The 57,671-nt window shown below is 44.8% G+C and carries 54 protein-coding genes and 2 riboswitches (2 of these 56 running past the window's edge); of the genes, 43 read left to right on the top strand and 11 right to left on the bottom strand.

The features are described 5' to 3' along the window. The 7 genes from CEQ32_RS11510 to CEQ32_RS11480 form a co-directional block, all read left to right on the top strand. Positions 1 to 49 carry the 3' portion of a dienelactone hydrolase family protein gene (locus CEQ32_RS11510; RefSeq protein ID WP_037428724.1) on the top strand. Its footprint begins 914 nt before the window's first position, so 49 of the gene's 963 nt are visible here — the last part of the coding sequence; the start codon falls outside the window, past its left edge; its stop codon occupies positions 47 to 49. 140 nt (positions 50 to 189) lie between these two features. Next, a riboswitch (Lysine riboswitch) is annotated at positions 190 to 361 on the top strand. A gap of 83 nt (positions 362 to 444) precedes the next feature. Further along, on the top strand, positions 445 to 2,025 hold the full coding sequence (locus CEQ32_RS11505) for a Na+/H+ antiporter NhaC family protein (RefSeq protein WP_037428721.1): 1,581 nt from the start codon (positions 445 to 447) through the stop codon (positions 2,023 to 2,025). An 857-nt stretch (positions 2,026 to 2,882) separates the two neighbouring features. Continuing rightward, positions 2,883 to 5,738 carry a choice-of-anchor Q domain-containing protein gene (locus CEQ32_RS11500; RefSeq protein ID WP_088586050.1) on the top strand — a complete coding sequence of 952 codons (2,856 nt, stop codon included), beginning with the start codon at positions 2,883 to 2,885 and terminating at the stop codon, positions 5,736 to 5,738. Between the two features lie 233 nt (positions 5,739 to 5,971). Beyond that, positions 5,972 to 6,385, top strand: a complete 414-nt coding sequence (locus CEQ32_RS11495) for a hypothetical protein (protein WP_037428445.1) — start codon at positions 5,972 to 5,974, stop codon at positions 6,383 to 6,385. An 85-nt stretch (positions 6,386 to 6,470) separates the two neighbouring features. Further along, a complete protein-coding gene (locus tag CEQ32_RS11490) occupies positions 6,471 to 7,754 on the top strand; it encodes an AAA family ATPase (RefSeq protein ID WP_088586049.1) in 1,284 nt (427 codons plus the stop codon). After that, on the top strand, positions 7,755 to 8,684 hold the full coding sequence (locus CEQ32_RS11485) for a DUF4435 domain-containing protein (RefSeq protein WP_037428440.1): 930 nt from the start codon (positions 7,755 to 7,757) through the stop codon (positions 8,682 to 8,684). A 262-nt stretch (positions 8,685 to 8,946) separates the two neighbouring features. Then, positions 8,947 to 9,291, top strand: coding sequence for a hypothetical protein (locus tag CEQ32_RS11480; RefSeq protein WP_037428439.1), 345 nt, complete (start codon positions 8,947 to 8,949; stop codon positions 9,289 to 9,291). Between the two features lie 571 nt (positions 9,292 to 9,862). Here CEQ32_RS11480 and metH read toward each other — a convergent pair. Then, positions 9,863 to 13,597 (bottom strand): methionine synthase, encoded by a 3,735-nt coding sequence (metH, locus tag CEQ32_RS11475; protein WP_037428437.1) that lies wholly within the window; start codon positions 13,595 to 13,597, stop codon positions 9,863 to 9,865. Positions 13,598 to 13,820: 223 nt separating this feature from the next. Here metH and CEQ32_RS11470 point away from each other — a divergent pair, with 223 nt between their 5' ends. The 19 genes from CEQ32_RS11470 to CEQ32_RS22970 all read left to right on the top strand — a co-directional run bounded on the left by CEQ32_RS11470 (position 13,821) and on the right by CEQ32_RS22970 (position 33,765). After that, the gene (locus tag CEQ32_RS11470; protein ID WP_037428434.1) at positions 13,821 to 14,543 is read left to right on the top strand and encodes a histidine phosphatase family protein; all 723 of its coding nucleotides are present in this window, start codon (positions 13,821 to 13,823) and stop codon (positions 14,541 to 14,543) included. Between the two features lie 175 nt (positions 14,544 to 14,718). Continuing rightward, a riboswitch (cobalamin riboswitch) is annotated at positions 14,719 to 14,950 on the top strand. Between the two features lie 123 nt (positions 14,951 to 15,073). Beyond that, positions 15,074 to 15,961 carry an ABC transporter ATP-binding protein gene (locus tag CEQ32_RS11465; RefSeq protein WP_037414795.1) on the top strand — a complete coding sequence of 296 codons (888 nt, stop codon included), beginning with the start codon at positions 15,074 to 15,076 and terminating at the stop codon, positions 15,959 to 15,961. Further along, on the top strand, positions 15,958 to 17,097 hold the full coding sequence (locus CEQ32_RS11460) for a FecCD family ABC transporter permease (protein WP_088586048.1): 1,140 nt from the start codon (positions 15,958 to 15,960) through the stop codon (positions 17,095 to 17,097). The genes CEQ32_RS11465 and CEQ32_RS11460 overlap by 4 nt, the downstream gene beginning before the upstream one ends. A gap of 144 nt (positions 17,098 to 17,241) precedes the next feature. Next, positions 17,242 to 18,294: a nicotinate-nucleotide--dimethylbenzimidazole phosphoribosyltransferase gene (gene cobT / locus CEQ32_RS11455; RefSeq protein ID WP_037414788.1), complete on the top strand. Its 1,053-nt coding sequence runs from the start codon at positions 17,242 to 17,244 to the stop codon at positions 18,292 to 18,294. A gap of 107 nt (positions 18,295 to 18,401) precedes the next feature. Beyond that, entirely contained in the window at positions 18,402 to 19,190 is a 789-nt protein-coding gene (locus tag CEQ32_RS11450; protein WP_037414785.1) for an adenosylcobinamide-GDP ribazoletransferase, read from the top strand. Beyond that, complete coding sequence (gene cobU, locus CEQ32_RS11445) at positions 19,187 to 19,792, top strand: bifunctional adenosylcobinamide kinase/adenosylcobinamide-phosphate guanylyltransferase (RefSeq protein WP_037428433.1); 606 nt, start codon at positions 19,187 to 19,189, stop codon at positions 19,790 to 19,792. Before CEQ32_RS11450 ends, cobU begins: the two co-directional genes overlap by 4 nt. Positions 19,793 to 19,918: 126 nt before the next feature. Continuing rightward, a complete protein-coding gene (locus CEQ32_RS11440; protein ID WP_181159804.1) occupies positions 19,919 to 21,544 on the top strand; it encodes a cobyric acid synthase in 1,626 nt (541 codons plus the stop codon). A 15-nt stretch (positions 21,545 to 21,559) separates the two neighbouring features. Then, positions 21,560 to 22,183, top strand: a complete 624-nt coding sequence (gene cobO / locus CEQ32_RS11435) for a cob(I)yrinic acid a,c-diamide adenosyltransferase (RefSeq protein ID WP_037428432.1) — start codon at positions 21,560 to 21,562, stop codon at positions 22,181 to 22,183. A 147-nt stretch (positions 22,184 to 22,330) separates the two neighbouring features. Then, the gene (locus CEQ32_RS11430) at positions 22,331 to 23,368 is read left to right on the top strand and encodes a DUF2235 domain-containing protein (protein ID WP_037428431.1); all 1,038 of its coding nucleotides are present in this window, start codon (positions 22,331 to 22,333) and stop codon (positions 23,366 to 23,368) included. Between the two features lie 15 nt (positions 23,369 to 23,383). Then, positions 23,384 to 24,208, top strand: a complete 825-nt coding sequence (locus tag CEQ32_RS11425) for a cobalamin-binding protein (protein ID WP_037428429.1) — start codon at positions 23,384 to 23,386, stop codon at positions 24,206 to 24,208. 91 nt (positions 24,209 to 24,299) lie between these two features. After that, on the top strand, positions 24,300 to 24,683 hold the full coding sequence (locus tag CEQ32_RS11420; RefSeq protein ID WP_037428426.1) for an MAPEG family protein: 384 nt from the start codon (positions 24,300 to 24,302) through the stop codon (positions 24,681 to 24,683). Positions 24,684 to 25,065: 382 nt separating this feature from the next. After that, the gene (locus tag CEQ32_RS11415; protein WP_197278467.1) at positions 25,066 to 26,568 is read left to right on the top strand and encodes a sensor domain-containing diguanylate cyclase; all 1,503 of its coding nucleotides are present in this window, start codon (positions 25,066 to 25,068) and stop codon (positions 26,566 to 26,568) included. Between the two features lie 361 nt (positions 26,569 to 26,929). Beyond that, a complete protein-coding gene (locus CEQ32_RS11410; RefSeq protein WP_037428423.1) occupies positions 26,930 to 27,148 on the top strand; it encodes a hypothetical protein in 219 nt (72 codons plus the stop codon). Between the two features lie 390 nt (positions 27,149 to 27,538). Beyond that, positions 27,539 to 28,867, top strand: a complete 1,329-nt coding sequence (locus tag CEQ32_RS23280) for a methyl-accepting chemotaxis protein (RefSeq protein ID WP_088586047.1) — start codon at positions 27,539 to 27,541, stop codon at positions 28,865 to 28,867. Positions 28,868 to 28,969: 102 nt separating this feature from the next. After that, positions 28,970 to 30,178, top strand: coding sequence for an IS4-like element IS10A family transposase (locus tag CEQ32_RS11400; protein ID WP_001206290.1), 1,209 nt, complete (start codon positions 28,970 to 28,972; stop codon positions 30,176 to 30,178). After that, entirely contained in the window at positions 30,175 to 30,429 is a 255-nt protein-coding gene (locus CEQ32_RS11395) for a hypothetical protein (protein ID WP_088586046.1), read from the top strand. Before CEQ32_RS11400 ends, CEQ32_RS11395 begins: the two co-directional genes overlap by 4 nt. A 77-nt stretch (positions 30,430 to 30,506) precedes the next feature. Then, a complete protein-coding gene (locus CEQ32_RS11390) occupies positions 30,507 to 31,574 on the top strand; it encodes an HD domain-containing phosphohydrolase (protein WP_088586045.1) in 1,068 nt (355 codons plus the stop codon). Beyond that, entirely contained in the window at positions 31,571 to 32,773 is a 1,203-nt protein-coding gene (locus CEQ32_RS11385) for an IS256-like element ISSod4 family transposase (protein WP_032482388.1), read from the top strand. Before CEQ32_RS11390 ends, CEQ32_RS11385 begins: the two co-directional genes overlap by 4 nt. 635 nt (positions 32,774 to 33,408) lie before the next feature. Continuing rightward, on the top strand, positions 33,409 to 33,765 hold the full coding sequence (locus CEQ32_RS22970; RefSeq protein WP_192959161.1) for a hypothetical protein: 357 nt from the start codon (positions 33,409 to 33,411) through the stop codon (positions 33,763 to 33,765). On the opposite strand, the gene CEQ32_RS11375 is transcribed toward CEQ32_RS22970, so the two are convergent. After that, entirely contained in the window at positions 33,762 to 35,375 is a 1,614-nt protein-coding gene (locus tag CEQ32_RS11375) for an IS1634-like element ISShes12 family transposase (protein WP_088586043.1), read from the bottom strand. The two genes, CEQ32_RS22970 and CEQ32_RS11375, sit on opposite strands and share 4 nt — an antisense overlap. An 81-nt stretch (positions 35,376 to 35,456) precedes the next feature. On the opposite strand from CEQ32_RS11375, the gene CEQ32_RS11370 reads away from it, so the two are divergent. Further along, positions 35,457 to 36,188 (top strand): glucosaminidase domain-containing protein, encoded by a 732-nt coding sequence (locus CEQ32_RS11370; RefSeq protein WP_088586042.1) that lies wholly within the window; start codon positions 35,457 to 35,459, stop codon positions 36,186 to 36,188. 190 nt (positions 36,189 to 36,378) lie between these two features. Then, positions 36,379 to 36,720 carry a carbon starvation protein CstA gene (locus CEQ32_RS11365; RefSeq protein WP_226871905.1) on the top strand — a complete coding sequence of 114 codons (342 nt, stop codon included), beginning with the start codon at positions 36,379 to 36,381 and terminating at the stop codon, positions 36,718 to 36,720. 217 nt (positions 36,721 to 36,937) lie between these two features. On the opposite strand, the gene CEQ32_RS11360 is transcribed toward CEQ32_RS11365, so the two are convergent. From CEQ32_RS11360 to pyrC, 5 genes are all read right to left on the bottom strand, one after another. Beyond that, the gene (locus tag CEQ32_RS11360) at positions 36,938 to 37,231 is read right to left on the bottom strand and encodes a DUF3144 domain-containing protein (protein ID WP_037428416.1); all 294 of its coding nucleotides are present in this window, start codon (positions 37,229 to 37,231) and stop codon (positions 36,938 to 36,940) included. 492 nt (positions 37,232 to 37,723) lie between these two features. Continuing rightward, complete coding sequence (locus tag CEQ32_RS11355) at positions 37,724 to 38,170, bottom strand: hypothetical protein (RefSeq protein ID WP_088586041.1); 447 nt, start codon at positions 38,168 to 38,170, stop codon at positions 37,724 to 37,726. A 195-nt stretch (positions 38,171 to 38,365) separates the two neighbouring features. After that, a complete protein-coding gene (locus tag CEQ32_RS11350; protein ID WP_088586040.1) occupies positions 38,366 to 38,728 on the bottom strand; it encodes a nuclear transport factor 2 family protein in 363 nt (120 codons plus the stop codon). Positions 38,729 to 38,859: 131 nt separating this feature from the next. Continuing rightward, positions 38,860 to 39,906: a hypothetical protein gene (locus CEQ32_RS11345; protein WP_088586039.1), complete on the bottom strand. Its 1,047-nt coding sequence runs from the start codon at positions 39,904 to 39,906 to the stop codon at positions 38,860 to 38,862. Between the two features lie 136 nt (positions 39,907 to 40,042). Continuing rightward, the gene (pyrC, locus tag CEQ32_RS11340) at positions 40,043 to 41,074 is read right to left on the bottom strand and encodes a dihydroorotase (RefSeq protein WP_088586038.1); all 1,032 of its coding nucleotides are present in this window, start codon (positions 41,072 to 41,074) and stop codon (positions 40,043 to 40,045) included. Between the two features lie 389 nt (positions 41,075 to 41,463). Between pyrC and CEQ32_RS11335 the strand changes: the two genes are divergently transcribed. From CEQ32_RS11335 to CEQ32_RS11290, 10 genes are all read left to right on the top strand, one after another. Beyond that, entirely contained in the window at positions 41,464 to 42,726 is a 1,263-nt protein-coding gene (locus CEQ32_RS11335; RefSeq protein WP_037428408.1) for an efflux RND transporter periplasmic adaptor subunit, read from the top strand. A gap of 94 nt (positions 42,727 to 42,820) precedes the next feature. Continuing rightward, positions 42,821 to 43,096, top strand: coding sequence for a hypothetical protein (locus CEQ32_RS11330; RefSeq protein WP_037428407.1), 276 nt, complete (start codon positions 42,821 to 42,823; stop codon positions 43,094 to 43,096). Between the two features lie 108 nt (positions 43,097 to 43,204). Continuing rightward, complete coding sequence (locus tag CEQ32_RS11325) at positions 43,205 to 43,945, top strand: ABC transporter ATP-binding protein (RefSeq protein ID WP_023269017.1); 741 nt, start codon at positions 43,205 to 43,207, stop codon at positions 43,943 to 43,945. Positions 43,946 to 43,953: 8 nt separating this feature from the next. Continuing rightward, complete coding sequence (locus tag CEQ32_RS11320; RefSeq protein ID WP_037428404.1) at positions 43,954 to 45,258, top strand: ABC transporter permease; 1,305 nt, start codon at positions 43,954 to 43,956, stop codon at positions 45,256 to 45,258. Positions 45,259 to 45,269: 11 nt separating this feature from the next. Then, the gene (locus CEQ32_RS11315) at positions 45,270 to 46,469 is read left to right on the top strand and encodes an ABC transporter permease (RefSeq protein ID WP_037421576.1); all 1,200 of its coding nucleotides are present in this window, start codon (positions 45,270 to 45,272) and stop codon (positions 46,467 to 46,469) included. A 97-nt stretch (positions 46,470 to 46,566) separates the two neighbouring features. Continuing rightward, a complete protein-coding gene (locus tag CEQ32_RS11310; RefSeq protein WP_037428402.1) occupies positions 46,567 to 48,003 on the top strand; it encodes a sigma-54-dependent transcriptional regulator in 1,437 nt (478 codons plus the stop codon). Positions 48,004 to 48,043: 40 nt separating this feature from the next. Continuing rightward, positions 48,044 to 49,699 carry a sensor histidine kinase gene (locus CEQ32_RS11305; RefSeq protein WP_037428400.1) on the top strand — a complete coding sequence of 552 codons (1,656 nt, stop codon included), beginning with the start codon at positions 48,044 to 48,046 and terminating at the stop codon, positions 49,697 to 49,699. Positions 49,700 to 49,951: 252 nt separating this feature from the next. After that, positions 49,952 to 50,362, top strand: coding sequence for a curli production assembly/transport protein CsgE (locus CEQ32_RS11300; RefSeq protein WP_037421568.1), 411 nt, complete (start codon positions 49,952 to 49,954; stop codon positions 50,360 to 50,362). A 10-nt stretch (positions 50,363 to 50,372) separates the two neighbouring features. Then, a complete protein-coding gene (locus CEQ32_RS11295) occupies positions 50,373 to 50,768 on the top strand; it encodes a curli assembly protein CsgF (protein ID WP_037421565.1) in 396 nt (131 codons plus the stop codon). After that, positions 50,768 to 51,574, top strand: a complete 807-nt coding sequence (locus CEQ32_RS11290) for a CsgG/HfaB family protein (RefSeq protein ID WP_037421563.1) — start codon at positions 50,768 to 50,770, stop codon at positions 51,572 to 51,574. Before CEQ32_RS11295 ends, CEQ32_RS11290 begins: the two co-directional genes overlap by 1 nt. An 88-nt stretch (positions 51,575 to 51,662) precedes the next feature. Here the strand turns inward: CEQ32_RS11290 and CEQ32_RS11285 are convergent, their stop codons facing one another. Both CEQ32_RS11285 and CEQ32_RS11280 read right to left on the bottom strand, forming a co-directional pair. Further along, complete coding sequence (locus CEQ32_RS11285) at positions 51,663 to 52,271, bottom strand: TetR/AcrR family transcriptional regulator (RefSeq protein WP_037421559.1); 609 nt, start codon at positions 52,269 to 52,271, stop codon at positions 51,663 to 51,665. Between the two features lie 22 nt (positions 52,272 to 52,293). After that, positions 52,294 to 53,718 carry a coniferyl aldehyde dehydrogenase gene (locus CEQ32_RS11280; RefSeq protein WP_037421556.1) on the bottom strand — a complete coding sequence of 475 codons (1,425 nt, stop codon included), beginning with the start codon at positions 53,716 to 53,718 and terminating at the stop codon, positions 52,294 to 52,296. Positions 53,719 to 53,914: 196 nt separating this feature from the next. Here CEQ32_RS11280 and CEQ32_RS11275 point away from each other — a divergent pair, with 196 nt between their 5' ends. From CEQ32_RS11275 to CEQ32_RS11265, 3 genes are all read left to right on the top strand, one after another. Then, positions 53,915 to 54,313: an STAS/SEC14 domain-containing protein gene (locus CEQ32_RS11275; RefSeq protein ID WP_037421553.1), complete on the top strand. Its 399-nt coding sequence runs from the start codon at positions 53,915 to 53,917 to the stop codon at positions 54,311 to 54,313. Between the two features lie 19 nt (positions 54,314 to 54,332). Further along, positions 54,333 to 54,764, top strand: a complete 432-nt coding sequence (locus tag CEQ32_RS11270; RefSeq protein WP_047538365.1) for a universal stress protein — start codon at positions 54,333 to 54,335, stop codon at positions 54,762 to 54,764. Positions 54,765 to 54,936: 172 nt separating this feature from the next. Next, entirely contained in the window at positions 54,937 to 55,374 is a 438-nt protein-coding gene (locus CEQ32_RS11265) for a universal stress protein (protein WP_088586037.1), read from the top strand. 5 nt (positions 55,375 to 55,379) lie between these two features. Here CEQ32_RS11265 and CEQ32_RS11260 read toward each other — a convergent pair whose 3' ends face one another. Both CEQ32_RS11260 and CEQ32_RS11255 read right to left on the bottom strand, forming a co-directional pair. Continuing rightward, positions 55,380 to 56,201 (bottom strand): substrate-binding periplasmic protein, encoded by an 822-nt coding sequence (locus CEQ32_RS11260; RefSeq protein WP_226871918.1) that lies wholly within the window; start codon positions 56,199 to 56,201, stop codon positions 55,380 to 55,382. 166 nt (positions 56,202 to 56,367) lie between these two features. Then, the gene (locus CEQ32_RS11255) at positions 56,368 to 56,919 is read right to left on the bottom strand and encodes a DUF924 family protein (RefSeq protein ID WP_037431586.1); all 552 of its coding nucleotides are present in this window, start codon (positions 56,917 to 56,919) and stop codon (positions 56,368 to 56,370) included. Positions 56,920 to 57,117: 198 nt separating this feature from the next. Here CEQ32_RS11255 and CEQ32_RS11250 point away from each other — a divergent pair, with 198 nt between their 5' ends. Both CEQ32_RS11250 and CEQ32_RS11245 read left to right on the top strand, forming a co-directional pair. Then, positions 57,118 to 57,450: a winged helix-turn-helix domain-containing protein gene (locus CEQ32_RS11250; protein ID WP_088586035.1), complete on the top strand. Its 333-nt coding sequence runs from the start codon at positions 57,118 to 57,120 to the stop codon at positions 57,448 to 57,450. Continuing rightward, positions 57,447 to 57,671, top strand: partial view of an NAD(P)/FAD-dependent oxidoreductase gene (locus tag CEQ32_RS11245; RefSeq protein WP_122040762.1) — the start only. Its footprint extends 1,245 nt past the window's final position; the window shows 225 of its 1,470 coding nt (coding positions 1–225); it begins with the start codon at positions 57,447 to 57,449; the stop codon falls past the right edge of the window. The genes CEQ32_RS11250 and CEQ32_RS11245 overlap by 4 nt, the downstream gene beginning before the upstream one ends.

Here is a 57,671-nt window from a genome sequence, read left to right as displayed (position 1 = left end):
CGCATGGACAAGAACCTTAGATTTTTTTGGTAAACATTTACTCGTATAAGTCCATTTGGCGCTATTGCAACGCTTGATGGGCTGATGTTTCTTGTGTTACCAACTTGTAGGTGATTCATTGTTTTATACGCGAGTGGGATCAAAATACTTGCTATCGGTTCCCATCTCGCTAGAATGCCCGCTCGAATACCTTTAAGTAGAGGCGCGCTGCCTATGACTACTTGTGCGGAGGGTGATGCCGCAGATGTACAAGGAAAGGAGTCAGCGCCGAAGTAGCCAGGTCATCAAACCGAGCTGCTGGTTTTGCATCAAATAGGTGCAAGACTGCCATAGTCATCCACTATGGAGCGCTACCTGAAGGGGCTGAGGAGTAATACCTCCCTATAGGTTTTGTTTCTTTATCCTCTCGGTAGATCTCCACCCGTTTTTTGGTGAAAAGAGATCATGGACATTAGTCATTTTGCTGACTCAGGTTGGTCAGTGCTTCCCCCTTTATTAGCCGTCGCCTTGGCGATCATCACTCGTCGCGTACTGTTATCCCTTGGCGTAGGGATTGTGGCCGGCAGTTTGTTACTCAATCAGTTTTCTCCCCTTGATTCATTGCACTATATGTTCAATACCGTGCTGAAGATTTTTTGGGTCGATGGCGCACTTAATCGCGACAATATCAATATGTTGCTGTTTATGTTGCTGCTTGGTGGACTCATTAGTCTGATGACGGTTTCTGGCGCCACCCGCGCCTTTGCCGAGTGGGCAGCTAAGCGCGCTAAGACCCGTCGCGGCGCGAAAGGCTTAACTGGGGTGATGGTGTTTGCGTTTTTTATTGACGACTTTTTTCATAGTTTGTCGGTTGGCGCTATTTGCCGTCCGGTGACCGATCGCTTTCAAATCTCCCGCGCCAAACTGGCTTATCTTTTAGATTCTACCGCTGCGCCCGTGTGCGTATTGATGCCCATCTCCTCTTGGGGCGCTTATATTATCGCGCTTATCGGTGGCATTATGGCCGCCCACGGCATTAGTGAGCAAAGCCCAATCTCAGCCTTTGTTGAGATGATCCCGATGAATCTCTATGCCGTGTTTACCCTGTTGATGGTGCTGGTGGTGATTATCTTTCAAATGGATATCGGCCCAATGCGTAAACATGAAGCATGGGCGCTGGAAGGGAAGCTTTGGGATCCGACTAAGCCTCGTCCAATCGGCTTAGATATGGAAAGCCCTGAAGAAAGTAACGGTGGCATGATCGATATGGTATTGCCGATCCTAACCCTCACCGGCGCGACCGTGTATTTTATGATTTCCTCTGGTGCGGCAGTATTGGATGAAAAAGAGCTGCCATTTAGCGTACTTGGCTCCTTTGAAAACACCAATGTGGGCTCCTCGCTAGTGTATGGCGCGCTGTGCAGCTTAGCGGTGTCAATTCTGCTTGCGCTGCGGTTAAAATTGGGTGCTAAAAACTGGCTTAAAGCCGCCCCGCAAGGCGTGATGGCCATGCTACCCGCCATTAATATTTTGCTGTTTGCCTGGGCGATTGGTGCGGTTGTTCGCGATGTTGAGACTGGCAAATATCTGGCCTCCCTCGCCAACGGTAACTTGCCAATTGAAGTGTTGCCTGCGGTGGTGTTTGTGTTGTCCTGCGCCATGGCATTTGCTACCGGAACCAGTTGGGGCACCTTTGGTATTATGTTGCCACTGGCTGGCGACATGGCCGCTGCCAGCGATATCGCGTTAATGCTGCCAATGCTTGCCGCAGTGCTCGCGGGTTCAGTGTTTGGCGATCATAGCTCGCCGATTTCCAGCACCAGTATTTTGTCGGCCACGGGGGCAGGTTGCCACCATATTGACCATGTGATGACCCAGCTACCCTATGCGTTAGCCATCGCCTTTGGCGCCACCTTAGGCTATTTGGCCATGGGGATTATGCATTCAACCTTAGCTGGATTCGCCGTAAGCGCCCTGTGGTTTGTGCTCTTCACTGCTTATCATCTGCGTAAAACGAAAAATCAGCCTTTGTTAGCTACGGCATAAGGCACTTTTACACGCTATCAACTAGGGGCCTATGGGCCCCTTGGTTTTTTGTGGGCTTGAGTAAGCCTGCATCCGTTCAAATAAACTTAAGTCATCACTTAACTATCTAATTTGTAATGTGAAAGTGGTAGACAGATGTTCAGCACAACGTTATCTTAGGTTTTTAACAAGGATGAAACTTAATCGTGACCTCGATTCAGTTCACTTGCATCAGGAAGATGTGTCTTTATTTCGCAAGAACACCTCCTGAACAATATGCGATAAGACTCTAGGTGCTAGGTGCTAGGTGCTAGGTGCTAGGTGCTAGGTGCTAGGTGCTAGGTTCTAGATTCTAGATTCTAGATTCTATAAAAGCATTACAGCAGTGCAATCCCTTGGCTAATGGGTGTTGGCCAAGTGCGGTAGCCATGGAAAGATTTTTGTCGGTTCACAAAGTAGTGAACTGGTTATTTAGCGGCCTTTCGGCCGAGGTGAATCAAGGTCGTGGGTCTTCAACCCACACCCGACCAAGAGGGGATCAACAGCAATTCCCTCTTGGATCTCCCTTGCCGCCCCTAACGGAGTTGAAAGCCCCTTGGGCATTAAGCGTTCTTATGCTATCGCGTCAGACGCTCGTCCCTGATTCGACTGACGCTATCTCGGCATCCATGCCTCGCTCACGCAACGAACGCAAATGCCCTGCGGCAACTCCGAGGGGGTGGTGTATTCCTTCGGCTCAGGTGTTATAGGTCGATTGTTAAGGCATAAAAGTGCCTGTCCAATTTTTTTAACCTCAGTGTCAGTTATAAACAATGAAAGTTATACCTATCCGAATATTTTAAATAATTTAATAAAATCAAATAAATGGATGTTATGATATGAAATATGCACTTGTACCCCTTTTGTGTTTATGTCTTTCAGCATGTGGTGGCGGTGGTGGAGATTCTTCAGCAGAAACACCTACCCCACCTCCTGTCACCAAAGATCCCTTGTCTAAATTTATCAATATTAAAGACCAATATGCAGGTATTGAGTCTGCAGCTCCATTGAATACAGAAACATTAGGCCAAGTGTACAAGTACATCTTTACACTCATTCCTGAATTACTACCGGACTATAACGATCAAAGTGGCGAACTGGGTTCGACTTGCTCTGGTGGTGGAACGATTAAAATTTCGAATGGAAGCTCAGATAAAGAAAAAAATATTGCTTTCACTAATTGCGTTGAAGATGGTATGACAACTAACGGTAAAGCTACTGTGAGAGCAAACCGATTTTCCACCGATGGAATACTTATTGATAGTACCGTGATTTTTGAGGATGTTGATGTAAAAGGTACTTTAGGTCACAGTTTACTTGCTGGTACTGCACAATATGTAGAGCAGGACTTAACTTGTGCAAAAACTGAAGCAACATATAATTTAATGTTTTCAGATGTAAATAATAAAAAACAAATCTTATTTTCAAATTTTAAATTTATTAGAACTGGTAATGAGATGGTGTTATGTGGAAATGATGGTTTTAGGATACAAGGTCGCGTATTCGATTCATCTTTAGGGTTCTGGGATGTCCAAACGAATGAATTATTTAAACTTAACACTATGGTACATGCCTATGAAGAAAGTGGTGAGTTTGTTGTTAGGGGAAGTAACAGTAGTCAAGCTACATTTTCAGTTGAATTCTATAAGGAGTTAAGAGGAAACATAATCTCTAATTACACCTATTATAAAATTATGCTACATAGTGGCATGGTAAATAAAGAATATGCTTTTTTAAAGGAATACTATAAACCCTCCATATTGACCTCATTTGAGGATGCGGATAACGATGGAATAACTAATGGTTGGGAGTTGGCTTTTGGTTTAAATCCAACATCGGCTTTGGATGCGACTCAAGATTTAGATGGTGATGGCTTTACAAATTTGCAAGAGTTCTTATCTTTTGGTCATCCTAACGATAAAAAAATACTTCCTAAAATTGCTGATCTCGGAGTTACTTTATCCCATGAAACCCAAGGCTATTCTAAAAAGATTATCGTAAAAGCTGAAGTCGAAAGTGATGTAAAATCAACTGACAGCGGAACAGTGTTGACGACCTACTCAACATCTCTTCCTGTTTATTTTGATAGCGATAGTTATGCTCATTCCAATTTTTGTACTTTAACAGATAATCGGCTCGAACTGACCTGTAAATGGGATAATATATCACCAGGATATAAAGCTGTTCAAGAGATCTATTTAAATGCTGACACAGCAAATGGAGCAGAGATTAAAAGTGTTATCACTGCAAAAATACAGCATCTTGGACATGATGAGGATTTGTCGAATAACCAAGCAACAATTGATGTTGCAAGACATGCTGCTGATGTATCTTATCGATTGTGGATTGATAACCGTCAAGAGTATATGATGGAATTAGTTGGTACTTCACAAAAGCTAGCGTTTACAATTCATCAGCAAGAATCTAAATTTGGTGGCTTTGATCCTGTGACCGGCAATAAAATTAGACTGGACATACCGGAAAATATCACATTATTAAGTGCCGAATGTGTTAATAGCCATGAAAAGTATAGTTGTTTGGTTGGAAACGAAATTGTTTTTAAAGACTATCAATGGGCTTATAGTTTTACACTTGATATTAGGGGAGATAGTCAAGGGGAAGGGAAGTTAGTATTCAATTCACTCAGCTCTATAACTGGTGATAAAGTGTTATCTTCAATACCATTTCCAATAGTGGTTGGTCAATCTACAGAAGCATTACAAAAACAGATTGATATGGCGGCCGATGGTGAAAAAGTTAATGTTCCGGCAGGAATTTATATTGGTGATTTAGATTTATCTAAAAAACAAACGCTATTAGAGGCGGAATCTAAAGGTGCTAAGCTTTATAGCAGCGAAACTTCATTTTGGCAACCAAGTTTAATTATTGATAAAAATAGTAGTGTAAATGGTTTTACCTTAGCTAATCACTATATAAAGGTAGAGGGTAGTGGAGGTGCTATTACACGTAATTTATTTGATGGTACACCAAACAACCTCATGTCAGTATCCATTTTAAATAGCGGAGAGATGCTTTTTGAACAAAATATATTGATAGGTAAGGCTCTCGATAATGGTTACGTATCTAGTAATTTGGATGATGATTACCATTGCCCTAGGATTGAAAGCGGTAATTATGCTGTTGCACAAAATACTAAGACTAGACTAGTGAATAATATATATTTTGGCAATCTTTTGGATGCGCCTGATTTATATTTCGGATGTCAGTTTCTTAATGCAAGTATGTCCTCTGAATTAGAAATCTACAATAATACTTTTCTTGGGCTAGAATCTGTAGTGAAGCTTATTTATTATGGGCTTGATGAGCCATATTATAAAATGTCAATCGATAACAATATCGTTTCAAAATCTAGATATTTAATTGATAATGCTTCGTATGCTAGTACTTTGTATAAGTTTGCTTCTGGAAGCAGCATTAACTTAAGTAATAATATAGTTAATGATGTTAGGGGGGTGTATATAGATATGCAGGACCAACAAGTTGAAGTGAATACTTTTTTTGCCGATCCTTTACTTGATAATAATGGATATCCTTTTAGTAACTCACCGGTAATTGATGCTGGTGTGCCGTTAAACGTAGATGTCGATTTATATGGTGTAGCAAGACCAATTGACGGTGATAACAATGGAACAAAAGTCATTGATATTGGTGCAATAGAGTTTAGATTAAACTGATTATGCTACATTCTTTAATTGTTAAAGCTCTAATTGCTAAACAGTGGATGCAAGTTTGCTAAATAACCAGAAATGACTCATGGAATGTAAAGCACAGGAATGGCAGGTTAGTATTACTATGACCTGCCCATTTTTCTCAACGTCACTGGTGCAACAATGCCAGTTCTGGTGTATCCCGTAGTATTTATGTTTTCTGATGAAAAGAGCTGTTCAGAATAGAAATGGATTTTGGAATGAAATCAGTTTTACAAATTACCTTAGGGATCTTGTTAGCGGGTTTGGTCACTTTGTTAGTGCGAATTGGCTATTTGAGTTATATCGAATACCGCCTGACGCAAGGGCTTAATGAGTTTGCTATGCAACAAAAGCAAACTGAACTTGCTCGCCAACAAGCCGCAAAAGAACGCAAGATTATTGAATATCAACAGCAACAAATTGCAATTCAGCGGGCTGCGGAACAGCAACGTATCGCTCAGCAAAATGAAGCGGCACGCATACGTAAAGCCGAAGCATGGCGCAAATACTATATCGTCCCCGAAGACTGCAAAAACTATAAGTCAGATGAGCATATGGTTAACTGTCTAAACCATAAAGCCGATGCCAAAGCAGAATTTGATAGAGTTTATGATTCTACAAATATTCAATAGATTTTAGTTTTTACTTAATATTTAATAGTTATCTTGATTGGTTTTTAATCATTTTAAGTTTTAATTTTAAAAAAATGGAGTTTTTATGAGAATTGATGAAATAACATTTCACAACTTTAAATCAAGAGATAGATTTGCTAGTGTTAATTTTTCTGATGATAATGTTACTATTATTTTCGGTGATAATGGTTGTGGGAAAACAACATTTTTAAAAGCTATTAGCGCATTTCTTTCTCAAGATGAAAGTTCATTAAAGGCATTAGGTGTTAATCGTATTGAATGTAAAATATCTGATGGTGGTAATGTAAGAGATGTTATAGTCTCAATGGATGATGGGGTCTTTAACTGGGAAGAATTTGAAAATAGTTTTTTACAAAATTCCAGATCTCTTTCTTTAGGTGTTGAACGAGGTGTAAGCACTCAGGCTGTGAATATTGATCCTGAGCTATTCTATGATTTTTTTATGAATTTCAATAAAAATAATGATTTTTTTAACGAAGCTCGTTCAGTTGGCTTTCAGAGAAAGAAAATTTTTGAATTATCTGAGGAGTTATCATTCTTTATTAGAAGGCGAAATGCTGTTAAATATAGAAATAGAAGGCCTGAAATTGACTTTGGAAAGCATCATTTATATTTACAGAATATTAAGATTGAAAATATTGAAGAGCTTTTGTTGCAACGTTATAGGATAGCTAGGTTCACAGCTACACGAAAAATTCAAAGCGCACTATTTGATACCTTGTCAGTTGCTATCGATATAGAAAATAGTAACCCTTCAACAAAAGTTTCAAATAGTGAAGTGTTAGGGCAAAGGATATTGGAAAATAAAGATAGAATTATAGAGGCTCTTGATGATGGTGAGGATAATAACTTTAAAAATAGAATTGTTAATATTTTAAATAAAATTAACCAGAAGGGTGAGCTAGATAAAATACTAGGACATTCATTACTAAGTCAACTTTTTGAAAATATGATTGATGAATTGGAAGTTGAAAAGCTTGTTTTAAGTTCTATTAACTTATTGGTTGACAAATTTAATGGATATTTAATAGATGGTAAAAAACTATTTGTTAATGGTAGGGAGGTTTATGTTGAAATTGATGGTGAGCACCATACTGTAAACGAGCTTTCAAGTGGGGAAAGACATATATTAACTTTTTTAGCTTTGGTTCTTTTTGAGGGGCAGGATCGTAATTTTTTAATTATTGATGAGCCTGAAATATCATTGAATATAAAGTGGCAGCGAGAGTTGATGTCTATTTTTTCAGCTCTGTTACCTACGACTCAAATTATTGTTGCTTCTCATTCTCCGGCATTAGCTAAGAGAAATCCGAATTTCCTTTCTGAACTGAAGGTTTGGAGATCGTAAATGTCAGGAAATTTTTATGAAATAGATGAAATCTTCAATGAAGCTGTAATGACAGGTGTTCCAGCAATAATTGTTGAAGGGATGGATGATATTCTTATTTATAATCAGTTATCGGCAAGGGTTCCATTCGAAGTAGAAATTTATGCTGTTGAAAATATTGAAGGGTATTCGGAAGGGTGTGAGCAGGTTATTACAGCTATAAGAGAGCTTAACAATATTAAAAATAGCAAGTATAAGCTGGATGAACACATTTTAGGTATTATCGATAAGGATGTTAGGGATTATAGAAATGAATTGCCTGCTTTGGAACCGATATTGGTACTTGAATACTACTCTATTGAAAGTTATTTTGTTTCTAAAGATGTGTTGCATAATATTCTTTGTTTATGTACTAAGGCTGGTAAGAGTTTAATTAATGAAGATCTTTGTGTTAAGATCTTTAAGGATGTGGAAAAAAATCTACTAAGTTTATATTACTTTTCACTCGAAGCATTAAGAGCTTCTTTGGATTCTGAATATAAGTCAATATTCTTTTATTCTTACCCAACAGGTAGACTAAATGATGTTAAAATTCAACATGCTATTTTAAGTAAGATTGATGAACTAGATAGATTTGCTGCTCATCTTGACTTGTCTCCAAACTTAATGACTTTAAAAAGTATTTCAAAGGGTAAGTGGTTGGTTGAATCTTTTTCAGTCGAAATTTTAAAAAGTATTAACTCTCTTAATGGAATGTGCTCTGGCGGTGAAATTATTACTTGTCAGTTCTGTTCGACAGGAGCATTTCATAAATGCCTTTATAAAATAAGAGATGGTATAAATAATAAGTCGATAAAAAATCTCGCTTTTTCTTTTATTGGTGGGGCCGATTTTGATCATATTGTTGATAGGATTTATAAAATTAAAAATCACATTCTTATGTCAGCATGAATAAATCGCTAGGAATTAGTTTTTACTAAGCTGTTTTCTTATTTATTAGTTATTTAGTTTTGGTTTTTAGGTGAAGCCATTAATTTTATTTGGTTATTGATAAAAGTTTGATTAGACACCCATTGCTAAATCCGCAGAATAAAATGGATATCCATTGTTAGTGCGCGATCGTAAATTTCTGGTTATTCTTAGGTTAAGCATTAAATAAGGTGCTTTAATGCTTAGTCCTTAAGGAACTCAGATAAGCCTTGGATGATTAAAAATGATTCGATATCTATTATTCGTATTCTTTGCTCTTGTGCTATGTGTGAGTAATGCGCTGGCAGGCGAATATCAGCTGGATTGGCCTGTCTCTGGTGAGGAGCTGATTTATCATTCCTGCGGTTGTGCTGATTCCTGCTGGGTTGCCGAGGTTCGCCAAGCTAAAGCGGAAAAGCCGCTCATCGCTAAACTGAGATGCGACTGCGAAAAACTCTATTTTACTGATGAAACTGGCGTAGAACGGGTTGTCGCTGAAAATTGTGATGAGTTAAACACCGACAATAAAATGGATTTGATCCCAGAGCGAATCAAGCAACTTCAGTCACATTTTAATCCCCCTCGTTAACTCTATTTATCCTTGTGTGAAATGGAATTCCAGAACGGAAATAACAGGAGATGCATAGCTTTTTGAATGCAAAAAGTTAACTCTACTCTTACAGAAGTTCACCCATCCCCTGCGAAGTTTCTGAAGGGCGATGAAGACTCTTTATTGAAAAATGGCGCGTGACGCAGACAGTACGTCTGCGTAGCTTTTGGGGAAGGGGCGAATGAAAATCGGTGATTTTCGAATAAGCGCGAAATAAGTCTTTTATATGATGATTTTTTCTGAATTAGCCCATGCAATTTTTGCAGAGCGTAATGGGTACACCAGATAGGGCACTGTTGCACCAGTGACCTTCTAAAACATGGATGTTTTAGTAGAGCCTACAAGGATGTATGCACGGCGTGTCACTGGGGTAACAGTGCTAAAGCCTGCGGCAGGCAATGAGTTACATCATCACCTTACAGCGATATGGTTGCTAGTTCGCAATGCAAAACGAACCAGCAACATCGGGTGTGGGGTGAAGCCCCACGACCTTTTCGGTCGCAAGACCGATCTTAGATCTCAAACCGCGTTAGCGTAATCTAAATCCCGATTACTCGGGATCATAGTCAAGCACTGGCGCTAGCCACTTCTCCGTCTCTGCAACAGTCATCCCTTTACGCTTCGCGTAATCCTCCACCTGATCGCGACCAATATTACTCACGCCAAAGTAGCGGGATTTCGGGTGGGCAAAGTACCAGCCCGATACTGCGGCGGTAGGGAACATGGCGTAGCTTTCGGTAATGTTTAAGTCGATGGTTTCATTCGGCTTTAACAGTTCCCACAACAGGCCTTTTTCGGTGTGATCCGGGCAAGCGGGGTAACCCGGTGCAGGGCGAATGCCCTTGTATTTTTCGCGAATTAACGCCTCGTTATCGAGCTGCTCATCGGCGGCATAACCCCAAAACTCTTTACGTACGCGCTCGTGCATCCGCTCGGCAAAGGCTTCGGCTAAACGGTCGGCTAAACACTTGAGCATAATGGCGTTGTAGTCATCATGGTTCGCCTCAAAGCGGGCGATATGCTCATCAATCCCATGGCCTGCGGTAACCGCAAAGCCGCCCATATAGTCGGCAACGCCTGAGTCTTTGGGCGCGACAAAATCGGCCAGACAGAAGTTATCGTTACCGACCCGCTCAAGTTGCATCCGCAGGTGATGGGTGGTCAGCTCAACCTCTGTGCGAGTCTCATCTGTGTACAGCTCAATATCATCGAAGTTGACGGTATTGGCGGGGAATAGCCCAATCACGCCCTTGGCGGTGAGCCATTTTTCTTCGATGATTTTTGTAAGCATCGCCTGACCATCGGCGAACAGCTTTTGCGCCTCAACGCCGACTACTTTGTCGGTTAAGATTTCAGGGTAATGACCGTGCAGCTCCCATGCGCGGAAGAAGGGCGTCCAGTCGATGCGGTCGACTAAATCGGTTAATGGATAGTCTTCAAATACTTGGCGACCGAGCACGTTAGGTTTGAATGGGGTGTAGTTGGCCCAATCGTGCTGGCAGCGGTTTTGACGGGCGGCCTCTAGCGAGACGATTTCCTTACGCTTAGCTTGGGATAAACGCTTGGTGCGCATATCGTCATACTCGGCGTAGGTTTCATCAATGGTCGCTTGGCGAGTTTCATTGCTGACTAGCTTGCTGACCATAGGCACTGCGCGCGAGGCATCGGCAATGTAAATCGCGCCATGGGGATAATGCGGCGCAATCTTCACCGCAGTATGGATTTTCGAGCAGGTAGCGCCGCCGATAATCGCTGGAATGGTGAGCCCTTCACGGTGGAAGGTTTTCACATTGTGCACCATCTCATCGAGGCTTGGGGTGATAAGCCCTGACATGCCGATAATATCGATATTGTGTTCTTTCACCGCCTCAAGAATGCGCTCTACTGACACCATCACGCCTAAATCGAACACTTCAAAGCCATTGCAGGCAAGCACCACGCCGACAATATTCTTGCCGATATCGTGCACATCGCCTTTTACGGTCACCATCAAAATCTTACCGTTCGACTGACCTGCGACTTTTTCTTTTTCAATAAAGGGATTGAGGTAGGCCACGGCCTTTTTCATCACCCGCGCGGATTTGACCACCTGTGGCAGGAACATTTTACCCGAGCCAAACAGGTCGCCGACGATATTCATACCGTCCATTAGCGGGCCTTCAATCACATCCAGCGGACGGGAGGCAGCTTGGCGAGCCGCTTCAGTATCTTCGTCGATAAATTCGGTGATGCCTTTCACCAGCGCATGGGCGAGACGTTGATTAACTGGCCATGAGCGCCATTCTAAATCTTCTTTTTTAGCGGCACTTGAGCCATCGCCACGGAATTTTTCAGCAATATCAAGCAATTGCTCGGTATTGCTCGAGCCTTCAACCGGGCAAGGCAGGTTGAGCACCACGTTCTCGACCCGTACTTTAAGCTCTGGGTCGATATCGTCAAAAATCGCTAACTGGCCCGCGTTGACAATCCCCATATCCATACCGACTTTAATCGCGTGGTACAGGAATACTGCGTGAATCGCCTCACGCACTGGGTTGTTACCGCGGAAGGAGAACGACACGTTCGATACCCCGCCCGAAATCATCGCGTGGGGCAGGGTGGCCTTAATTTCTTTAATGGCATCAATAAAATCGACAGCATAGTTATCGTGCTCATCGATACCCGTGGCAATGGCGAAGATGTTCGGGTCGAAGATAATGTCTTCGGGCGGAAAGCCGACCTTATCGACCAGCACGCGGTAGGCGCGGGTACAGATTTCGACTTTGCGCGCCTTCGTATCGGCTTGGCCTTGCTCGTCGAACGCCATAATAATGGCCGCCGCGCCGTAGCGTTTAACGAGGGTTGCCTGCTCGATAAACTTCTCTTCGCCTTCTTTGAGGGAGATAGAGTTAACAATACCCTTGCCTTGAATACATTTGAGGCCCGCTTCAATCACTTCCCACTTCGAGGAGTCGATCATAATCGGCACGCGGCTGATATCTGGCTCAGAGGCGATAAGATTTAAGAACTTATGCATCACCTCCACGCCATCGAGCATGCCTTCGTCCATGTTGATGTCGATGATCTGCGCGCCGCTTTCTACCTGTTCACGGGCGACATCGAGCGCCTGTTCGAACTTGCCTTCTTTGATCAGCTTTAAAAATTTGGCCGAGCCAGTAACGTTGGTGCGCTCACCCACGTTCACAAACAGGGTTTGGGCGTCGATAGTGAGCGGTTCCAAACCTGCTAAACGGCAGGCGACGGGGATCTCGGGTAATACGCGCGGGGCAAACGGTTCCACCGCTTCGCGAATGACCTTAATATGCTCGGGTGTGCTACCACAGCAGCCGCCAATAATGTTGAGCATGCCTTCACGGGCCCATTCTTGGATAACGCTGGCCATGTCTTTTGGGGTTTCATCGTAACCGCCAAACTCGTTTGGTAGACCCGCGTTAGGGTGCGCCGACACATAACATTCGGCGATGCGTGACAGTTCTTCAACGTAGGGACGCAGCTCTTTTGGCCCAAGGGCGCAGTTAAGGCCGATAGATAACGGCTTGATATGGCGAAGGGAGTTATAAAAGGCTTCGGTGGTTTGTCCGGTAAGGGTTCGGCCCGAGGCATCGGTAATAGTGCCGGAGATCATCACTGGCAAACGTGCTGGCGAGTTAGCGCCAAAGAGTTCATCGAACACGGTTTCGATGGCAAATAATGCGGCCTTAGCGTTTAAGGTATCGAAGATGGTCTCGACCATAATGATATCGGCGCCGCCTTCAATCAGGGCGCGGGTCGATTCGCAGTAAGCGGTCACTAACTCATCAAAGTGGATATTACGATATCCGGGATCGTTAACATCGGGGCTGATAGAGCAGGTACGGTTAGTGGGTCCTAACACACCGGCGACATAACGTGGTTTACCCGTGGCTTTTTCGATTTCATCACAGGCCTCACGGGCGAGGCGCGCACCTTCACGGTTAATTTCGGCGGACAGCGACTGCATATCGTAGTCGGCCATGGCGATAGTTGTGGCGTTAAAGGTGTTGGTTTCAATAATATCCGCACCGGCTAATAGGTAGTCGGTGTGAATTTGTTTGATGATGTGTGGCTGCGTGAGCACTAAAAGATCGTTATTGCCCTTAACGTCGGTATGCCAATCCTTGAAACGCTCGCCACGGTAATCGGCTTCTTCTAGCTTGTAGCCTTGGATCATAGTGCCCATGGCGCCGTCTAAAATCAGAATGCGCTTTGACAACTGGTTGCGAATGTCTGCCAGTGTTTGGCTGGCTCGATGGAGAGATATCGCCATAAATGATTACCTTTACTACAGCTAAGTTGAGTCCAAAAATATGCAATTCTGCGGTAAATTGCATTTTATTATTGAATGTCGTTCGTTATGGTTTGGACATTTATACGTATAGACGTCCATAATACGCGACATCGGATTGTCAGGGCAAGGTGAAAGTCATTAGGAGCGAGAATCTAGAATCTAGAATCTAGAGTTTAGGTCCTAAGATTTTTAAAAGGCATATATGAAACAAGTTCGCTTATTACTGTTACGCCATGGGGAATGCGAGGGCGGGGCTATTTTACGTGGCAGAGTCGATGTTCCACTGAGCGAGAAGGGCTGGCGGCAGATGTTGGCAGCAGTCGCTTTGCAGGCCAGTGAATGCCACGGTATTTACAGCTCCACCTCAAGGCGCTGCGCTGAATTTGCCAAGGAGTTGGCGCTGGAGCCGCATTCCAGCTTGTCTGAGAGTTCACATTTAGCTGCACCAACGCCTTCGCCGCTTGAGGTCAACCTACTGGAGGATCTACAAGAAATGGATTTTGGCGATTGGGATGGTCGCTTACTCGATGAGTTATATCAACAGGATGGCGAGCGCATGGCGGCCTATTGGCAAGATCCTTGGACCGTGTCGCCGCCCAATGGTGAAACGATGGCAAGTTTTGAGGCTCGTATCGATGGCGCAATAGAGCAGATCCTCAATAAAGAGTTTGCCCTGCTGGCGTTGGATGATGAACAGGCCCACGGCGAGTGTAATGCCGATGCACCCACAGCCAATATCTGGGTTTTGACCCACGGCGGGGTGATCCGTCATTTAATGGCAAGAGCATTGGGGGCGGTGAGAACGGTAGGGTTTTACAGTCAACTGACTTTACCGGTTGCCGCGGTGGTGACGATTAATGTACTCGAAGATAAACATGGGACTCGATACTGGCGCTTAGACTGGCCATCGGGCCATGCTGATTGAGTTTGAAATCTCATGCTAAATGGGATGATGAACATTTTCTGATTTAAACTGCATTGCCTAATGAGCAAGATATAGGATAATGCTTTTCCCTGACGTTTGAGCGAGATAGCACATGGTGTTCGCTAAGTTTAAATGTCGCAGAAATAGGTGTTGGGAATTTCGCTTTATCCTGCGCTATTCGCTTAAGGCAATAGTCGTTATAAACGCCGGATCAACCCAAACATAATAGGGAATCGGGGTGCTGCCCATCAGCCAGCCCGAACTGTACCCGCAACTGTGAGTAGTTAAAAGAAGTGCCTAGAATCTAGAGCCTAGAATCTAGAACCTAGAACCTAGAACCTAGAACCTAGAACCTAGAACCTTCTTTGCTACAAGTCAGGAGACCTGCCTATTTCTGTTTTCGCTGCGTGCAGCCTTAGTTCTCGAGCGGGTGACTCGAGGGAGCAGAAAATGATATTGATACGTTTCGCCCTGTGGCCCATGGTGCTACTGGGTTTGGGTACAAAATATGCCTGTGGGAGCTGCTTTAAATGAAGCCTTCCACGTCAACAGATGTGCAATCTTCGGCGGTGCTAGCTAATGTGGCACTCAATGTCAGCCAATTAAGTTGGACCATCGAAGGCAAAACCATTCTTTCAGGGATTAACTTTGCCCTACAACGCGGTGAAATGCTGGGATTAATCGGCCCTAACGGTGCGGGTAAATCCAGTTTACTGCGTTGTATATATCGTTTTATTCGCCCAACTCTGGGGCAAATCAGTTTGTTTTCGCAGGACATTAACGAGCTTTCGCCCAAGGCATTTGCCTGCAAAGTAGCTGTGGTGCAGCAGGATACGCCGCACTATTTTGATATGACCACAGAGCAACTCGTTGCTATGGGGCTCACGCCCCACAAAGGGATGTTCGATACTAATTCCAGCGGTGATAGTGAAAAAATTATCAAGGCGCTTGAAAAGGTAGGTCTTAGCCATAAGCGCTATCAGCAATATGAAAGGCTCTCCGGCGGTGAGAAACAACGGGCACTGATTGCCCGCGCTATCGTGCAACAACCTCAGTTACTGATTTTAGATGAACCCACAAACCACCTCGATGTGCGCTATCAAATACAAATTTTGGAGTTGGTTCGAAGCCTTGGCATTAGTGTCATTGCCTCTATTCATGATCTGAATTTAGCAAGTGCCCTGTGTGATAGTTTGCTGCTACTGGATAAGGGGCAAGTGAGCGCCATGGGCACGCCGAGTGAGGTATTAACAGAGGAGCGCATTGCCCAAGTTTTTGGTGTTTGCGCTCAAGTGATGCCCCATCCACAACATGCCAATCCTTTAATTAATTACTTTTATGGTTATCAAAAATCACCGACGGATGATGTGGTTGTATCCGCTCCCCATAACATCAACGGGGAGATAAACACGCCATGATTCACACGTTTAAGCTGATAATGATGAATCCTTTAACCCATATTTTAACGCCATTAACCCGCCAGCAATGGCTGATTCTTGGCTTGGTGGGTTTTGCCCTGCTGACCCCGATTGCGGCCGCCAGTTTTGGCGCGGCAAATATCAGCTTTTTAGATGTGTTGCATGTGTTTATTAAATTATTCAATCAATTTTTCGCCAACGACGGTGCGTCAACTACCGCCTCGATGACGGAGCGGATTGTGATGGAATTAAGGTTGCCACGGATATTGCTCGCGTTTGTGGCGGGGGCGGGGCTGTCTTTAGCGGGCAGTGTGCTGCAAACCGTAACTCGCAATCCCCTTGCTGACCCTTATTTATTTGGCATCAGTTCAGGTGCCTCCTTTGGCGCTGTGGTGATGCTGACCTTGTTTACTGGCTCTGGTCTATTCGGTAATGCTGGCGTTATTGCCAATTCGGGGATTTTTAGTGGCTCGGGAATGTTTGCTGGGCTCCTGTGGTTTAGTTTGCCTTTCGGCGCTTTTATTGGTGCCAGTTTATCCGTTCTTATTGTTCTCGCGTTGTCAGGGCTTGGGCTCAACAGCCAAGTTGAGCGCATGCTGCTCTCTGGGGTGGCAACATCGTTTATGTTTGGCGCATTAACCAGCTTGCTGTTGTATTTTGCCAGCCCGCAGGCCACGGCATCAGTGCTTTTTTGGAGTTTGGGCAGTTTTGCTAAGGCCAGTTGGCCGCTCTTAATTTTGCCATCCATCGTTGTATTGGTAAGTTTTTTTATCATCCTCGGTTGGAAGCGGCAGATTATGGCCCTGCAGGCGGGGGATGAAACGGCTCACACCTTAGGGGTGAATGTACCTAAATTACGCCTCAATATGTTATTGCTCTGCTCGCTAATTACCGCCGTTTTAGTGGCGACCTGTGGTGGCATAGGTTTTGTTGGATTAATGATCCCCCATACTGTGCGCTTGTTATTTCCCGGGCGTCAGCCCATTTTGCTCACCGCGTTAGTGGGCGGCTTGTTTATGGTGTGGATTGATGTGCTCGCGAGATGTTTACTGGGTAATCAAGAACTGCCCGTTGGTATTATCACCGCCTCGATAGGTAGTTTTTTCTTTTTGCTGATTTTGCGTCGGCGCAACTAATTGAACTCGCGTTTTTCGCAGAGGATTAGCTAATTTAGTACTAAGTGCGTATGGAAAATAGCCGCTGTATGCGTCGTAGTTGTTATCGAACGAGTTATTGAAATCGAACGAGTTATTGAAATCGAATTAGTCACTGGAGTGTGAATGTCTCAATCAAGCCTGTCATTTCAAATCGAGCCTGTGAGTAAAGCGCAGGATCAGGTTATTCAACAAAAAATCGATCTTAAGACCAAGCCGCCAGGTGCATTGGGACAACTCGAATCCTTAGCATTACAAATTGCTCGCATTCAAGGGCCACAACAATTGCAGATAGTCAAACCGACCATGTTGGTATTTGCAGGGGATCACGGCATTGCCGCTGAAGGGGTTTCGATTGCCCCAAGTGAAGTCACCCACCAAATGGTGCAAAACTTTGCCCACGGCGGCGCGGCCATTAATGTGTTTTGTCGCCAATTAGGTTTTACGCTTGAAGTGATCGATTGCGGTATTTTGACACCCGTTGAGGGGCTAGAAGGGATTATCGATCAACGTCTTGGCGCGGGTACTGCTGCAATTCATTTGGAGCCAGCCATGCCTTTAACGAGTGTGGATAAGGGCTTTGATATGGCGCGCGAGCTTATTGAGCGTCACCATCAAGCAGGCTGTAATCTGGTTGCGTTTGGTGAAATGGGGATTGGCAACACGTCCTCTGCCGCGGCAATTATGGCGGCGATTATGCAATTAGATGTAGCTGACTGTGTGGGGCGCGGTACAGGCATTAATAGCGACACTTTAGCGCGTAAGTTAACCTTGGTAGAACTGGCGTTGCTATCGCATCAAAGTGCGCTTAGTGGGCCAAAACAAGTGCTTGCTTGTCTTGGCGGGTTTGAAATTGTGCAAATGACTGGTGCCATGCTGGCTGCAGCTGAGCGCAAGATGTTGGTAGTTGTGGATGGTTTTATTGCGACCGCCGCCGCATTAGTCGCGGTGACGATCAATGCTAATGTGCGGGATTATCTGATTTTCGCCCATTGCTCCGAGGAGCAAGGCCATCAACGTATGTTGGAATATTTGCAAGCTAAACCCTTGTTATCTTTGGGGCTTAGATTAGGTGAAGGCACGGGGGCAGCTTTAGCATTGCCGTTAATTCAAGCCGCAGTAAATTTTTACAATCAAATGGCGAGTTTTAGTGATGCAGGGATTGAGGCTGTTGTATGATGTAGCCCTGCTAAGTTATTTATTTAACTTAATTTAAAATAATAACTTTTAGCTAACCGTTTTAACTTTAAACCTTGCTGCAAGTGTGTATTCACTAAGGATGCTTTATGTCAGAACGCGAAAGCTGGCACAAAGAGATAGATTTATTTTTTGTGGCCATGGGCTATTTTACCCGTATTCCTATGCCCAAATGGGTCGAAGTCGATGCCGATAAACTCAATAAAGCCAGTCGTTACTTTGGCTTAGTGGGTTTACTGGTGGGACTGTTAAGCGCCATCGTTTTTTGGCTGACTCAAAATTGGTTACCCGCTGGGGTGTCTGTATTGCTGTCGATGTTAACGGGCGTGCTGTTAACGGGCGGTTTCCACGAAGATGGGTTAGCCGATACCTTCGATGGGTTTGGTGGCGGTTGGACGGCTGAAGACAAGCTGCGCATTATGAAGGATTCGCGCCTTGGTAGTTATGGTGCCTTGGCCTTGATTATTGTCTTGATGCTTAAATGGCAATTATTGGTGGAATTAGCGCTTTATGACCCTGTGGTTGCTGGTTCGGCGATGATTGTCGCCCATACTGTGAGTCGAGTCGTGGCCGCGAGCCTTATTTTCACCGAAAAATATGTGCGCGATGATGAGTCCAGTAAATCTAAGCCGTTAGCGCAGCACCAAGGCATTAATGAACTATTTATTTTGATCGCCAGTGGTGTGTTAGTGCTGTTGGTGTTAAAGGGGATTGCTGCACTGTCGCTGTTGTTGATTATGATCGGATTGCGCCGTTTGATCGTGGTGATCTTTAGACGTCAAATTGGCGGCTATACAGGCGATACCTTAGGCGCTGCGCAGCAAATTTGTGAAATTGTGTGTTACTTCGTGCTGCTCGTTGTAGGTAGCATTCTGTGATCCATTTAGTGCTGGGCGGCGCTCGTAGCGGTAAGAGCCGTTACGGTGAAACCTTAGTACGCCAGTATACGGCTTTAGGATTCGATGCCTGCTACGTTGCAACCGCGCAGGCACTCGATGCTGAAATGGCCAGTCGGATCCGTTTACATCAAGATGGCCGAGCCAAGGACGATATCGACTGGCAGTTGATTGAAGAACCCTTGACATTAACCGCCAAGCTTAAGCATTTAGCTAAGCCGGGGCGGGTGATTATGGTGGATTGCTTAACGCTTTGGTTAACCAATCAATTACTTGCTGTCCACCCACAGGCTGAGCCAGCTTCGACCGAATCAGATTTTGCCCTAGCTTTTGCGACATCATCTCAACACGATGTGTTAGCCCACTGGCGACAGGCCAAAACGGATTTTGTCAGTGCGTTAAATACACTTGAAGGTGTGGTGATTTTAATCAGTAATGAAGTAGGCTCAGGCATTGTGCCCTTGGGGGAACTGAGTCGCCAATTTGTGGATGAAGCTGGCTGGTTAAACCAAGATGTTGCTGCTGTTGCGGATAATGTGACCTTAGTGGTGGCGGGTTTACCGCTGACGCTTAAATCGAGCTAGCGCTCTTAAATGAGCTGGTGCATTTAAATCAAGTTGTGAATGTTATTTTGAGCCGCTTTTGCATTTAGTTCGTATAAAAAGAAGCGCCTTTTATCTTATTTCCTCTATTGAGTGATGTCCTTGCCCATGCATTCACATAACGTTGCAGATCCCACGGCAACCAATCAAACGTCAACCGCTAGTTTGCCTCAAACATCGTCCCAAGGCGCCAAAGTATTAATGGTGCAGGGCACCACCTCAGATGCGGGTAAAAGTACGTTGGTGGCGGGAATTTGCCGATTGCTAGCCCGTCAGGGTGTAAACGTCGCTCCTTTTAAACCACAGAATATGGCGCTTAATAGTGCTGTGACTGTTGATGGCGGCGAGATTGGTCGCGCACAGGCGCTGCAAGCCGCGGCCTGTTATTTAGCGCCACATACTGATTTTAATCCGATTTTACTCAAACCCAGTTCAGATACGGGCGCCCAAATTATTGTGCAGGGTAAAGCGTTAACGACACTCGAAGCCTCGGCTTTTTTTGGTGAAAAATCGAAAGATTATAAAGCCATGGCCCTTAATGCCGTTTTGGACTCCTTTGAACGCCTAGGTCAGCAATATCACACCATAGTGGTTGAAGGGGCGGGGAGCCCAGCTGAAATCAACCTGCGTGCTGGGGATATTGCCAATATGGGTTTTGCCGAGGCGGTTGACTGCCCGGTGATTATTATTGCCGACATCGATAAAGGCGGCGTGTTTGCCCATTTGGTCGGGACCTTGGCGCTGTTATCCGAGTCAGAACAGGCGCGGGTAAAGGGGTTTGTGATCAATCGCTTTCGCGGTGATATCAGCCTGTTGCAGCCTGGTATTGATTGGCTTGAGACGTATACGCAAAAGCCAGTATTAGGCGTGCTGCCCTATTTGCATGATTTGCACTTAGATGCCGAGGATGCGCTCACTGACTCGCCAACTAAGCAGGCCAAGAGTCGTTTTAAAGTGCGAGTGCTGGTATATCCACGCACCAGCAATCACACGGATTTTGATCCCCTCAGGCTTCATCCCGATATCGATTTTGATTATGTGTCACTCCAGACGCAAGCCTTAGCTCAGACACAAGATATTGTCGCCGATCTGCTGATTTTACCCGGCAGTAAAAATGTGCGAGCCGATTTGGCTTTTTTACGTGAGCAAGGCTGGGATAAGCAAATTGCTAAGCATTTGCGCTACGGCGGTAAAGTGCTGGGAATTTGCGGTGGTTATCAAATGCTGGGTGAGCGCATTGCCGATCCGTTAGGGATAGAAGATGTGCTTGGGACTAGCCAAGGTTTGGGTTATTTACCCATAACCACCCAATTTAAAGCCGAAAAGCAGTTACGTAGCGTCGCAGGTGAGTTGAGATTGTTAGGGCAGACTGTGGCGGTCAAAGGTTATGAGATCCACTGCGGTGAGTCCCAATATCTCACCTCCAGTGATGCCGCCAAGGGCGCACCATTACGCTTGAACAATGAGCTAACTTACGATGAACAGGCGGAAAAGTCTTTTGCTGACGGCTGCTTAAGTGAGGACGGGCAAGTGCTAGGCACTTATTTACACGGGCTATTCGACAGCCCTGAGGCGTGCCAGTTAATTCTGCGCTGGGCGGGATTAGAAGATGCGCAAGCAATTGATATCAATGAAATTCGCGAACAACAGTTGAATCGTTTGGCTGATGTACTAGCCGAGCATCTAGATTTACCACAATTACAGGCAATCTTAACCGCATCAGTTAAGCCGTAGGATGAATACCAAACCATGACAACAGCAAACGATAATAACCAAGAACAATTAAAGGCTGAACGCCACAAAGCGCGCCAACAAAAACTCAAAGCGGGGGTTGATGCAAAAATTGCCGCCGCTCAGGATGAAAAGGGCATTTTGTTAGTCCTAACGGGCAATGGCAAAGGCAAGTCGACCTCAGGTTTTGGTACTGTTGCCCGCGCGGTGGGTCATGGCAAAAAAGCGGCGGTAGTGCAATTTATCAAGGGCACTTGGGAATGCGGTGAGCGTAATCTACTTGAAGGCGCAGGCGTTAGTTTTCATGTGATGGGTACAGGCTTTACTTGGGAAACCCAAGATAAAGAAAAGGATACCGCAGCCGCCCTAGTCGCTTGGGAAGCAGCTGAAGCTTTACTGCAAGACGAGAGCATTGATTGCGTGATGCTCGATGAGCTGACCTATATGGTGAGTTATCACTATCTTGATGTCGAACGGGTACTGACTGCACTTAAAAACCGTCCATCTATGCAGCATGTGATTATCACTGGCCGCGCCTGCCACCGAGCGATTATCGAGCTGGCCGATACGGTAAGTGAAGTGCAACCCATTAAACATGCCTTCGAAGCGGGCATTAAAGCGCAGCCTGGATTTGATTATTAAGCAGAGTGAATAATCTTAGTGAGTTTGGTGAGTGAGCAAACGCCGTAAGCAGTGCTTCAACACTAATTAAGGCTGTTGTTCCGAGATAAAATCCGTTAGCGTTCTATTGAGCGCTTTTGTGGGCATGGATAACTCAAGGATGATGCGATGAATAAACGTATTGTGATTTGTGCTGACGGTACTTGGAATCGACCCGAGAAAGACCTTAAGGTGGATTTTCCCACCAATGTGCTACGTCTGGCGCGGGCCATTAGCCCGATGGCGGCCGATGGAAAACCCCAGCAGGTGTTTTACGATTGGGGTGTGGGCTCCTATTACGATGAAGTGATTGGCGGCGCGACAGGGCGTGGGCTGCATAAAAATATCATGGATGGTTACCGTTATATCGTGCAGAACTACTCCCCTGGCGATGAGATTTATCTCTTTGGCTTTAGCCGAGGCGCATACACAGTGCGTTGCCTGTGTGGCCTTATCAATAACTGCGGTATTCTTAAGCGCCCCGATGCGAGGCTTATCCAACAAGCCTTTGACCACTATAAAAAAAGCAGCGCGCCCTTTGCTCCAAGCGGCGATAAATCCGTTGAGTTTAGACAAAAGCACAGCCATGAATCACGGGAGATTAAGTTTGTTGGGGTGTGGGATACGGTGGGCGCTATGGGGATCCCGATTTCCTTCCTCGGCTTATTTGAAGATAAAGATGAGTTTTACGACACTAAAATTGGTCGCAATGTGCGTGTTGCCCGCCATGCCTTGGCGATAGACGAGCATCGCAGCGACTTTGAGCCCACTATCTGGCAATTACGCGACAATATGGATATGCAGCAAGTGTGGTTTGCTGGCGCCCATAGCAATATTGGCGGCAGTTATCAGCCGGATAAAGATGGCTCTTTATTGTCAGATAATGCCCTTGAGTGGATGATCGCTGAGGCTGAGCGGTTTAATTTAAGTCTCGAGCCACATTTAATGGCCAGTTTACGCCCTAATCCCTTGGCGACGCTGCACGATTCACGCCGTAGTTTTTATCGGATTAAGCAGCCGTATTTGCGGGCGCTTGACCCGAATGTTGCGCCTGTATTGTTGCATCATTCGGTCAAGGTGCGTTGGGATCAAGATCCTCAGTATCGCCCTAAAAACTTGCAGACCTACCTTGAAAAATATGGCTGGCCAGAAAAGTTAATCGATTAAATCATAAGGAATTTCATGTTAATTCGACGCATTATTATCCTAGGTGTCAGTCTTGCCCTGTTACCTATATCAGCTATCGCAGAGCCAGCAAAACGTATTATTGCGTTGTCTCCCCACGCGGTTGAAATGCTTTATGCCATTGGTGCGGGAGAGACGATTGTGGCCGCCACAGATTATGCGGATTATCCCGAAGCGGCGAAAAAAATCCCTAGTATTGGTGGTTATTATGGTATTCAGATTGAGCGCGTATTAGAGCTTAATCCCGATCTGATTGTGGTGTGGGATACGGGCAATAAAGCCGAGGATATCAACCAACTCAAAAACTTAGGTTTTAAACTGTACAGCAGTTCCCCAAACACCCTTGAAGATGTTGCCAAAGAAATTGAAGAGTTAGGCCAATTAACGGGGCATGTGGAGCAGGCTAATCAAGTGGCAACGGATTATCGCCGCGAGCTGCTTCGACTCCGCAATGAAAACGCCGCTAAATCTGAGCCTAAAGTGTTTTATCAGTTGTGGTCGACGCCCTTAATGACGGTTGCGAAAAACAGTTGGATCCAGCAGATTATTGGCGTGTGCCATGGGCAAAATGTCTTTTATGATGCGGCGAGTGATTATCCGCAGGTGAGTCTTGAGAATGTGCTACTGACCTTGCCCGAGGTGATTTTACAAAGCGAAGAAGAAGGCAATGTTAAAGGGATTGATTGGCGTAAATGGACCGAAATCCCCGCCGTTAAAAACCAGCATATTTATCAATTAAATGCCGATTTATTACACCGCGCGACGCCTAGAGCTTTACTTGGTGTAAAGGCCGTTTGCGATGCCTTAGATAAGGCACGTTAATCAATCGCCTTTTGCTAGTAAATTCACTGTTATAAGCACTACAACGCACTGTTTGATATGCATTTATTGTTCTAAGCAATAAGGGAATCCTATGAATACACTACTGACTTGTTTGTTTGTCGCCATGTTATTGCCGTACTTAGCCAAAGGTCCTGTGGCCTGGGCGATGGCTAAAGCGGGTGGTTATGATAACCATCATCCTCGCAGCCAGCAGGCGCAGTTAACTGGATTTGGTGCTCGGGCGTTAGCGGGGCATCAAAATGCGTTTGAATCACTGCTGATATTTGGCTTGGCGGTGCTGACTGTCATCGCAACCGGCAAGGTGACACCTACAGCCGAATGGTTAGCCATTGTGCATATTGTGGCGCGCTTTGCGTATCAGATTTTATATCTATTGAATAAAGGCACCTTACGATCCCTCTCTTGGTTTGTGGCGATTTTCAGTGCCTTTGGGATCTTTTTTCAAGCTTTTTAAGCCGAGTAAACCCTTTGAGGGTGGAGCTTACCTTAGGAATGTTGTTGTGATCTTGAGTCGCATTTGAGTATTTTTTTATCGAATCAGCATCAATTAATCGTTTTATAAAAAACGCTGGTATGGCAGCCAAAGAATTATGAACTGCCTCAACCGTTTGTCGATAATATGTAAATCCATGCTGATTTTTGTGGTTGAAAACATGTTATTTTTGTTTCAGTTTCTTGTGGTTTAAACAATTTCATAAAACTATTTTCTTTTTGTAAGCTTCGGCGTTTAAAAGCTTTAAATGTTAACGTTTTTTATCTTCAAATTTGATAACTATCAATGAAGTGAGAGGATGATCCCCCTAGTATTCGTACAAATTACTTTATCTAGATACACGATGCCATCATCCTTATTACCTCATCTAAAACAACATCACTTACTTACTAAAGCATTTCTATTTGCCAGCATTGCGATTGTGATTATTACATTATTAATAGCAGTGTTAAATTATCAAAACCATGTTCGATTAAGAATGGTGGGGTATGAGGAAATACTGAATGTACTTGAAAGTACCTATATCTATGAGCTAGTTAAAGAAAATGAAAAGCAACATTCAGTCTTAATTTCTATGCTTGATCAGAATGCTATTCTTGCAGGTGAGTCTGTATTTAATCCCGTTTGGGCTGTAGGGCATAAAATTAAAATGGAAGAAGAGCATTATATTTATTTTTATAATGCCTTAAATGGACATATTGATAGCTACCCTCATTGGGAAAAAAGCGCTGATTTTAATCCTGAGACGCGACCTTGGTTTCATATTCTTAAATCTGAATCAAATGCCCCAGTTTGGATCGGTCCCTATGAGGAATTTAATAGCCATCAAAAAGTACTAAGTCTTGGGCAAAAAGTATTGTCTGACAGTGGATTACCTATTGGTGTTATGCTGGTTGATATGTCTCTTGATACCTTGGATAAAGTGTTGGAGCGAATGTCGACCAATTTAAATATTTCAGTTTTTATTCGTGATCGTCAAAGCCAAGAAATGTTGTCAGTAGTGAATGGTGAGCTATTACAGTTCGATACTGTTTCTGCAAATCAATCTTTAGTTTGTGTTAGTGGTTTACTGAATGGCATATTGCTAGTGAAACCTTTAGCCTATGCTGATTGGGAAGTAGGTATTTATGTGCCAGCAGTTAGGTTCCAAAAGGCACTTGTGGAACAGCTTGTTTTACTATTACTTCCTATTGCTGCATTTTTTATTGTTGCCGCTATGGGAACTAGGTCACTAATGAAAGTTTTTAGACAAGAACTTAAATTAATTGAGTTAGAAGTTGAACAGTTAAATGGCGTGTTATCTGAAGATAAGTTAGTGAATTCATCTTGGTTCGTGGATAAAAGCCTGCGAAAAATTAAAAATAAACTAGCAACGCAACATTTAAAACTTAGGCTTGATCCCTTAACGAATATAGGCAATCGTCGTGCATTTGATGAAGATCTTAATCAATTTGGAATGCATCAGCCGCCCTATGTGTTAGTCCTGATTGATGTCGATTTTTTTAAACAGATAAATGATCAGTTTGGTCATCAGTTTGGAGATTCTGTGCTGCGACGTGTCGCAGATATTTTGGCGGTGACTTTCACTCGTGGACAAGTGTATCGCTTTGGTGGCGATGAGTTTGCCTGTTTATTCCCTTTGGAAGATAAAGCTGAATTAGTGAACAATCTTAATCGGTTATTAGATTCTATCCGTCTGCAACAATGGCGTGAGAAACAGTGTCGGGTAACCTTAAGCATAGGTATTGCCATTGGCCCAAAGTTGCCCCAAAAATTATTTGAGAGCGCTGATGCGGCATTATATCGCAGTAAAGCTGCTGGGAGGGATTGCTGGCACTTAGGCTAAACAGAATTTGAAGTTAACCTAATTGGCTATCGCTGGGTTTAGCTTTTTATGCCAAAAATAGGGTTTGATGATTTTATCGTCGATTTCCTGACGTTAGTTAAGGAGATTATGGTTTATTGTCACTTTATAAAAACATGTCAAATAATCGATCTTTTCCATGGTAAATCATTAATTTTGACAGTTTAATGCAGACTTTAATCTTAAAATGCTAAAACTCTGTAATTTAAGGTTTTTGTGTTTTTGTATCTCATTGATTAATGGTATTTATTTGACATTTTTTGGTCATTAAATTGACAGTTTTCTTTATAAAAAACCTCAGCTATATTGCAGATGTCGATACAATTATTGAGGTTTAAATACCATGTTACGTCTACTGACCTATGGCCTCGTTGCCGCTGCCGCTTGGTTTATTTATTTGGATGTTGCCGACTATTTTGGCATGGAGACCTTTGATAAGGCATTAGCTGAAGATGTGCAGCAAAAAGTGGAAGCCCGAAAGGCAAAAGCAGCAGCGGAGCAATATGCACAGCAACTTAAGCAGCAGGTTGATTGCCAAACGACAAAAACATGTACTCAATAATGGCGATGTATCAAGTTTGTTCTTGCTGCGCATAAGTAACTAACTGATTCGCCACAGTGTCACTGCATCAGAGGGGCAAATAGGATTGTTTGCCCCTCTTTGATTTTAGGTGCTTACATAAACGACAGATGAGAAATTTGTTTGCTTTGAATGCATTATATGCTGCTGGCTTTGGGGATTTAGGACGTGTTGGCGTGTCTGCTATGTTATCGCCTGTTTAGATTGAGTCATGACATCGCACGGACTTTGCTTTGTATAAGTGTCAGTCAAATGCTGCAAAATAATCCTGAAACCTCGCACGCCCTAGTAGTGCTGTTTCATAAAAGTGCAATTAAGGAAAACCTTACTATACTTTTACACTAATCCAACCGTAAATCAGGGATTGTGATCATGGTACACAAGGATGTAGTGACTAAAGATAGTGAAGTCAAATTTTCTGAAGATCTACAGCTCGTTTCCACAACCGATCTTAATGGCGTAATTACCTACGCTAACCCCGGCTTTTGCCAAGTGGCTGGATACCAACTCGATGAAATGATTGGTCAGCATCATAATTTAGTTAGACATCCAGATATGCCGAAAGCTGCTTTTGCCGATTTATGGAAACATTTAAAGCAAGGCAAGCCCTGGCGTGGCATGGTTAAAAACCGTTGTAAAGATGGTAGTTATTATTGGGTCGATGCCTATGTTACCCCCATCTATGAGGATGGCCGGATCTCAGGTTATCAATCAGTCCGTTGTTGCCCTACGCCTGAACATAAAGCGCGTGCTAGTGTGATGTATAAGGAGTTAAGAGCGCTTGAAAACAAGAAAAATATATTTTGGGGCAATAAGTTACTATCAAATCATCTAGTCAGTTTTCTTTTATTATCCATAGCCATTGTCTGTAGTGTTTGGTGGCTAACCTTTCCTCAATCACTCTTAGTGATCTTGCCCTTACTCGCTATCATTGCCTTAAATCGACAGCAGTTATTTTTAACGCCTAGATACTTGCAGCGATTAGAGAATGACTACGATAGCATTAGCCGGCTGATTTTTTCTGGTGACGCCCCCCACAGTATTGCAGATTTTCATATCAAACTTGGGCAGGCGCGAATTCGGACTGTTTTAGGAAGAGTTGATGACGCAACCCATTCATTGAAATCTATTGCGGATCAGATTAGTACGTCTATGTCTACCACGAGCAATGATATCACCTCCCAAGATCTACAGATCCAACAAGTTGCTACTGCGGTGACTGAAATGGCATCCGCAGCAGAAGAAATTAATCGTAATATCCAAGCGAGTAATCTACAGATTGAAGAAGCCCGTCGTCATTGTCAGGTGACCAGTCAGCAACTAAAAAATGTTGAAACTGAAGTTGCCTCATTAGCGACCCAAGCTGAACAAGCTTTTGATTCTGCAGTAGCTTTGTCCAGTGAGTCAGAACGAATAGACACTATCATGTCTGAAATACAAGGGATTGCTAATCAAACGAATTTGTTAGCACTCAATGCTGCAATCGAAGCGGCTCGCGCCGGTGAGCAGGGGCGAGGATTTGCAGTTGTTGCCGATGAAGTTCGTAATCTATCTACTCGTACTCATAAAGCGACAGAGCAAATTCAAACGAGTATAGGGCATATTCAGCGTACACTGAATGAATGGAAAGAGTTGATGCATTTGAATGTCGGTAGAACGAATACTTGCCTTTCTAGCACTCGAATTGGAGCGGAATACTGAAGAATCCCCTGATGATTTACAAATAAATCATCAAATTAGAGTGGAAGCGCATCTTGTTGCATGATCAAATGGTTTCGCTAAAAACTACACTTGGACAACAAGATGCGCGAAGCCAATATCCTACAACATTCTTTACACCAATACTGCCCAGAACTTCACCTAAAACGATTAAACAGCTTGATGCTGGCCTCTAAGGCACTGATTGAATGTAAGACACTGACCTTGACTGAGTTAGGTCGAAATTTACCAACCACGGCCCGAACCAAGCACAACATCAAGCGCATTGATCGTTTGCTCGGCAACACGCATCTGCATCAAGAACGGTTAGCTGTCTACCAATGGCATGCCAGCCTCATCTGTTCTGGTAACCCTATGCCGATTGTGCTCGTCGATTGGTCAGACATCCGAGAGCATAAACGCATCATGGCTCTGCGCGCCTCAATAGCCTTCAATGGCCGCTCTATTACCCTGTATGAGAAGTCCTATCCCCTATCAGAACAATGCTCTAAGGCCTCCCACAACGGTTTTTTAGCGGACTTAGCCAAGATTTTACCTTTGCATGTTACCCCTCTCATCGTGACTGACGCGGGGTTCAAAGTGCCTTGGTACAAAGAGGTTGAGGCGCATGGTTGGTTTTGGCTAAGCCGTATTCGCGGTACAGTTCAATTTGCAGATATTGGCGCTGAAAATTGGCGTGCAGTTCGCAGTACACATGACTTGGCCAACGGTCAAGCGAAGAGCCTGGGTTGTAAGACCTTGACCAAAACTAACCCTATCAATTGCCATCTCACGCTTTATCGTAGCAAACCTAAGGGGCGTACAAATCAGCGTTCAACGAGGACTAATTGCCACCATCCATCGGCAAAAACGTACTCAACATCGGCGAAAGAGCCTTGGGTGTTAGCCAGCAATTTACCACCAGAATCTCGGAGCCCAAAGCAGCTGGTAAACCTGTACGCCAAACGTATGCAAATAGAGGAAACCTTTCGTGACCTCAAAAGCCCGGCATACGGCTTTGGCTTACGCCAAAGTCGTACCAACAGTCCAGAGCGATTCGACATCATCCTACTGATAGCGTTGATGGTTCAATGCCTGTTGTGGCTAGTTGGTTTACACGCACAGCAACAGGGCTGGGATAAGCATTTTCAGGCCAATACCATTGGGCATCGAACGGTACTCTCAACGATTCGCTTGGGATTGGAGGTGCTCAGGCGGCCTGATTATCAAATCACGGAGAAAGAATTGCTGGCGGCCTGGGTATTATTCGCCAATCAGTTGCTCAAATATGGCTATGCTATGGCTGATTTATGAGGGGATCCTTCAGAGCGGAATATTTAAATCATATTACGGTTGAAATAGATAAAGTATCCGCTTTTTCCAGCCAAATATCTTCAGCTGCAACTGAGCAACAAGCCGTGATTGAAGATATTAATAGAAATATTAATCTTATTTCATCAATATCCCATGACAATAGTATGAAAGTTGAAGGCGTCAGTGCGACGAGTAAAAATTTATTGAATAGAGCAAATCAACTTAAAAATTTAAGTCAAACCTTTGGTTAGCGATAAAAAACAGTTGTTTTTATCGCTAACGAATATGTTCGTATTGTAATTATTGAGATTTAATTGCGGAGTGAATCATGGACAGGACAATAAATGAACGAGTGCATTATGTTCATGCACGACTCCGTAAAAATTTTGACAAATTAACTAGAATCGCAATTGCTATATATGATCAACATACAGATAAAATTAAAACCTTTGTGCATAGTACAGATGGTAAGCCACCGTTGAGTTTATATGAGGCAAAATTGAGCGAAACACCGTCTCTCCAACATATAGTGGAAAGCCGCCAAGCTAGGGTATTAGATAATTTATGTACTCAACTTATATATAGTTCTGAACATAGTCGAAAAGTGCTTGAGGCGGGCTACGAATCTAGTTATACCGAACCATTGTATTTTAATGATCGTTTTGTTGGTTTTTTATTTTGTAACTCTAAAGAGAGTAGTTATTTTGATGATGCAATACGTGCTGAACTTTCCGCATATGCACAAATCCTAGCAGGTATCATTGCAGTTGAATTTCTTTCTATTCAGACGTTTAATGGGGCACTTATTACTGCCAGAGCCTTTGGTCGTTATCGTGATGAAGAAACGGCAAATCATTTACACCGAATGTCTTCATATTCGCGCATCATCGCTAAAACAGTCGCAAAAGAGTTAGGATTAAGTGATGAGGAAGTTGAGTTTATTTATCTATTTTCTGAGTTACATGATATAGGTAAAATCGCCGTGCCAGATGCAATACTATTGAAGCCAGGGAAATTAACCAGTGAAGAATTTGAGGTGATGAAAACTCATACTATTAAAGGTCGAGAGATGATTAATTTGATGATTAATGAGTTTAGTCTCAATGGGATACACCATACGGAGATGTTAAAGAATATTATCAACTACCATCATGAACGTTTCGATGGTAAGGGATACCCTGAGGGATTAAAAGGAGAGGATATTCCGTTAGAAGCAAGAATAGTCACTGTTGCTGATGTTCTGGATGCCTTAACAAGCAAACGACCATATAAAGAGGCATGGTCGTTTGAGGATGCATTTGCTTATCTTGAGGATAATGCGGGTCAACAGTTTGAGGTAGTGTTCATAATTCTGTGTCATTTCAGTAAAATATTCAAAAACAGGAATGACACATGACCCAACCTTTTAACTTCGAACAAGCCCTTAAAGATCTGCAATCAGGTAAAAGCCTCACAGGTAAAGACAGCATTCTTGGTCCACTGATCAAGCAACTCACTGAAGCGGCTCTCCAGGCTGAGCTTGAGCAGCATTTAGCGCATGATCCTCAGCCTAATCGTAAAAATGGCAAAACCTCTAAGACCATTAAGTATCCGTCCGGTAACTTTGAGTTAGACGCGCCTAGAGACCGCAATGGCACCTTTGAGCCTCAGTTGATTAAGAAAAATCAAACTACGCTAACCGATGAAATCGAACGTAAAGTGTTATCGATGTTCAGTATAGGTATGAGCTATCGCGATATTAATCAACATGTTGAAGATATGTATGGGCTCAATGTGTCTAACGCAACAGTCAGTGCTATCACTGACAAACTCATCCCCGAACTTAAAGCGTGGCAACAGCGCCCATTAGATAGCCATTATCCTATCGTTTGGCTTGATGCGATACATTACAAAGTCAAAGAGGATGGGCGTTACGTCAGTAAAGCCGTTTACACATTGTTAGCGCTTAATATGAAAGGAAAAAAGGAAATTTTAGGGCTTCACTTGTCCGAAAATGAAGGCGCTAATTACTGGCTATCCGTACTGACCGATCTTAATAATCGTGGTGTAAAAGATATTCTTATCGCCTGTGTTGACGGTTTGACCGGTTTCCCTGAGGCCATAGCCAGTATCTTCCCTCATACGGAAACACAGCTATGTGTTATCCACCAGATCCGCAACTCAATGAAGTATGTCGCCTCAAAAAATCAGAAAGCGTTTATGGCTGATTTAAAGCCTGTGTATCGAGCCGTGAGTAAAGAAGCCGCAGAGATGGCATTGGACGAACTGGAGGCCAAATGGGGTGATGCTTATCCGCTGGTAATCAACTCTTGGCGTCGCAAATGGCATAATTTGTCCCATTATTTTAAGTACCCAGAACATATCAGGAAAGTGATTTACACGACCAATGCGGTTGAGGCTGTGCATCGCCAATTTAGAAAGCTCACCAAAACCAAAGGTGCTTTTCCTAATGAAAATAGCTTGTTGAAGCTACTTTACGCAGGCATATTAAACGCCTCAGATAAATGGACCATGCCAATCCACAATTGGAGCCTTTGTTTATCTCAGTTAGCGATTTATTTTGAAGGACGTTTAGATAGCGTGCTGGAAATTTAAAAATTAGCCTGACACAGAATTTTGAACGCCCTCCAGTTTGATCCTAAGTGTGTTATGGCTGTGCTCAATAATAAGCCTGAATTTATTACAATTCATAATCAATATGTTGATCTATAAAATGGTCATTATTTATTGGTGCCTTTCAATGTAACCATACTATTTTCGATTTATTAAAAATAATAAGTCGTACAAAGTATTTTTATATGTGCAAGCCGAAATACTTAGTTTTATTCAGTCTTGATTCTTAAACATTTCAACCAGTCTTCTGATCGCTAAGATGACTTATGTAGTGAAGCCGATGGTCTATCGCGTTTGCATCTCTACATGTTCCCATTTTTACGATGGAATTTACGGAGCAAACATGGCATGCCCGCGGGTCATTTTATCAAAAGCCGCCTCAACTGCTCGACACATGCGATATTTCCGCAGTCAACTCAGTATTACAAACCTAGTTGCCTAGCTATTAAGCAAATTGTCAGGATTTTATTGTTATCTTTCGCGCCCTGTGTTTTGGCTAGTTGGACTGCGATTGTTTTTCTCCGAGAGATTCCATGTTGATAAACTGTAAACTGCCCTTAGCAATGCTTATGCTATTCCTAATGTCTATGCCTTCACCTCTATTCGCCGCAGCAGAAATGACCGACAACAAATTGGTGTTTAATCAGCTCTTGTCTACGGCGTTTTCAACTGAAAAGACTTGCTATCCGCTTGAAAATTGTCAGTCAACAAAACCACCTATTATGGGATTATCAGCCTTAATTCAGCCTTCCTATACCCAAGTGAATAATCAATATACTCAAGGTGAACATCGTATTGGCGGCATTATATTTCAACCAGAGCGTGAACAACGGTCCGTGCAGCAGGCAGAACTTCAACCTGTCACTGTAAGTATTCACTCCATTGATGATTTGATGCTCTTTTTTGAATCCCTTAATTACACTGCTGAAAATTTCCATGGGGGGAATAAATCCGACTTTCCGCACCTGATTTAGGAATAAATTTGCCGATACCGTTCGCCTAACACGTCGAGAATGATCTGCTGGTCCACTGTGAGTCCTGTGACTTGAGGTGGCGCCTCTCCCAACTGGTACTCGTGCACCCCGCCAAAGCGTAAAAAAATCCACCGCGCAGTCGGTTTTTGCGTGGGTTTCTTTTTCATGTCCGCCACACTCCGGTTCTGCTCTACTAAGCCCTGCCGGATCCGGTGCTCCAGCGCCGCATAAATCATCAGGCTACAGGTCATCACCATCAGCAACGCTTCGATACGTTCCGGTTTTTTAAGATATAACGAGGAGGTTAAAAATTCGGGACTTTTCAGAAACCTAAAACCACGCTCGACATTCTGCTGGGCTTTATAGGTAGCCAACAGCTCAGCCATGGTGAGCGTTTCACTGTGATCATTGGTCGCGAGGATGAACACCCCTGTCTGGTTGCGCGCCTCAGCCACCCGCGCCAAGCTACTTGCGGCTAACCCCTTGATGTGAAATTGGTAGCTCACCGGCATTTCACCCTTTTGCGGCCTTCCGCGCCCTGCATAGATAGGTTCACTCACGACTTCTGCTTCTAGTTGCAGCAGATTTAAGCTGACAGCAAAACGGGCTAATTCAGCCTGCGCATCGGTCTCGCAGGCAAAACGCTGGGCACATAATTTGTTGAAGGCTTTCAGTTCACGCGTGCTGTCTTTCAGTAGGTTTTTGGCTAATGTTTGCTGCTCACGGTGGCTGGCCTGTTCGCTGCGCACCAGCAACCAACGCTGCGCGACGTCGGCATAATTGGCGCTTTGCCAACAGCCATGATAGCCATTGCCCAGCGCAACCAGCGACTGGGTGCCAATGGTTGCCACGGCTCGCTTGGCTTCATTGAGGGTGACAGGCACACGAGTCACGAACAACTGTTGCTGTTGTGCCAGTAGTTGCAAGGTGTCGGCGCAATACAGCGCCGCATCGCCGACCAGATAACGACTCTCCTGCGCGGCCTTGAGACTGCTCAAGTGGCGCCGTACCGTCTGGGCAAAGGCCTTGGTATCATTACTATTACCACTCAAGGCTTGCATGTAGATGGGCAGGCCGGCCTGATTTTCACAGATAAGCTCCAGGATAACCTGGTTTAGCTCTGGCCGATGGTCGCGGCTATAGCCCCGTACCAATTGCAACTTACCGAGCTGCTCGCCATCGGCTTGGTCATAGGCGCCATCGACGTGGAAGCTGGTGATATCGAGGTGTACTGCAGTACTTTTGAGCCCCAATCGTTCGACGACCTGCTCCGCCATCACCTGATAAAGCGTGCTGACATCGGCCTCAAAGAGGGCATCAAGGCAGCGGCCGAGCACATCATCATTGAGGTCATCGGCACAGATCCCCGGGCCAATCAGGCGTTCTACAGGCTTGTTGGCAAAGAATTGCGGGAACATGTGCAAGGTCGAACTATGAAAGCCAAGACCGTTCAGTATCATCGCCACCAACGCTTCACCATGTGAGACTTTGTAGGGCGGCGTTTTGGGTAGCACCGCATCAATCATGCGAGCAATGCCGAGTTCTTGGCAAAGTGCAGCGACCAAACCAAGGTGGTCGAGGTTACGGATAGAGATAGCGGGAGCGGCCATGATGAATTACCTGCAAAAGAGAGTAATAGATCAGAATGACCGATCGCCGTCAAGTTTTTTAAATCGAAAATTAGGTGCGGAATGACGGATAAATCGGTTCCGAGATTAACCTTTGATGCCGTAGGTAAAGGATGGCGGTCGGTATCAGAGCAATTGCCTGTGAAGCAAAAGAAGATGGTGTTTTTTAGATTGATGACCCCCTTAGTATTATTAGCGAATGAAAAAGTGTTACAAGAACGGCAACAGGTAATCTCTGCGCCCCTCAACGACACTGGCTTGGTCGCTTTAGCGGTTAAGTACAAAGTTATCAGTAATCCAATACCGTCGTTATCACCGTCCCACAGGCAAACCCTGCTTGAACGGGTAGATATTTTGCCTCCATCTCTAGTATTGGCCCAGGCGGCAAAGGAAAGTGGTTGGGGGACATCGCGCTTTACACTTGAGGGGAATGCCTTGTTTGGTCAGTGGGATTTTAATGGTAATGGTATGGAGCCAAAGCAAAAGCGCCAGGGGATGGGGCAGTATGGGCTGGCGCGATTTGAGACACCCTTAGCCTCCGTTGAAGGATACTTATTGAATTTAAATACCCATAGTGCTTACCACAAAATGCGTCAGCTTCGTGCCGAATCAAGGCAAGCCAATCAAACAATTACGGGTGTTGCACTTGCTGGTACCTTGGATCGATATTCAGAGCGCGGCTACGCCTATGTTGAGATGATCCAGAAGATGATCCGTACTAATAAGCTCTATCTGGCAGATGAGGCCTATTTAGATGATGATATGCCGTTGCATTTGCTCACAAGAACCCACTAATAATTCATGTTTAAAGTGAGATTGGGTTTAGTTGCTCCGCTTACACACTGTTACAAGCGCCATTTTGTAGATTTAACAATCGTAGAGACGACGATATAAATTAGGGATTGTCAAAGAGAGCGTAGATAGTATGTTGTTGGCGCTCTTTGCATACATAGTCCTAGTATGTGCGGATTTAATCTTAAGGACGATGATGAGAACACTCCAACTTTTGGGATTGATACTGACAATAGCAGGGATAGCTTTGGGCTTTATGATGCTCGCCCCCATTGGTAATGAAACATCTAACGCATCTTTAGGAGCGGCAGGTTTGGGTATCATGTTTCTGTTGTTACCTATGCTGGGATGCTCCGCACTGATGTTGATATTTTCTTCAATTGCATTGTTTAATCATGAGGTCAGAAAGCGTACTTATTTCAGAGGATCTTTTTGGTTAACTCTTTGGAAATGTAATCTAGTGATATCGGCTGGATATACTTCGGTGGTTATTTATGTTGCTTATTTATGGATTAAAACCAACATGAGTAGCTAAAAAGAGCCTATGTTAATATTTCTGTCAGTATTCAACTGACAGCAAGATGATTAGTGCTTAAGGCAGACATTCGGTCGCAAATACTGGCTTGTCGTGACGAGAATTAATCAATATTGGATAACGATGTAGCTAAGTGTTGAGGAATGAGAGTTATCACCACTTAAGCTAAAAATTAGACGCCCTGATAACCTTAGGCTATCGGGCGTTGCGTAAACGATTACTTTTGCGTTGCGCGGTAGTGGTCGAAGTTTTCGATATAGTCCTCGAGATTGGCGTCGAGCATTTCTTTATAACGCTCCATGTAGTAGTCCATCATTTCTTGTTTTTTGGCCTGCATTTGCTCTTTGTTTTCAAAGCTGGTGGAGCCAAACCAAGCGTTGTAGCGGGCGAGGGCCCACATAAATGAAGCACTGACTTCACCGGTTTGGATTTCAGTGTTTTGGTTTTGCTGGTTAGCGAGCTTAATCAACTCAGTGGCGCGGGCGTAAAAGGCATTTTGGTTATCAGACATCAGCAATTCCTGTTGTTAGGCAAAATGGTTAAAGAAAAAGGGCGCTTGGTTTTACCCTTTTGGCAATTGCTACTAACCCTAAGGCATTTTGCGGCCAAGGGACAGTCATCCATCTCACAGAATCCGTTGATTTCACGTTAAAATGAGTTGTCGAAAGTAAATCTGGGATAGGTGTAACACTTTTCTGATAAACATTGGTAGGTTAACCATTCTAGTAAAGTTAATCCTAATAGGGTTAACGGGTCTGTGTAAGCATCATAGACCAAAGTTAGAAGCCCGTGATTGATTCATGCTGTAAAGGGCGTTTTGAGGTTCAGTGATATGAAATGTCTTCTGTTGGCTGTAAAGGCAGTCTAGCTTGAATGAGACCATTCGATACTTTCAAAACGACCATGGTATTAAAGGGCTCATCGCGTATGCTAGCGAACTTTATCTGCTGTAAGCGTAAGCCCCTATTTTTGCGGGATGGCAAGTGTAGGCTGTTACTAGGCGTTACTTGGCCGTAATCGGGCCTTTTGATCCTGCATCGTTATCAATCCACATACTCTCTTTATTCGAGCTGGCATCGGGATAAATGGTGAATTCCACCATACCGTCTTTGAATTTGATGGCTCCACCACTTTGACTGGATTTTACGTGTTTACCGTTAACCCAAACCTGATGTTTATCATTGATTTGAATATTTGCAACCGTTGCTCCTGAACTGGCTGTTGCTATCCACTGTTGGGCATTAGGAATGATGGCGTCAGCAGCGGCTTTGGGGGAAGCCATTGCTTTGGCATTTTCTTCTTTGGTTTTGTGGATATCGCACCCTTGCATTTCAGACACTTGGGTACAGCCTGAACGCTCAAGTAACTTGCGATACTCATCGTTAATGGCGTGGCAATTTGCGGATAGTAATAGTGCAATACTGGCTGTGAAGATGATTTTAGCGTTCATGTGTTCCCTCGTTGCTATTGAAGTGTGCCTTGTTTATGGCGAATTTAGATGGTTAAGTGTAGTGGGTCTTTAGCCATTTTCTACTCGGGCATGTTGACGTATTGAGATACGATGCTGTTCAGGCAATGCCTTACTCGGAAGATGCGGAGTGAATATAGCGGTTCAATCTTGCATCAAGTAAAGCCCGATAACCCATCAGTTAGTCGCAAAACTCCACATATTTTGGATTAGTCCATCGATTACCTCAAATACCACCATCACTTCAAAAGGTTCGTCGTGTATGCCGCTGATCCGTTCGTGATCCACGACCTTATTGCCAACAACCATACGATTGAGGATTTCGGCATGTAAATGCGGCAAGTTAAAGCGTTCATTTTGATAGAAATCGCGAAATGCGGCTTTACCCCGAATAACGGGCTGTGTGGCGGGTGGACGATAAATACAAACGTTGTCGCTAAAGAGTGCCACAAAGCTTGCAAGGTCGTGTTGGTTATAGGCAACTAACTGGGCTTGCACTAAGGCTTCGGGTGTCACGCTGTTTACGGTTAAATGACTCAAGGATGATCCCTTACTGAAACAGGTAAGTTTGAAATGCGTTGCTGTGTTGGATGGGAAAGCGCGTTTGGTGTCATCATATTTATCACCATTAAAGCCTACTTTCCCAATACCGTACTTTTGTAATACGAAATTTATTCCAATAGTTTAAGCTGTGTTTTACCCCATTGAGTGGCAAAGGGCATGGCTTCTTGAGGGGTTAAGGTAAATTCCTGCTCGCAGCCGTCACCACGGGGCATTTCCCAAAACTTCATTCCAGTTGCCTCAAGAGTCAGTTGATAATAGCCAGAGCCGTCGGAGGTGGGGCAATCTGCGTTTGGCGGGATATCGGCAAACAGCTTTTGCTTTAGCGCTTGTGGTAACGGATAACTCATACTCTCCGGCATGGCTTGAGACTGTTCATTCTCGAGAAACCATTGCCATGGATGGAAAGGTTTTCCATCTGCAAGCGAGAAGCTAACAAGCTCTTGGCTGATCCCATTGGCACCATAACCCGCTGCCCAGCGATACAAGCGCACACTAAGCCAATGTTGGTTGAGGAAAATGGGTTCTGCAAAGGTTTCGTCAGCCACAAAGCTGCCCATTTGAGCCAACATTCTGCGGCGAGTCTCAAAGGTTTGTGCCAGCTGCGCATCATCGGTGAGCTTTCTCTCAAGCCAGTGATTAATTGCCGAAATGCCTTTTTGTGGGCCGTTAAATTCGATACCAACATCAGTGCCAAAGGTCAGCGGACGGTATTCAATAGTCTGAAAGCGTTGCCATTTTCCGCGGCTCACCGAAGGCTTAGTTTCAAGCGGCAGATTGTAGGCATCGGCGCTGCAGTCATCCTGATTATCCGGGCTGATTTGCCGCTCAAGTTGTATTGGCAGTGACTTGCTGGCGCTGTCTTTAAACCACTGGCCACTCAGTGTTTGTGCTGTTGCGGTATCAAACTGCCAGTTTCCGGTGTTGTTTTCTTCTTTCCAGATGCCGTCTTGCAGCTCGAGTCGAATTGGGGTGAGGTATTTTTGATAGTAATAACTGCCAGTGCCATATTGGTTAAAGCAGACTCTGATCTTGCTTTTACCCAGTTGTCCTTGCCAAACGCCTGTGAGTTCATCGGCGGCAAACGTGCTGAGTGGCAGTGTAGTGGTAATTAATAGGCTTGAGGACAATAGCGTTAGTAACTTCCGTGTATGCATACTTTTTCTCTTAAAAGATAATAGGTTATGGTTTTACGTGTTGGTTATAAAAAAGTCGCCCTAAGGCGACTCTTAACGGTTTCGAGCACGATAAGCGGCAGGCTTAGCTAGCCGTTTATCGCGTCAAATGACCTGTTTATTCAACCTGCCAATCGATTTGTTCGCCAGCGCGAATTGGCACAACGTTGTTGTCGCCAAGTGGGTAACTGACGGGCACATCCCAAGATTTTTTCACCAGGGTGATAGTATCGCTGTTGCGGGGCAGATTGTAAAAATCTGGGCCATTGAAGCTGGCAAAGGCTTCTAATTTATCCAGTGCATTGACTGATTCAAAGGCTTCGGCGTACAGCTCAATGGCGGCATGGGCAGTATAAGAACCCGCGCAGCCACAGGCGGCTTCTTTACGATCTTTTGCGTGTGGCGCCGAGTCGGTACCGAGGAAGAACTTTTTATTGCCACTGGCTGCGGCACCTAACAGTGCTTGCTGATGGGTATTGCGCTTTAAAATTGGTAGGCAATAAAAATGCGGACGAATACCGCCAGCTAACATATGGTTGCGGTTATAAAGTAAATGGTGCGCGGTGATCGTGGCGGCCACATTATCAGAGGCTTGAGTCACAAAATCGACCGCATCCTTAGTGGTGATATGCTCGAGGACGATTTTAAGGTTTGGAAAATCAGTTACGATCTTGCTCAAGATATTCTCAATAAACACACGCTCACGGTCGAAAATATCAATCGATGAATCAGTCACTTCTCCATGCACTAGGAACAACATGCCCACTTCTTGCATCGCTTCGAGGGCTGGGTAGATGTTCTTCAAATCGGTGACGCCAGAATCCGAGTTGGTGGTCGCGCCTGCGGGATAGAGCTTAGCTGCAACGATTTTGCCCGAGGCTTTAGCTTTACGGATTTCCTCTGGGCTGGTTTTGTCGGTGAGATACAACACCATTAAGGGTTCGAATTGCGAGCCTGCGGGCACTTGCGCCTTGATACGATCGTAATAAGCCAAGGCGGTTTCGGTATCGATAGCGGGAGGAACCAGGTTAGGCATGACGATAGCGCGGCCCATATAGCGGCTGATATCGCGAACCGTATCTGTTAATTGGGCGCCATCTCTTAGGTGAATATGCCAGTCGTCAGGACGCGTAATAGTGAGTGTTTTCATAGGGCGATTCATCTTATTGGATATGTCTGCTGCGAGGGTGGCAGGATCTTATGTGGCAAGGTTTTAGCTGTAAAGGGAAACTCCGTCATTTGGCGAATAAAAGTGTTAGCGCATGTTGAGCGACTGCCAGCTTGTTCTTTGCTGAGTACCGTACACCTACAAGCAGCCTTTTCTCATATCGAGCGGACACTTTTGCGAAATTTAGGCGGACACTTTTAGTTTTCAACTGTGGTGTCCGCGGACACTTTTATCTTGAATCTTATCTAACACAATGAAAATAAATGCTTTAATGGAATTGGCATAGGCGTTGCTATTGCTGGATATCGATTTTTAATAGTGTCCGTAGCGATGGGCATATCCAGCCCTCCGACAGGGAAGCGAGAAACGCCATGATTAAAGATACCAGCGGCCAAGATACTCTTCTTGCGCCATCAAACGCTAAACGTCTCAAGGTGCCCTTGATTATTGGCGGCTGCACCTTATTAGTGAGCGCCTTAGTATGGGCCAGTTTCAGTAGCGATAATGTGAGCAAATCCATTAGCCGTAGTGAGTTAACCACTGCGACTTTATATGTAGGTACGCTGACTCGGGATATCGCGACTACAGGTAAAATTGTCGCGGCCAATGCACCGATCCTCTACAGCACTGAAGAAGGGACAGTGACGCTACTGAGCAATCCTGGCGATACGGTTAATAAAGGCGATGTGGTAGCCAAGCTAGATAGTCCAAGACTGACCAATCAATTAGAACAGGCGAAATCCTTATTAGCGGGTTTGGAGGGCGCTCTTGAGCGTGCCAAGCTGGACGCCAGACGCAACCAATTACAAGTCAACCAAACCTTAGATATGGCCAAGGTTGATCTTGAGGCGGCTGAGCGTGAACGTCGTCGTGGTGAGCAGCTTATTCAAAGTCAGCTGATTGGGCAGATTGACTATGAAAAGGGCAAAGATGATCTGCATAAAGCCAAGCTTAAATTTGAGCATGCGTTGCAAGACGCTGCATTAACTAAGGATACCTTGACCTTTGAAGTAAAGAATAAAGCGCTTGAAGTTGAACGCCAGCAGTTAGCGGTAGGTGAATTAGAGCGCCAAGTTGAAGCCTTAAATATTAAAGCGCCGGTTGGCGGCATTATTGGCAACTGGCTGACAGAGCAAAAAACGCGTTTGAGTGCCAATCAACCGATTCTAACTGTGGTCGATTTAAGTGCCTATGAGGCCGAGCTTGCGGTGCCAGAGTCTTACGCCGATGAACTTGGACTTGGCATGGAGGTTGAGCTGAGCTTTGGCGAAGTCAAACTCATGGGCAAGTTATCCTCGATTTCTCCCGAAGTGCGTAACCGTGAAGTGACCGCCAGAGTGCAATTTGCCCAGAGCGAAAGCCTTAAGCTGCGCCAAAACCAACGCATTTCTGCCCGAGTGCTACTCGAACATCGGGAAAATGTGTTGATGGTCAAACGTGGTGCCTTTATGACCAGCGGTGGCGGGGAGGAGGCTTATCAAGTCGAAGGCGATATCGCTACCCGCCGCCAGATTAAACTGGGTAGCACCAGTATGAGCCAGGTGGAAGTGATTGAAGGCGGTAAAGCGGGTGACGAATGGGTGATCTCGAGTGTTGAGCCCTTCAATCATGCCGAACAGGTTAAGATGCATTGATGTTATTTGGTTGAAAAAACTTATTAATCAAATTGATGGATTGGAAATTGCCGTGGTTGAAAATACTGCGGCGATAAGTAAATAGGAGCCAATAATGAGTCATAAAAATGTTGATATCAGTGTGTTGATGTCCTCCAAGCTGTTTGGCGTATTCGCTTTGGCCTTGTTAGTTGTGGCGGTAGAGCTGGGGATTGGAGAAGCTAATAGTTGGTTTTTCCTTGGCTTAAATATTTTGGAATGGACCAATCCCTTAGACGAAATGCGCCAGATTGGTGATGTCTCGATGGAAAGTGTGAGCTTGATATTCTCTTGCCTAAATGGGCTGTTCGGTAAGTTGAGTGAGTTCATTATGGGTGCTTTTCTGGGCTGATAAGCGGTTGCCTCTGCTTCGTCTGTTACATGCTCAAGTTACATTGAAGTCCCGCGCGTTTTATTAGCCGTTTACGCGCAAAGATAAAAATTAATTAAGGAAATTAAAATGTTATCAATGAAGAATATCAGTAAAGTTTTTAAAACGGACTTAGTAGAAACCCACGCACTGCGGGATTTCAACCTTGAGGTAAACGAGGGTGAGTTTGTGGCGGTCACAGGCCCTTCGGGTTCAGGCAAAACCACCTTCTTAAATATCGCTGGCTTGCTCGAAGGCTTCACCCATGGGGATTATTTTTTAGATGGGATTAATGTCTCCAACCTCAGTGATAACAAGAGTGCCGCCGTACGCAATGAGAAGATTGGCTTTATCTTCCAAGGTTTTAACTTGATCCCCGATCTTAACCTCGCGGAAAACATTGAAGTGCCGCTGCGCTACCGTGGTTTTAGTGCCAAGGAGCGTAAACGCCGTGTGGAGCAAGCATTAGAGCAAGTGGGCTTAGGTGCGCGGATGAAGCATTTGCCGACTCAATTATCCGGCGGTCAACAGCAAAGGGTAGCGATTGCCCGTGCTTTAGCGGGGGAACCCCGTTTTCTGCTCGCCGACGAACCTACGGGTAACCTCGACAGCTTAATGGCCCGCCAAGTGATGGAATTATTAGAGAATATTAACCAATCTGGCACCACCATCATCATGGTGACCCACGATCCTGAACTGGCCCGCCGTGCCCAGCGCAATATTCAAATTGTCGATGGTCAAGTCTGCGACTTTACCATGTATCAACCCAATGCGGCCCGCAGTGCAAGCCATAGCAGTGTCGATAAATTGGTTGCTAACGCCCAAGGCTAGGAGCGGTTATGTTCTTCTATTACTTAGATTTAGCTTGGCGTAGCATCAAAAAAACGCCCATGTTGTCGGCATTGATGATCATGGCGATTTCTATCGGCATTGGCATCACCATCACCACTCTTAACATCTACAAAATGATGTCCACTAACCCTGCGGGGGAGAAGTCCAGCCAGTTGTTTGCGGTACAGCTGTGGAGCCAAGGGCCAGATGCCTGGGATCGCTTCGATCAACAGATCACCTATCAAGACGGGATGAACTTACTTAAGAGTGATATTCCGAGCCTGCAAACCCCCATGTTTCGCACTGGCGGCGCGGTGCAAACCGAAGATCCCGCTTTTTTACCCGTGCTGCAATCTCGGGTTAGGGTAACCAATAACGACTTTTTCCCACTGTTTGGCCTCGAGTTTCAATACGGTCAGGCGTGGGATGACAGCGTCGATAAAGATGCTCGCTACGAAGTGGTGCTCACCGATGAGCTGAATAAGACGCTGTTTGCGGGCCAAAATAGTGTCGGCAAGACGATTTATTTTAATGCTAAGCCCTATCAGGTGGTTGGCGTGCTTAAGCCTTGGGCGCCGAGTCCAAACTATTATGACCTTAACAACGGCGCCTTTGGTAATGTGGATACCTTGTTTGTGCCCTACAGCTTAGCGCCGATTGAGGAATATGGCAGTTGGGGAAATACCAATGGCTGGAACTATGAGAGCATCAACAACTACGCGCAGCGTTTAACCTCCGAAAAGCATTGGACACAATTTTGGGTGCAACTCGATACGCCTGAACAAGTTGCTGAGTACCGTCAGTGGGTTCGCCAATATATTGAACAACAAAAGAAATTAGGTCGCTTTAGCTCACCTAAGGCCGATGTGCAATTGTCCGATATTGACCAATGGCTAGCCATTAATAAAGTGGTGCCAGAGGATAACAAGGTGCTGGTGGGCCTCAGTGCACTCTTCCTCATTGTTTGCTTAGTCAATATGTTAGGGTTGTTGCTGTCTAAGTTTTTACGCCGAGCTCCCGAAATTGGCGTGCGCCGCGCCATCGGCGCCAGCCAAGGGCAGATCTTTGCCCAACATATGGTGGAAGTGTCTTTGATGGGACTATTCGGTGGCTTACTCGGCTTGGCTTGGGCTTGGGGCTCACTTGCGTTGCTCACAAAGAAGTTTCAACTTGAGGCTTCGATTACTCATCTCGACGCCAGCATGTGGCTCATTGCGCCTGTTATTGCCATTTTTGCAGCGATTGTGGCGGGTATTTATCCTGCGTGGCGTGTGTGTACCACTAACCCAAGTGTTTATCTTAAGAGCCAATAATCGGGGGCAATATGTTACATATCAAACCTATTCTCAGCAGTTTATTACGCAGTAAAAGCGGCCCCTTACTACTGTTATTACAGATTATTTTGTCTGTGGCTATCGTCGCTAATGCCAGCTTTATTATCGCCGAACGATTAAATTTAATGGCGCGTGAGTCGGGGATTGTTGAAAGTGAAGTCTTTGATTTCAGCATTTATCATTTTGATAAATCGACAGATTTAGTAGCGCAGGATAAACGAGATTTAGAGATCATTCGTGCGATCCCTGGCGTTATCGATGTTGCACCTACCTCTATGGCTCCCCTGAGCGGCGGCGGTTGGTCGAGTAACTTTACCCTAGGGCCTGAGGAGCGCGCTAAATCTACGCCCAATACCGGCATGTATATGAGTGATGAGCATTTTATCGACTCCTTAGGGCTGAAGTTAGTCGAGGGACGTAACTTCTATCCCCAGGAAATCACCACAGAGTTGCTGGAAGATGGGGGCAAGATGATAGTCACTAAAGCCTTTGTCGATAAGGTGTGGCCGAATGAATCAGCGCTTGGCAAGAGCGTATATATGGGCACACAGCACTTTGTGGTGATTGGAGTGCTGGAGCGCTTACAAACGGCATGGGTTGATAATAGTAACCTTGAGTTTAGTTCTGTGTTGTCGGTGAATTATCCCGCTGACTATAAACGTTATTTAGTAAGAGCTAAGCCAGCTGATATTGAGCGCTTAAAAGAGGTCATCCCCGAAGCCCTGCATAAAGAATATCCTAGCCGGGTAGTCGAAGGCTTTACAACCATGAGCGAGCGCCGTATCGAGGCATATCGTGACCATGAATTAATGGCAACCGTACTAACCATGATGGTGGTATTGCTGTTGTTGATTACCTCACTTGGGGTGACAGGGATGGTGATGTTTAATATCCAGCGTCGCACCAAGCAGATTGGCACTCGCCGCGCGTTAGGTGCTAAAAAGCGCGATATTATCAGCTACTTCTTAGTGGAAAACTATCTGCTATGTCTGTTAGGTGGCACTTTGGGTGTGCTGTTAGCGATTCAGTTAGGCCAGCAATTGATGAGCCTGTATAGCTTACCTATGCTGGCGCTTTCCTATCCATTATTCACCGTTGTTGGATTATTTGTGGTGACCACCCTTGCGGTGTACTTACCTGCACGCAAGGCTGCCAAGATATCTCCGGCGACAGCGACGCGTACTGTGTAACATAAGCTGAGCGGCATAAAGTGCGATAACAGTAGGATGTTATTGCACTTTTTGTTACTTTAAGGTTAATAGTTTTACTCGGGATATACTTTGCCACATGGACACAATTCTGATTGTCGACGATAACCACGCCATCTGCCAGGCCTTAGGCTTAATGCTGGAGATCAATGGTTATCAGGTGTTAACTTGCCATACACCAGATGATGCCCTTGGTCTGATCGCGACCCATGATATTGATCTTGTTATCCAAGATATGAACTTCACCCGCGATACCACCTCTGGGGAAGAAGGGCGGCAGTTGTTTTATGCATTGCGTGATAGGCAGCCGGATTTGCCGATCATTTTAATGACGGCTTGGACGCAGCTCGAAACCGCTGTTGAGTTGGTTAAAGCCGGCGCCGCTGATTACATGGGCAAACCGTGGGATGATGCTAAGTTACTAAACAGCATTACGAATTTAATTGCTCTCTATAAGCTTGCACGTACAAATCATCGGCTCGAGCGAGTTAATTCACAACGCCAAGTCGCGATTGCCGATGCGGATCTGTGCGGGATTGTTTTTGGTAGTGGTGCGATGCAGCGTTGTATTGACTTAGCCTTACAACTGGCACGCTCCGATGTATCTGTATTGATCACAGGCCCTAACGGTGCCGGTAAAGATAAGCTTGCCGATATTATCCATGCTAATTCTCCCTTAAAAAACAAACCCTTTATTAAGGTGAATGTGGGGGCTTTGCCAATGGAGTTGCTCGAAGCCGAACTCTTTGGTGCTGAGGCGGGGGCGTTTACGGGGGCTAATAAGGCGCGCATTGGTCGCTTTGAAGCGGCCGATGGCGGCACGCTGTTTTTGGATGAAATTGGTAATTTACCGCTCTCGGGCCAAGTGAAATTATTGCGGGTATTACAAACCGGGGAGTTTGAACGTTTAGGTAGCCATAAAACCTTAAAAGTGAAGGTGAGGGTGATCAGTGCGACCAATGCCGATCTTGCCCAAGATATTGCCGAGGGACGTTTCCGTGAGGACTTATTCTATCGCTTAAATGTGATTGAACTGGCCTTACCGCCACTGAATCAGCGTATTGACGATATTTTGCCCTTAGTGAAACATTTTGTCGGTGAGGGTTTTAGTTTGAGTAAACCCGCCCAACAGGCGCTATTACAGCATCGTTGGCCGGGGAATGTGCGCGAGCTAGAAAATGCCTGTAAACGTGCGGCGCTATTGGCGCAAAGTCGAGTGTTAACGGAAGCTGATTTTGGTTTACCGCCAGTCAATGCTAACAACACTCACACGATAAATACGATGACGTTTGGGCGAACCATAACCGAAGTTGCCCCGATTGAATCACAGATAAAAGTTGCCAATCAAGACGTGTCCGCTCAACTGGATTCGAGCGACGCTATGGATGTTAGCCGTGAGCAGATTGAAATGGCCTTAAGACAGCACAAGGGCGTGATTGCACGAGTAGCTAAATCCCTTGGCCTAAGTAGGCAAGCCCTGTATCGCCGCATGGATAAGTTTGGTCTAGAAAAATAGTCATAGCATGATAAACATTGAGTCTTAGGTGGAGTTTTAGGTGCAACTGCGAACAAAATTAATCATTTATTCAACTGTTTGTTGCGCCTTAGGTGTGCTATTGACCCTAGGTGCTGTGAGCTATCGCCCCTCTATCTCGTCAGTTGAAGTCCCAGCTCCCATCAAGCTCCCCGCAATTAATATACCGCCCATCGACGTAGATAAGCTTCAAGAAAACGTCGAAGCGGCAATTAAAAATAACGAGAAATTACAACAAACGTTGTCATTACAGGAGCGTTTAAGGGCCGAGCAGATTAAGCATGAGCTGCAAAAGTTAGAGCAGCTCAAGCAAGAACAATTGCAAATTAAGCTTTTTAAACTCGAGCAGCTTAAAGACGGGCTTTTTAGTCCTTCTGCCCATCCTGATGTGCCGCCCACGGCCCCGCCAGCAGAACCTATCTCACTGCCTAAGTTGACGTTAGCGCAAGGGACAGATCAAGGGCTACCAATCACCGAATGGTTATTCATATTATTGTTTACCTGTGGTATTTGCGCCTTAGGTTTGGCTTGGTTTACCCGCCATTTAGCTCGTAGCCTCAATGCCTTAGAGGTTGGCTTACTCAACTTTAACGATAATGACTTTAGCGTCAGCATTCCGGCAAATGGTGAGGGCCAGCTTAAGGCATTGGCTGAGTTATTTAATGATTCGGCAGCTAAGCTGCGCCAGGAGCGGCAGTATATTTATCAGCGCGAATTGCTGCTGGATAAAGTGATTCAAAGCTCACCTAACGTGATGCTGCTGTTTAACGATCACCAAAAACTCATGTATGCCAACGATGCGGCGCGGCATCTTTTCCATATCAAAGGCAAAATGGAAGGCTTGAGCCTCGACGAACTGCTGCAAGACTTACCCGATGCCCTTGCCTTGGCCCTTAAGCAAGAAAAGAGCGGCCTGTTTACCATGGGTGAGGATGATACTGAGACTTGGTATCTGAGTCGCGGCCAATTTTTGCTGAATAACCAACAGCATAATTTAATCTTGCTTAAGCAGATGACCCGAGAGCTTAATCGTCAGGAAGTGGCGGTGTGGAAGAAGGTGATCCGTATTATCAGCCATGAGCTAAATAATTCTGTCGCGCCCATTGCTTCAATGGTGAACTCGGGGCGTTTACTCACGAAAGATCTCGATAATCCAAAGCTTAAACTGATATTCGACACTATAGAGAGTCGCACGAATCACTTAAGTCAGTTTATTTTCAATTATGCTCGCTTTGCTAAACTGCCTTTACCGCAGCGACGTCAAGTCGCGTGGCAGCAGCTTATCGAACATTTAACCCAGCATTATCCTTTTACCTTAGCCAATGAATTACCCGCTGAAATGGGCTATTTCGATCAAGGGCAAATGGAGCAAGTTCTGCTAAACCTGCTGAAAAATGCCCATGAATCAGGTTCCGATCCCGATGAGGTCATGCTTACCATTCGCTTTCAAACGCTGGTTGATGGCGCTGGCTTTATTATCAAGATAGAGGACCGTGGTAGTGGCATGTCGGAGGAAGTGTTAGAGCAAGCCCTGTTGCCTTTTTACTCAACCAAGCAATCGGGTACTGGCTTAGGCTTACCACTTTGCCGCGAAATCATTGAGGCCCATGAAGGCAGCATTAGTATGCATAATCGCACCGATGGCGGGCTGTCAGTACAACTCTGGTTACCGCAATAATCTGCGTTTGATAGTGTATCAAGAGTTTTCATTGCTCATTCTAATGTATTACCCAAATGGGCTATTTTGCGGTTTTTACCTTAGCTTTTTGGGCTAATTTAGGTCTCAGTCTAATGACTAGCATTCTTCAATCCTGTTAACCTTCTTTTAATAAAAATAAGCGTGAAATGTTACATGCACAACATGGCAAAGTGTGCATTTTACGCTATCGCTGTATCTGAAGGTTTGAGCATTGTAGGTAAGGAGGGACCTGTGAAATCGTTAATTCAGCGGTTGTTGTTCAGTATTTTGTGTCCATTCTTGTTTATAAGCGCTCCTGGCGCGTTAGCCGATGATGATATTGAAATCAGTGGGCTTGTGATAGATAGAACCTTAACGCGTTTTGGTAAGGATTTTGGGTTTTACTATTCAAGTTATTGGCGCGAATTGCCGTTTACTCAAGGGTTTAACGTGACCTTGTATGAGACGGTGTTTCCGCAGGCCGGAACCGTTTTAACCTTAGAAGTGAATGGAACTCGTATTTATACCACGCACTTTGGTCGTCGGGCGAACCCGATTAAGGAGAGCGCAGAGCAGGCTATTTTGTTGACGATTGATTACTTAGCTCAAGTCAGGGCTAATGCGATTACGGGTGATTTTTCAGGAACATCAGACGATTTGTAGGATAACAATAATGACATTCAGGACGTTACTTTCTCTTGCTGTGTTTTGCATAGCTCACACCAGCCAAGCAACCGAATTAATCTATACCCCCGTCAACCCAAGCTTTGGGGGCAATCCTGCGAATGGCTCCTTTTTACTCAATAAAGCGCAGGCTCAAAACGATAATAAAGCCAGCTCGACCGAGAAGGACTTTGTTACCCGTTTTAAGGAGTCATTGGAACGTAACATCATTAACTCCATCACCCGCGGCGTTGCTGATGGTGAGATCAAAGATGGGGTGTACGATACTGGCGATTTTCGTATCGAAGTCGCCTCTACTGGCACCGGAGTGATGTTAACCATCACTAACATCGAAACTGGCGAAGTGACGGTGATTGAAATGCCAACTTTTGGAGGCGGAAACTAATGGCACGTTCCATCTTTATCGCTTCTATGCTGCTGAGTATGTCCGCCTGTAGCTTGATCCCCAAGCCTGACTTAAATATTACTCCTGCTCAAGTTAATCCAATGAGTGAGGTGATGAAGGAGCTACAGAGTCAGCCTGGGCCAAAATTTCCGATCCCAGTTGCGGTATATTCATTCCGAGACCAAACCGGGCAATATAAACCTCAAGCTAACGTCAGCTCATTTTCAACTGCGGTCACTCAAGGGGCAACATCGATGCTGATGCAAACCTTGATTGACTCTAAATGGTTTACGCCCGTTGAGCGTGAAGGCCTGCAAAATTTATTAACTGAGCGCAAGATCAGTAATAAGCAAAATGGCTCAAAGGGCGATGATATCCCCGTGTTATCGACGGCGAGATTGCTACTAGAAGGTGGCATTATCAGTTACGAGACCAACACCAGTACAGGCGGTACAGGGGTTGAATATTACGGTATCGGCGCCTCGGAAATGTACCGTGAGGATTTAGTCACTATCTATCTGCGTGCTGTCGATGTACACACGGGCAAAGTGATGATGTCTGTATCTACGAGTAAAAGGGTACTTTCGCAGGAAATGCGTGCAGGCCTGTTCCGTTATACCAGTTTGAATCGTTTGGCCGAAGCCGAAGTCGGTTTTACCACCAATGAACCTGTGCAGTTTTGTGTACTACAAGCCATTGAGTTAGCAGTCGCTGAGCTTATCGAAAAGGGTGTAAAACAAGGTTATTGGAGTGCTTCGCAGTTGTCGCAACCTATAGAAAAACAACCTGAATTAAGCCAAAGCTGATTATACTAATCGTATTAAATATCTGTTCATTCAGTTAAACATCGCCACAATCGAGCCAGATATAAGTCTGGCTCGATTGCTTTTAGGTTTAGTCGGCCCGTAACGCCTTCCAAAACAGCGCAAAGCTGGCATCACGATAATGTTTATCTCTGCCCAATTCGGGGTTATCTATAAAAAATCGTGTGGCTGCTAAGTATTGTCCGTGGCAATTTTCAAGCATTAATTCAATGGGATAGTGGGCAATTAATCCCATTAGCTGCCCTTTTTTTATCAACTGGGCGATAAACCCTAAGATGCTATTCATTGCTTGTTCGCGGATAGAAGCCGCAATCATAGGTGACATTGAATATTGCTGAAAAAATAATTGCTTGATTGGATTATCAATCGACCAGTCAATCGCGCTCTGCCAGAGGATTTCTGCATGCTCTTTAAGATCGCTCCCTTCTTTGATATTTAACAATAATGCATTAGCAAACTCTTGTTTAATTGTGAGAAACAGGCTTTCCATCAACACTTCTTTGGTTGGGAAATGATGAAACAGTGTGCCTGTCGCTACGCCAGCCTGCTTGGCAATTGAAGCGGTCGAGGTGGCATGAAAGCCTTGGCTGACAAATAACGATAAGGCGGTATCGAGTATCGCCTGACGTTTATCTGTCATGGGCTTAGTATCTGTATCTGTTGGTAATAAGCTCGACATAACCACTCCTAAGCGGCCCGTATTAGCGTAAAAACAGCTTCATCAACATACGTTGGATAAAAGTGCCATAGGGTGGATGGACAAATTTACCCGTGTTAAAGCGCCCACGGCTTAGCACGGTTTTGGCGTGGCTAAAGGTGAGGAACCCTTCTTTACCATGATAATGCCCCATACCAGATGGGCCTATGCCGCCAAAGGGCGCATCATCGGCTGCTACATGGAATACCGTTTCATTGATACAAACACCGCCAGAGTGAGTTTGCTTGAGGATTTTTTGTTGGCTCGCTTCATCAAAACTCATCACATAGAGCGCTAAGGGTCTGGCGCGACGGTTTACGTAGCTAATGGCTTCATCTAAAGAGTCGTAACCGATAACGGGTAATAGCGGCCCAAAGATTTCCTCTTGCATCAATAGCATATCTTCAGTGGTATTAGTAATCAGCTGAGTGGCGAGTTTACGATTCTGGCTGTCTATTGCTTCATTTGAGGCAGAGATAATCTTGGCACCTTTGGTTTTGGCATCCTCAAGTACAGCCAATAAACGATCAAATTGGCGGGCATTAATAATGCTGCCGTAGTCCTTATTTTGGGCAATTGCGCCGTACATGGCTTGGAATTTTGCTTGATAGGCTTGAATAAAATCGCTCACTTTAGCGTTAGGGCAAAGCACATAATCAGGCGCTACACAGATTTGTCCAGCATTCAAACACTTACCATAAATCATTCGTTCTACCGCTATCTCTAGTGGCATATCGGGGGCGATAATTACTGGCGATTTACCTCCGAGTTCAAGGGTAACGGGGGTGAGATTATTGGCCGCGGCGCGCATCACATGGCGGCCAACCGTGGTTGAGCCAGTAAATAGGAGATGATCGAAGGGCAGTGCTGAAAACTGCGCCGCGACATCAGCTTCACCTTCGACAACGGCAACATGGGATTCATCAAATACTTCGGCGAGCAACTGTTTGATAACGCTATTGGTTGCTGGAGTAAATTCCGAAAGTTTGAGCATGGCATGGTTGCCCGCAGCAATCGCCGTGACTAATGGCCCAATGGAGAGCATGACGGGGAAGTTCCAAGGCACGATTATCCCAATAACGCCTAGTGGCTGATAATGCACTTTGACTTGGGCGGGGGCGAGTAAGATGCCCGCATGGCGGCGGCTTGGCTTGAGCCATTTTTTGAGGTTTTTCAAACTGTAATTGATGTTATTGACCACAGGCATAATGTCGGAAATCAGACTGTCGTCGACCGAACGATGGCCATAGTCCTGTGATAACGCCTCGACGAGCGGCTGCTGGAATTTTAGCAAGGCGGCTTTAAGGCGGATTAAGCGTTCTTTACGGATCGCATAATCAGGATTAGGTGCGGCTAAGTAACTTGCACGCTGATGTTGGAGTAACTCGGTTAACGGCGAAATTTTTGCTGGGTCTGTTGCCATGTTCATCGTGATCCCTTCAGTGCAAGTCTTAATAAAATAAAGCCGTTTGTTGCTCAATACACAAACCGACTGATTAGTCGGTTTATCCTAGCGGTTAGCGTGATTTTGCGCAAGCATACTGATGCATTTATGAGCAAGATCACGGCCTGATAGAGACTTAGCTTTTACACTTAACAGGACATTTGTTAGACAAGGAGTATGTATGACTTTGTTAAAGCATGGAATTTCAGTTGGGATCGAGCGTTATGGTGATGATGACTTTTTTGTTGCCTTTAAAGCTATTGGTACCTTAACTCATCAAGATTATGAGGTGATGGTACCCGTGCTCGAAGCCGCGTTAGCTGGGGTGAAAGATCCCGATATTTATGCCTTAGTCGATGTGACTGAGCTTGAAGGTTGGGAACTTCAAGCCGCTTGGGATGATCTAAAACTAGGGGTTAAGCATGTTCGCCACTTTGAACGGATTGCTATTGTCGGTAAAACGACTCTACAGGAAGTGATGGCAAAGCTGGCAAACTGGTTTACTCCGGCCGAGGTTAAGTTTTTTGTCGACAAACTGGATGCCATTACTTGGCTCAAAGATGAGCTTCACGATGACTAGCCATTAAGGAGAACAGATTATGCGTTCAGGTCAAATACTCTGGCCCACAGATTTTTCGGAAACTGCGGCCCATGCGTTACGTTATGCTATTGAAATGGCAAATCTATACCATGTAGGGCTAAAGATTTTACACGTTGTTGAGCAACCTATTGGTGATGAAAACTTTATGATTTTAGCGATTACCCCTGAGGAGCTCGCTAAAAGCATGGAGGAGGCCGCAGCAACTAAAATGCAGGCGTTACTCGAGGGACTCAAGACCGAATTACCGATTACAACACTTATTCGCCGAGGCGATCCCGTCGATCAAATCCTCGAGGAGGCGAATGGTAAGGATGTGGGTATGGTGGTTATTGCTAGCCATGGACGAACCGGAATTTCGCACTTTTTACATACGAATGTTGCCGAAGCTGTTGCCAATGGCGCGGCATGCCCTGTATTGGTCGTGAAATAGTCTGTATTGGGTAGATTACAGGGCGCTAAGGCGCCCTTTGTTTTTGATTGCTAAAGCATAATTAATTTTACGGCCTAGCTGCTTGTCCCGAGTTACTGCGATAAAATACAGATTATAAGCAATGCCATTTGCCCTAATATTGGGCACAACAACCTAAGTGATGGATAAAATTATGCGTACTCAAGAAGTGTTATGCCCTACGGATTTTTCGGCAACTGCCGCCCATGCGCTTAATTATGCGGTTGAAATGGCTAATCTATATCACGTAGATATCCGTTTGCTGCATGTCGTCAGCCCTGCAAGAAGTGCCCATTGTTATGGTATTGCGGTAGATACTCCCGCGACACTTGAGCAACAGTTGGCCGAGTTTGTGGAGACAAAAATGCAGAGTCTACAGCTGCAAATGCAGCAGGGATTAGCGGCTGGACTAAAGATTAAATGTATTGTTCGTCATGGTGATGCGAGCGAAGAGATTTTAGCTGAGTCAGCCGATGCGGGTATGATTGTGATTGCAAGCCATGGCAGCAGCGGCTTAGTGGATTTTTTAAAGCACCATGTGAGTCAAGATGTTGTTAGATTGGCGAAATGCCCAGTATTAGTAGTTAAGTAGTTAACTTATAAAGGATCTTGCTTGAGTTTTGATTGATCCACAATGGTATTTGAGGCTTCAGCTTCATTCTCTAGGGACATGAGTTGCCGATATTTTTCTTGTAAGGCGATCAGTGTCCCATCTTCGGTAATTTGTTTTAACCCAAGGTTAAAGTCGTCACGGATTTGCTCGCTTAAAAACGCAAATTTATACTCAGTCGGTGGAAAAATGCGATGACATACCGCCACCTGTTTACTCTCTACTTCGGTGAGTTTTCCCTCAATAAATGCCTGTCTAAGATAGTAAGTGAAAATGTTCTTATCCATAACCACGACATCAGCCCTGTGTTTCATCAGCATGTAAACCTGCTGTATTTGCCGAGCTTGTTCTTGGTAACTAGGATTAGCTTTAGTCATTTGAGTAAATTCATCACCTAAGAAGCTTGCTGCACGTTGAAAGGAAACGACTTTTTTATCCGTTAAGTCTTTAATACTATTAATCGAAAAGTTATTTTTCTCTAGGCTGATTGCGCAATTTTGATAACGAATCGCCACATTAGAGTAGAAAACGTTTTCGATCATGCCTTCTTTTACGTTGATTATGCCGTCAAGTTTGCCCTCTCTAAGTTCATGGAAAGTGCGTGCTAAAGGCAAATATTCAATATTGGCGGTATGCCCTTTGACTGCAAGTGCTTGATACAGCAAATCGAGTTCTAGCCCGCTATCAGATTCTTGGATGACATAGGGAGGAATGGAGAGGCTCACGCCAATTTTCAGTTCCGCCGCTTGGATTAATTGGGGATAAAATAATGCAATTACTGCTAGCAATGGGTAGCGAATACAGGTCATTCTAGAGACACAGGAAATATGGTTAGTTTGTTTCATTACGCACTGTTACCTTTCGCACCATTGGCCATCTCATGATGCCCAGAGTTGTCCCCTGACATATCATTGTAAGTGTAGTTTGTTAATCTACAGCCACAGTTATTTTTATCTGAATAAAGCTTGTTTATATTCAAAATGACGAGTCCGGCTGGCGTAAAAAAGCGATTTCTTCTGCTGTCGACTCTCTAGCTAATATTTTGTTTCTATGAGGATAACGACCGAATCTGTCGATAATAGCCTTGTGTTTTAGTTCAAATTCGAGATTAGCGATTGCAGCCTCTCGATTGAACAATTTTACAGCAACTTGATGGATGGCAGGGGATTCGCTATGCATAAAAGGCATAAACAAAAAGGGTACTTGTTTGGGAGAAAGCTCCTTATCAATTTGGAGTGCAACAGCCTCTTGGGCAAGGACCAGCGCAATGGTGTCGGCCTCAAACGCTGCTGGCGTGTCGCGATAGATATTTCGCGAGAATTGATCTAGTACGATGATTTCGGCTAAACGACCTTGAGGTGTCACGCGCCAATGCGCAAGCTCACCGCGCTTGGCTTGTTTTAATAGGTCTTCAAAGCGAGATTGGATTTGTGCATCAAATGTTGGGTCTTTTATCCACCAAGATTGAGGTGAAATTTCCTCAAACCAGAAATGTAGCACTTGCTGTGCGGTCATCATTTGGCCCATCGTTGGCTCTCCCATTGATTAATCTTTTTTACAAATAACAGTGATGGAGAGCTTATACAAGCAAATGCGAAAATGTATCTGCGGGAACAGATGTCAAACGGGTCAATTTGCTCGAATAATTTGAATGGAGGCTATTTCTTATTCACTGAATATCAAGTAGTTTTATATTCACTTGGTCAATATTTGGATTGATTTTTTATGCCCCTCGAATCTGCTACTCAGTCAATATCGAAACAACATAAGGCGTTTTTACGTAAGCTATATTTAGCGCATTTAATGGACGATGATCGGCATAACTTGTTATCACTCAATAAGTTGACTGGAATGCCGAGGCGAACGTTGCAGGATGCTATCGCCGCGTTTGAAGATATCGGTATTCGCGTCGAATTTGTGCAAGATGGCAGTCGAAACAATGCAGGTTATTATCGCATTTTGACCTGGGGACCAATTAGCAGTGCGTGGGTTGATACACATTTCGAGGAAATTGCCTCAATTATCGGTATCAGTCCATTAAGTGAATCCGTGGCGTGAAAGAGCGCGGATTTTGGTTTGATACTGAAGCTAAGTTAACTCAAAGGACTATGTTACCTGCGCTACAACATGATATTGCCGCAGACATCGCCATTATTGGCGCGGGCTATTCAGGACTATGGACGGCCTATTATCTTAAGCATTACCAGCCCAATTTATCCGTGGTGATTCTTGAGGCTGACACCATTGGCCAGGGCGCTTCGGGGCGAAATGGCGGTTGG

The organism is Shewanella sp. FDAARGOS_354 (assembly GCF_002209245.2).
Taxonomy (GTDB): Bacteria; Pseudomonadota; Gammaproteobacteria; order Enterobacterales; family Shewanellaceae; genus Shewanella; species Shewanella xiamenensis.
The sequence above is the reverse complement of the archived record's forward strand: the minus strand, read 5'-3'. Positions and strand labels throughout refer to the sequence as shown.

Excerpts from the sequence above, each read along its gene's own strand:
- CEQ32_RS11430 (WP_037428431.1), top strand. The coding sequence starts at position 22,331 with ATGAATAAACGTATTGTGATTTGTGCTGACGGTACTTGGAATCGACCC.
- CEQ32_RS11490 (WP_088586049.1), top strand. The coding sequence starts at position 6,471 with ATGAGAATTGATGAAATAACATTTCACAACTTTAAATCAAGAGATAGA.
- CEQ32_RS11495 (WP_037428445.1), top strand. The coding sequence starts at position 5,972 with ATGAAATCAGTTTTACAAATTACCTTAGGGATCTTGTTAGCGGGTTTG.
- CEQ32_RS11260 (WP_226871918.1), bottom strand. The coding sequence starts at position 56,201 with ATGACCTGTATTCGCTACCCATTGCTAGCAGTAATTGCATTATTTTAT.
- CEQ32_RS22970 (WP_192959161.1), top strand. The coding sequence starts at position 33,409 with ATGACCGACAACAAATTGGTGTTTAATCAGCTCTTGTCTACGGCGTTT.
- CEQ32_RS11410 (WP_037428423.1), top strand. The coding sequence starts at position 26,930 with ATGTTACGTCTACTGACCTATGGCCTCGTTGCCGCTGCCGCTTGGTTT.
- CEQ32_RS11275 (WP_037421553.1), top strand. The coding sequence starts at position 53,915 with ATGACTTTGTTAAAGCATGGAATTTCAGTTGGGATCGAGCGTTATGGT.
- CEQ32_RS11500 (WP_088586050.1), top strand. The coding sequence starts at position 2,883 with ATGAAATATGCACTTGTACCCCTTTTGTGTTTATGTCTTTCAGCATGT.
- CEQ32_RS11400 (WP_001206290.1), top strand. The coding sequence starts at position 28,970 with ATGCGCGAAGCCAATATCCTACAACATTCTTTACACCAATACTGCCCA.
- CEQ32_RS11285 (WP_037421559.1), bottom strand. The coding sequence starts at position 52,271 with ATGTCGAGCTTATTACCAACAGATACAGATACTAAGCCCATGACAGAT.
- CEQ32_RS11280 (WP_037421556.1), bottom strand. The coding sequence starts at position 53,718 with ATGAACATGGCAACAGACCCAGCAAAAATTTCGCCGTTAACCGAGTTA.
- CEQ32_RS11335 (WP_037428408.1), top strand. The coding sequence starts at position 41,464 with ATGATTAAAGATACCAGCGGCCAAGATACTCTTCTTGCGCCATCAAAC.
- CEQ32_RS11255 (WP_037431586.1), bottom strand. The coding sequence starts at position 56,919 with ATGGGCCAAATGATGACCGCACAGCAAGTGCTACATTTCTGGTTTGAG.
- CEQ32_RS11345 (WP_088586039.1), bottom strand. The coding sequence starts at position 39,906 with ATGCATACACGGAAGTTACTAACGCTATTGTCCTCAAGCCTATTAATT.
- CEQ32_RS11450 (WP_037414785.1), top strand. The coding sequence starts at position 18,402 with ATGTCAGAACGCGAAAGCTGGCACAAAGAGATAGATTTATTTTTTGTG.
- CEQ32_RS11295 (WP_037421565.1), top strand. The coding sequence starts at position 50,373 with ATGACATTCAGGACGTTACTTTCTCTTGCTGTGTTTTGCATAGCTCAC.
- CEQ32_RS11270 (WP_047538365.1), top strand. The coding sequence starts at position 54,333 with ATGCGTTCAGGTCAAATACTCTGGCCCACAGATTTTTCGGAAACTGCG.
- CEQ32_RS11385 (WP_032482388.1), top strand. The coding sequence starts at position 31,571 with ATGACCCAACCTTTTAACTTCGAACAAGCCCTTAAAGATCTGCAATCA.
- CEQ32_RS11415 (WP_197278467.1), top strand. The coding sequence starts at position 25,066 with ATGCCATCATCCTTATTACCTCATCTAAAACAACATCACTTACTTACT.
- CEQ32_RS11365 (WP_226871905.1), top strand. The coding sequence starts at position 36,379 with ATGATGAGAACACTCCAACTTTTGGGATTGATACTGACAATAGCAGGG.
- CEQ32_RS11420 (WP_037428426.1), top strand. The coding sequence starts at position 24,300 with ATGAATACACTACTGACTTGTTTGTTTGTCGCCATGTTATTGCCGTAC.
- CEQ32_RS11250 (WP_088586035.1), top strand. The coding sequence starts at position 57,118 with ATGCCCCTCGAATCTGCTACTCAGTCAATATCGAAACAACATAAGGCG.
- CEQ32_RS11360 (WP_037428416.1), bottom strand. The coding sequence starts at position 37,231 with ATGTCTGATAACCAAAATGCCTTTTACGCCCGCGCCACTGAGTTGATT.
- CEQ32_RS11310 (WP_037428402.1), top strand. The coding sequence starts at position 46,567 with ATGGACACAATTCTGATTGTCGACGATAACCACGCCATCTGCCAGGCC.
- CEQ32_RS11395 (WP_088586046.1), top strand. The coding sequence starts at position 30,175 with ATGAGGGGATCCTTCAGAGCGGAATATTTAAATCATATTACGGTTGAA.
- CEQ32_RS11355 (WP_088586041.1), bottom strand. The coding sequence starts at position 38,170 with ATGAACGCTAAAATCATCTTCACAGCCAGTATTGCACTATTACTATCC.
- CEQ32_RS11465 (WP_037414795.1), top strand. The coding sequence starts at position 15,074 with ATGAAGCCTTCCACGTCAACAGATGTGCAATCTTCGGCGGTGCTAGCT.
- cobO (WP_037428432.1), top strand. The coding sequence starts at position 21,560 with ATGACAACAGCAAACGATAATAACCAAGAACAATTAAAGGCTGAACGC.
- CEQ32_RS11290 (WP_037421563.1), top strand. The coding sequence starts at position 50,768 with ATGGCACGTTCCATCTTTATCGCTTCTATGCTGCTGAGTATGTCCGCC.
- CEQ32_RS11375 (WP_088586043.1), bottom strand. The coding sequence starts at position 35,375 with ATGGCCGCTCCCGCTATCTCTATCCGTAACCTCGACCACCTTGGTTTG.
- CEQ32_RS11330 (WP_037428407.1), top strand. The coding sequence starts at position 42,821 with ATGAGTCATAAAAATGTTGATATCAGTGTGTTGATGTCCTCCAAGCTG.
- CEQ32_RS11460 (WP_088586048.1), top strand. The coding sequence starts at position 15,958 with ATGATTCACACGTTTAAGCTGATAATGATGAATCCTTTAACCCATATT.
- CEQ32_RS11390 (WP_088586045.1), top strand. The coding sequence starts at position 30,507 with ATGGACAGGACAATAAATGAACGAGTGCATTATGTTCATGCACGACTC.
- CEQ32_RS11315 (WP_037421576.1), top strand. The coding sequence starts at position 45,270 with ATGTTACATATCAAACCTATTCTCAGCAGTTTATTACGCAGTAAAAGC.
- CEQ32_RS11505 (WP_037428721.1), top strand. The coding sequence starts at position 445 with ATGGACATTAGTCATTTTGCTGACTCAGGTTGGTCAGTGCTTCCCCCT.
- CEQ32_RS11425 (WP_037428429.1), top strand. The coding sequence starts at position 23,384 with ATGTTAATTCGACGCATTATTATCCTAGGTGTCAGTCTTGCCCTGTTA.
- metH (WP_037428437.1), bottom strand. The coding sequence starts at position 13,597 with ATGGCGATATCTCTCCATCGAGCCAGCCAAACACTGGCAGACATTCGC.
- cobT (WP_037414788.1), top strand. The coding sequence starts at position 17,242 with ATGTCTCAATCAAGCCTGTCATTTCAAATCGAGCCTGTGAGTAAAGCG.
- CEQ32_RS11470 (WP_037428434.1), top strand. The coding sequence starts at position 13,821 with ATGAAACAAGTTCGCTTATTACTGTTACGCCATGGGGAATGCGAGGGC.
- CEQ32_RS11325 (WP_023269017.1), top strand. The coding sequence starts at position 43,205 with ATGTTATCAATGAAGAATATCAGTAAAGTTTTTAAAACGGACTTAGTA.
- CEQ32_RS11265 (WP_088586037.1), top strand. The coding sequence starts at position 54,937 with ATGCGTACTCAAGAAGTGTTATGCCCTACGGATTTTTCGGCAACTGCC.
- CEQ32_RS11320 (WP_037428404.1), top strand. The coding sequence starts at position 43,954 with ATGTTCTTCTATTACTTAGATTTAGCTTGGCGTAGCATCAAAAAAACG.
- CEQ32_RS11370 (WP_088586042.1), top strand. The coding sequence starts at position 35,457 with ATGACGGATAAATCGGTTCCGAGATTAACCTTTGATGCCGTAGGTAAA.
- pyrC (WP_088586038.1), bottom strand. The coding sequence starts at position 41,074 with ATGAAAACACTCACTATTACGCGTCCTGACGACTGGCATATTCACCTA.
- CEQ32_RS11440 (WP_181159804.1), top strand. The coding sequence starts at position 19,919 with ATGCATTCACATAACGTTGCAGATCCCACGGCAACCAATCAAACGTCA.
- CEQ32_RS11480 (WP_037428439.1), top strand. The coding sequence starts at position 8,947 with ATGATTCGATATCTATTATTCGTATTCTTTGCTCTTGTGCTATGTGTG.
- CEQ32_RS23280 (WP_088586047.1), top strand. The coding sequence starts at position 27,539 with ATGGTACACAAGGATGTAGTGACTAAAGATAGTGAAGTCAAATTTTCT.
- CEQ32_RS11485 (WP_037428440.1), top strand. The coding sequence starts at position 7,755 with ATGTCAGGAAATTTTTATGAAATAGATGAAATCTTCAATGAAGCTGTA.